This window comes from Silvibacterium bohemicum (genome assembly GCF_001006305.1).
Taxonomy (GTDB): Bacteria; Acidobacteriota; Terriglobia; order Terriglobales; family Acidobacteriaceae; genus Silvibacterium; species Silvibacterium bohemicum.
Genome location: NZ_LBHJ01000012.1, coordinates 98231 through 154510, shown reverse-complemented (window position 1 = coordinate 154510; position 56280 = coordinate 98231). Strand labels below are relative to the sequence as shown.

Below are 56280 nucleotides of genomic sequence, written 5' to 3'. Positions count from 1 at the left end.
GCCCATCTTCATGACCACGGTGTAGGTGAAGTAGGCGTTGAGTCCCATGCCCGGCGCGAGCGCGATGGGATAGCGGGCGATGACGCCCATGAGCATGCATCCGAAGGCTGCGGAGAGGCAGGTCGCAGCCGTCACGGCGGGCAGCGGGATACCGGCCTGGGCCAGGATGGCCGGGTTCACCAGGATGATATAGGCCATGGTGACGAAGGTGGTGATGCCGGCGAAGAACTCGGTGCGCCAGTTGGTATTGAGTTTTTGGAATTCGAAGTAGCGTTCGAGGAATGAGCGCATGTGAGGTTCATCAAAACACAGGAGCGGGGATTTCCAAACGGACTTCTTTGAAAATCCCCGCCCTGCGTGGCGCTCTGCCGTCGATTACTTCTTGAGGAAGTTTTCGAGGCTGGTCAGGCAGCCTTCCCAGCCGCGGTTGTGCTGGTTCATGACTTCGGCCGAAGCGAAGTTTTCGTGCGTGATGGTGACTTCGGTTCCGCCGGGCGCGTCCTTGAACTCGACGGTGACCAGTGTGTGCTCATCGGGGAAGTTCGATCCTTGCCAGGTGTAGGAGATGCGCTCGTCCGGCACTACGTCTTTGTAAACACCGGTGACGTTGACGGCGGACGGAACCTGGGGCGCATGCACATCGGCATCACACGGCAGGCCGAAGAATTCGAAGCGGTATTCGCCGCCGGGCCGCGGGTCGGCAGTGATGCTGGAGATGGTCTTCCCGGGTGCGAACCACTGCGTGATGAGCTCGGGACGAGTCCATGCCTGATAGACGCGGCTGCGCTCGGCGTGGATGATGCGGCTGACCTGCAGGGTGAGATCGGAGCGGGATTTCTGCTGGTCGAGGACGGTGGTTTCGGTCATTTTTTTTCTCCTTGGAAGTGGCGCTCGAGAGCGTCGAGTTGGGTGTTCCAGAATTTTTCGTAGTAAGCCAGCCATTGTTCGGCGGGCTTGAGGGCGGCGGGTTTGAGGCGGACGATCTGAAAGCTTCCCCGGCGCTCGCGCGCGATGAGGTCGGCGCTTTCGAGCACCTTCAGGTGCTTGGAGACGGCGGCCAGGGAGATGGCGTAGGGGCGGGCGATCTCGGTGACCGTCTTTTCGCGGCTGGCGACGTCGCGGAGGATGGATCTTCGTGTGGAGTCGGAGAGGGCGTGGAAGATGGAATCCAGACGGAGGGCGGAAGAGTTAACCATTTGGTTGAATCATGCGCCTGGGGTTGGAGTTTGTCAACCATTTGGTTAAATGATTTTTTTTGGGGTTCTCGGGTAGAGCTTTGCGGGGTTTTGATTCTTCGCGATGGCGTTGTGGCGGGATGCACGGCCCGGGGCTGAAGCCCGTGTTTGGACGGGCAGTGCTCAGGGGCCTGAAGGCCCCTGCTCCCTCCTGGACGGGCCGTCCGGCGATTGCAGCTTCAGCGCCTGTTTGGTTGGCAATCGGGACTGTTTGTGGAATCCCCATCTCAAAAAGAGAGATGTGGGGCACCCGGTTAAACTGTGCCCATGGAAATCAAGGTCCGTTTACAGCTACTTAACAGCGAAGACAGCAACGGTGTGAAGCTCTGGACTATTGCGGAAGATGGCTCTGGCCGCAGATGGTTCAAGCGGTACGAGAACGCCGACATCGCGATCGGGGATGCGGAGAAGATGGGTTTGGTGGAAGACACGCAAGTCTCGAATTCTGGCTCACGTTACGCCCTGAACGTCCGCAGAAAACTCTATAGCCGATTGGAAATGGCTGAAGAAGCTTTGGCTATCCATTGGCATTCAGCAGCGCCGGCTGTGAGTGAGGAGTTCATAGCTAAGGTTCTCAAGTTGCTTCCAGATCACTCTACGATGGAGGAACTGAAGCAAGCAGGCGACCTGAAAGACCTACCTACCGATGACATTCGCGGTGCGCTTCGCATCTTGGGAGAGCGGGGACTGGTGAAGTCGGAAGAGCTATTTGGCCGTGACATTCAGCCGCAAGATGAGGTATGAAGTCCACCCACCCGTCTTCTAGGATCCGCGACATGCGTTCGAAACATCCATATCAACAGACAGCGGTCGGCTTGATACCGACATGTCGACGGTCCTTCGCAAATCGAACATTCCACCTCGGTCCGCCGCATACTTTCCGATACCTTGACTATCTACAATCGGAGGTGTAGATAGTCATAGTATGGGAAAACCGAGCGACCTGGTGCAGGGCACCCTGGACCTTTTGATTTTGAAGACGCTCTCGCCAGAGGCCAAGCATGGGTGGGCCATTGCCAAGCGCATCCAGCAGATATCGGGCGAGGTGCTGCAGGTGCAGCAGGGGTCGCTGTATCCGGCGCTGCATCGTTTGGAGCAGCAGGGATGGATCAAGGCCAAGTGGGCGGAGAGCGAAACCGGGCGGCAAGCGAAGTTCTACTCGCTGACTGCGGCCGGGCGTACGCAGCTCGAGAAAGAGACGGAGAGCTGGAAGCGGCTTTCGGGAGCGATCAATTTGATCGTGCAGGAGGGCTAGTATGCGCGCTCTGCGATCCGCGCCTTCGCACAGAGGCGTTTTGGGGGTTTGGGTCTCCCACCCTTCGCGATGGTGCCGCGAAGGATGGGGCACCCTGGGTTCGATAGAACTCACATCTCAGAAGCGAGATGTGGGGCAGGACTAGCCGTCCAGGTGATTGCGCCTTCGGCGCCTGTTGCGGCGTTGCAAGGCATTTTTGTTACGGGGGACGCGATGCGCTGGTTTCATCAGTTGGGCATGAGGGTCTGGATGCTGGTGGGCCGCGGGCGTGCCGGGGCTCAGCTGGATAGCGAGCTGCAGTTTCATCTGGAGCAGCAGATGGCTGAGAACCGGGCTGCGGGGATGAGCGCGGAAGAGGCTCGGCAGGCGGCGCTGCGTGTGTTCGGGAATCCTGCGGCGCTGCGCGATCAGGCGCGGGAGACGTGGAGCTGGCAGTGGCTGGAGCAGCTGTTGCGCGATGTGCGGCTGAGCACGCGGTCGCTGCTGCGCACACCGGGGTTTTCTCTTGTCGCGATCGCCGTGCTGGCGCTGGGCATTGGAGCGAATGTCGCGCTGTTCACGCTGGTGCATTCGGTGCTGCTGAAGCCGCTTCCCTTTCCCGAGCCCGACCGGCTGGTGCGGATCTTCGAAGCCGACGCACGCGGCCGCTTCAAGGACAACATCGTTGCCGGGGGCGATTTCGCCGATTGGCAGGTGCGATCGCAAAGCTTCGAGCAGATGGCGATCAAGCGGTGGCAGCATCACAGCCTTTCGGGCACGCAGGGCCAGCTGCCGGAGATTGTCGAAGGACAGACGGCGTCGTGGAATCTCTTTTCCATCCTCGGAGTGAAGCCGGCGCTGGGGCGATTCTTCTCGCCCTCCGACGATCGTCCGCAGGCCGCGGCGACGGTCGTGCTGAGCCAGTCTCTGTGGAAGAGGCGGTATGGCGGCGACCCGGCGATCATCGGCCGGACGATTCTGCTGGATGCCAATCCCTATACCGTCATCGGCGTTCTGCCGGCGTGGTTCACCTATCCTGACAGCCGCGTGCAGCTTTGGACGGCGCTTTATCACGAGAAATCGCCGTTGATCATGACCGCGCACGAGGCGCACAACTTCGACGTGGTGGCGCGGCTCAAGCCGGGTGTTTCCATGGAGCAGGCGACGGCCGAGGTGAGCGGCATCCAGGCGCAGATACGGCGGCAGTTCCCCAGTGGGCCGGTGAACGATGCGGTGAATCTCAGGCCGATCCTGGATGCGGAGGTGCATGGCGTCAAGGAGGGCTTTTACGCGTTGCTGGCGGCGACCGGATGCCTGCTGCTGATCGCCTGCCTCAATATCGCGAATCTGCTCGTGGCGCGGGCGGCGGCGAGACAGAAGGAGATGGCGATTCGCACGGCGCTGGGCGGATCGCGCGGACGGCTGGTGCGCGCGCAGGTGATGGAGAGCGTCGTGCTGGCGGTCGCTGGAGGCGTTGCCGGAGTGGCGCTCGCGTATGCGGCGCTGCAATGGTTTGTTTCGACGCGCCCGGAGATTCCGCGCCTCGATGCCATTCATCTCGACGGAATGACGATGGCGTTTGCTGGCGCCGCGATGCTGGTCTGCGGTTTGGTCGCGGGGGTGATTCCGGCTCTTTCTTCGAGCGACCGGCATGTTCTCGAGGCGCTGCAGGAGTCGGCGCGCTCGCATGGCGGCAGCCACGGCAAGGTGCGTCTGCGGCGAGCGCTGCTGGCGCTGGAAGTGGGGCTTACGGTAGTGCTGCTGGTGGGCGCGGGGCTGCTGCTCAAGACGTATCACCGGCTGCGCTCGGTGGATATGGGCGCGAACGTGGAGAGTGTGCTCACCATGACTCTCGATCTGCCCAAGGGCAGCTATAAGGACGCTCCGGGGATCGTCTCTTTTTATGAACGGCTGCTGGAGCAGGTGCGGAGCCTGCCGGGTGTGCGCGGCGCGGGCCTGAGCACGACTCTGCCGGGCGAGGGCCACCATCGCGACGATACCTTCACCATCGCCGAGCATCCGCCGCTGCCTACGGGGCAGCTGCTGGATGCCTCGACGTACTTTGCCGATCCGGACTACTTCAAGACCATGCAGATCCCGCTGATCCGAGGCCGGGTGTTTGTCAATGACGAGCGGCTGGAGCGGGCGAAGACGGTGGTGATCAGCCAGACGCTGGCGCATACGTATTTTCCGGGCGAAGACCCGATTGGCAGACACATTGTTATTAGCGTGGTCGATCCCGAGGCTCGCAGCTACGAGATTGTAGGGGTGGTGGGAGATACGCGCGAAGATCCGGCTGCGCCCGTGGCTCCTGCGTTCTATTTCCCCTTCCTGGGCGGTTCGGAGCGTACGGTCAGCCTGGTGGTGCGGACGGCGACTGATCCGCTGAGCCTGGCGCTGCCGATTCAGCGGCTGATTTCGGGCATGGACCGAAACCTGTCTGTGGCGGATGTGCTCACGATGGAGCAGGTGGCGACGCGCTCGCTGGCCGACACCAGCCTGGATGCGATGCTGCTGACCGGTTTCGGCGGGCTTTCCCTGCTGCTGGCGGCGGTGGGGCTGTTCGGGGTGCTGTCCTACATGGTGGCGCAGCGGACGACGGAGATCGGAGTCCGCATTGCGCTCGGCGCGCGGCGGGATCAGGTGGTGCGGCAGTTTTTGGGGGACGGGCTGAAGCCGGCCGTTTATGGGTTGGGGATCGGTCTGGCGGCGAGCGCGGTGGTGACGCGGCTGCTTCGTTCGTTGTTGTATATGACGCAGGCTTTAGATCCGATGGTGCTGGTGACGGTGAGCCTTACGCTGCTGGTGGTTGCGGCTCTGGCTTGCATTTTGCCAGCGTGGCAGGCGTCTCGGCTGGATCCTATGCAGGCTTTGCGGCGGGAGTAGGTGGAATCCCACATCTCAAGGGCGAGATGTGGGGCACCCGGTTTTGTTTGGGGGATGGGGACTGCAGGTCCCTCGGCTCGCGGTGCTCGCTCGGGATGACAAGTCCGGAAGTCTGGGATCCGGAGGTCTGGGATCCGGAGGTCTGGGATCCGGGACTATGGGATTCGGAACTCTGGGTTGGCGAAGTTGGGTTACTGGCGGGGTGCTGCTTCTTCTGGGATGGGTTACTGGGGACGTGTCCTGCGATTGGTTGGTGTGGACTTTGTGTTAAGAGTTGGTTGCGATTGGCCTTATCACCCCCTGGTGCAATTGACACGTGCCATTCGCGAGTCCTATAGTTGGAATGTAGCTTTTCGCGCGGGATTCAAGCGACTGGCTACGATCGCCGCTCCTAATCATTCCCTGCCTGCCGGATGCTCCGCACGGAGACCGATGTTGTGCCGGGCCACTACTATCTGGCCACACTCACCGTCTCCCGTCCTAGCGCCTGCGTGGCTACAGGAAAAACAGGACCTCGATCCCCGAATCTTCGCGGATCAGCCGGGAATCTAAGCTACCAGCGAAGAGATCTGCAGCGATATCGACTGCGCCTGTCCAGCCGTCGATGGCTAGCGTTTGCAGGGCGGCAACGCGGGAACCGCCGACCCAGAATCCCGGAGCTGGCAGTTATGGCAGACGTCCTTAATCCTGAACAAGTCGAGAGCAATCCTCTGAACACCGAACTGGAAACCCCAACGCTAGAAGCCGCGGCGGATCACGTAGATTCGTCGATCGAAACCACCCCTAACCTGGAGACCCCGTCCCCAGAGCCCATCGAAGCTGTGTCCACGCAAAGCGAGTCGACTGAGTCCACCGACGAAATCGATTTCGGCAGCATGGAAGACTTCGCCGCCGCGCTCGAGTCGTTCGATCGAGAACAGGCAGCCGAAGCCGCAGCACAGGCCTTCGACGATACCACTGTCGTGTCTGGAACCGTGATCAAACTCACGGACAAGCACGTGGTGGTCGACGTAGGCATGAAATCCGAGGGCCTGATTCCGCTCGAGCAGGTGCTCGATCATACGGGACAGCCGAAGCTGAAGGCGGGCGACACCGTGGAAGTGGTGGTCGAGCGCGAAGAGGCCGAGGGCGGCTATCTGCTGAGCTATGAAAAAGCCCAGCGGCACCGCGTTTGGGATGTGATCGAGAAGGCAGCGAACGAGAAGACTCCGGTGATCGGAACGGTTCTCGGCCGGGTCAAGGGCGGGCTTACCGTCGACATCGGCATCAAGGCATTCCTGCCTGGCTCGCAGCTGGAGATTCGCCCGGTGCGCAATCTCGACGCTTATATCGGCCAGCCAATTGAAGTTCGCGTCATCAAGCTGAACAAGAAGCGCGGCAACGTGGTCGTCTCCCGCAAGGAAATCCTTGAGGAAGAGCAGACCGCGAAGCGTTCGACGACTCTTGAGCACCTGGAAGAGGGCAGCATCCTGACCGGTACGGTCAAGAACCTCACCGACTACGGCGCATTTGTGGATCTGGGCGGCATCGATGGCCTGCTGCACATCACCGATATGTCCTGGGGACGCCTGACTCACCCGCGCGACCTGGTCAATGTCGCCGATGAGATCCAGGTCAAGGTGCTGAAGTTCGACAAAGATAAGCAGCGGGTTTCGCTGGGCTTCAAGCAGCTCACGCCCGATCCGTGGCTCGATGCGGTCGAGCGTTATCCGATCGGCGCCCGGGTTCGCGGCCGCGTCCTGTCGGTGACCGACTATGGCTCGTTCGTCGAGCTGGAGCAGGGCATCGAAGGCCTGGTGCACGTCTCGGAGATGACCTGGTCGAAGCGGATGAAGCATCCCTCGAAGCTGGTCAAGCCAGGCGATGAAGTGGAGACGGTCGTTCTCAGCGTCAATCCTTCGGACCGCCGCATCTCGCTGGGCATGAAGCAGCTCCAGGAAAATCCCTGGGAGCACCTCTCGGCCCGCTATCCGACCGGCACCAACGTCGAAGGTCGCGTACGCAACCTGACCGACTTCGGCGCCTTCATCGAGATCGAAGACGGCATCGATGGACTGGTTCACGTCAGCAACCTGAGCTGGACCAAGCGGGTGAAGCATCCTTCCGAAGTTCTGAAGAAGGGTGAGAAGGTCAAGGCTGTCGTTCTCGGCGTCGAGCCGGAGAACCGCCGCCTGTCGCTCGGCATCAAGCAGCTTCAGCCGGATGTCTGGGATACGTTCTTTGCCCAGCACCGGGTTGGCGATGTGGTCCACGGCAAGGTTCTGCGGACGGCCCAGTTCGGCGCCTTCGTAGAGATCGCCGAGGGTGTCGAGGGTCTGTGCCACGTCTCCGAAGCGACGGATGGAACCGGCGCGCCGGCCAAGCTGGAGCAGGGCCAGGAGCATGACTTCAAGATCATCAAGATGAACCAGGAAGAGAAGAAGGTCGGTCTGAGCCTGCGTGCAGTGGGCGAGGAGGCCAGCCGTGCGGATGTCGAAGCCTACAAGGCTCCGGTATCGAGCTCGACGACGACTCTGGGCGATCTGATGAACTGGAAAAGACAATAAGCAGGGTATAGGGATTAGGGGGGAGGGTACAGAAGAGCCCTTCCTTCTCCGGCCTGCTGAATATGCAAGATAGAGAGAGCCGCCTTCCTTTGGGGAGGTGGCTCTTTTTTTAAGGCAGGGTTTAGGGCGTGGGATACAGGGCGTAGAAGGAGCTGCCTTCCTCCGAAAGGAAGGCCTTTTCTCTTAGACAAGTTTGTTGATTCTTAGGTGGCTGTTTCAGGCACGGGATTGCTCTTTTGGGAATGAAGAGCTTAGGAAATAAGACCGGAAATGAAAGCGCAGAGGGGAGTGGGAAGAGGAGCGCAGAGGCGCGGTTTTCTACAACCTGAACCCTATCCCCTGCACCCTATTCGCTATCCCCTGCTCTATTTATCTGCCTTGATGTGGAAGTCGATGACTATGGTCTTGCGGGAATCGAAGGAGCTTACCGTTTTGGCGCCGCTTTTCGTGTTCTTGTATTGCGACCAGACCTGGTAGTCGATATCGGGCGAGATCTGTCCGAAGCGGTAGCTGCCGTCATCAGTGGCGATGAAGCTGCGAATGCTATTGTCTTTCGAAGACTGCAGGTAGACGATGGCGCTGGCCAGCGGCGCTTCGCCATTGCCCAGCACCTTGCCTTCCAGCACCTTCAGTGCCCGGGTTTGCGCCATCATGGCGCCAGCGCTTACGAGAAGAAAAACGGCCAGGCATGAAGCAGCGAGAAGCTTCCGCATTATTCCTCTTCCTCGTCGGCCGGCTCCGCGTCTTCATCGTCATAGTCTTCGTCGACCTTGGCGATCTCCAGCGGATCGGTGGTCACGACTTCATATTCTGTTCCGCATTCGTCGCAGACGATGACATCGCCTTCGTCTACTTCGTCTTCATCGAAATCAAGCGCGGTCTCACATTCGGTGCAAATAGGCATAAGGTTCTCCAAGGAAATGAATTATCAGGATAGCGTTTCAACGGCGACTTGGTTAGTTTTGAGTAAAATCGCCCGGCGCGTCAAGCCGGTCGTGAGCAATTTACCATAGCGCAATTCACGGAGTTTCAGGATGAATCGTAATTCGTTTCGCGTCGGGCGGAAGATAGTCGTCGTCAAGTTTCCGTCCGTTTTCATGGGAATTCTGCTTCTTGTATCGGTCTCTGGAGCTTCTGCTCTCTCTGACGACGGAAAGCGCGATCTGGATGCAAATGGTTCTGCGATTGTTGCGGCTCCCACCGACCGGCAGATTGCCGATGCGCTGAAGGGGATCTCCGCTGCCGAGATTGAGAAGACCATTGCCACGCTGGTGACCTTCCATAACCGGAGCACGATTTCCAGCATGGACACCGATCTGCCCAAGGGCGAAGGGGTTACGGCTGCTGCCGATTGGATCGAGTCGGAGCTGAAGCGCTACGCGGCGGAATGCGGCGGGTGCCTGGAGGTGAAGCGCGACACCTTCACCGAGCCGCCGCAGACGGGTGCGCGTCCCCGCATTGTGAAGCCCACGACCATCTCCAATGTCTATGCGATCCTGCGCGGCAGCGATCCAGCCCAGGCGCAGCGGATGATCCTGGTGACGGGGCACTACGACTCGCGCAACACCGACATCATGGACAGCCACGGGGCGGCTCCGGGGGCCAACGACGACGCGAGCGGCGTGGCGGTGAGCCTGGCCTGCGCGCACGCGCTGTCAAAAGTGGCATCGGGGCTGAAGCTGCCGGCGACGCTGGTGTTTGTGGCGGTAGCGGGCGAGGAGCAGGGGCTCAATGGCAGCGCGCACCTGGCGAAGCTGGCCAAGAGCGAGGGCTGGCAGCTGGAGGCCGTCCTGAACAACGACATCGTGGGCGGGAACACCACGCCGGGCGACACTTTGCAGGACAAGTCCGCTGTCCGCGTGTTCTCGGAGAGCATTCCGGCCAGCGCGACGCCGGCGGAGCAGAGCGCGATCCTGCGGTTGGGCTACGAAAGCGACTCGCCGTCGCGCGAAGAGGCTCGCGCCATTGCCGACGTAGCCCGCAGCTACAAGCGAGTGCTCGGACCGGTGAAGGCCGGAGCCAAAACCGCGTACGACTTTCATCCGGTGATGGAGTTTCGTCCCGATCGCTTCCTGCGCGGCGGCGATCACTCCTCGTTCAACCAGCAGGGCTTCGCGGCTGTGCGTTTCACGGAGTGGCGCGAGGATTTCAATCACCAGCACCAGAATGTGCGCACCGAAAACGGCGTCGAATATGGCGATCTGCTGAAGTTTGTCGATTTCGACTATGTGGCGCGGGTGGCCCGGCTCAATGCTGCGGCCATGGCCACGCTGGCGGCGGCTCCGTCCGCGCCGGCGAATGTGCATGTGGTGGTACAAAGCCTGGACAACAATACGACGCTCAGCTGGGCGGGGGGGCCGGGTGCTCCCGCCCAGACGGGATATGAGGTGGTCTGGCGGGAGCTGGCCGCTCCGGACTGGCAGCGCTCGGCTCCGGTGGGGGATTCCTCGCGGGGCAGCGACGGAGGGTATTCGATCACGCTTCCGGTCTCGAAGGACAACGTGATCTTTGGGGTTCGGGCGGTGGATAGGGTGGGACATCGGAGTGTTGCGGTGGTTCCTACGCCGGCGCGGTAGGACGAGCGCGCGGCCCGGGGGCTTGCTCTGTATGCAGAGCGCCCTCGGCAGTTCGATGGGAGCAAAATGCTCGTCGAGGGGTGAGTCGGGGTGGGAAATATTCGGGCTTCTTGCCTGTTTTAAACAGTGCAGGAAGTCTCTTTGGATACCGATAGGAAACGAGCTTTTGACGGCGCGGCGGGCCTGTCGATTTCGATGGAAGAGATGCGCGGGGGAAATCTCTCCTCCGACACCTCTTCGGCCATCGCTTCTCTGGGGTTGGCATGCCTCTCTTTCTTGATCGGCGTATGGGCTTCGCTCCCGTCCGCCATCTCCTGGAGGCAGATTGTCTTTTCCTATCTCATGTCCCGGGGACACAACCCTTACGGCCATTTCTATGCGGCCGCAGGTCTGGCCGTCAGCACATTCTTTCTCTTTCCGGTTGCCCGCAGGCTCCGCGATGCGTTTCCGGCTACGCGGGTGACGCGAGTGGCGGCTCTCTTGTCCGTTATCGGGATTGGCTGCCTGACCTTCATGGGCACGCTGGCCCTGTTCCTCGACCGGCTGGGCAGCTTTCATGACGACGTTACGGCGCTCTCTCTCTTCAGCATCATGGCCAGCATGTTTTTCTACCTCGGGCAGATCGCGATTCGCGGCAAGGGAGGGCTTAGAGTCTTGGCGGCGTCTATGATTCCTCCTCTTGTGGGGAGCATCGCTTACCTGGTTGATATCTTTTCGCAGCCTTTGCTGGTCGATTCCGACAAGAAGCTTTGGCATTCGCTTGCCGCGCTGGAGTGGTCGGCCGTCAGCTTCATTGCCGTTTATCTTTTTGTTCTTCTGTTGCTCGGCGGCTGTTGTGAGCGGGACGAGGGTCGTTGGTTCCGGGGCTGAAGTGTCTGTTTTTCTAGATCTTATTCGTCGGACTAAAGTCCGGGGGACTAGCCGTCCTGGCGATTGCGCCTTCGGCGGGACCTGCCGTCCAGGCGGACGCACCTTCGGTGCCTTGGGGTTCCGTAATCCCACATCTCAAAATCGAGATGTGGGGCACCCGGTTGTCTTGGTGATTGCGCCTGCGATCCGGGGCTGAAGCCCCTGTTTGGTTTCGGCATTAATTCCCCGGACTAAAGTCCGGGGCTACCTCCAAGTGTTTTTGGCTCGCTTCTGCGACAATAGAGGGGTCCGTATGCCACGCTCCGCAGGTATGCTCGCCTTTCCCGACTTCCATGGATTCACGCGCAAGCTGATTCTGTGGAACCTGGGCACCTTTTTCGCTCTCCTCATTCTGGGAGTGGCGTCGCGGCCCTTTGCCGAGCAGCTCTTGTTGTGGAGCGGGCTGGTTCCTCCCGACGTGCTGCATGGACGTATCTGGCAGCTGATTACCTATAGCTTCGTCCACCAGGGCATTTTGAATACGGCGTTCGAGCTGATGTCGCTGTGGTTTCTGGGCAGCTTCCTTGAGTCCAATCATGGATCGCGCTGGCTGGCGGAGATCTACTTCGTTTCGGTGCTGGGCGCGGGGCTGGCAGCGATGGTGCTTTACCTGTTCATGCCATCGAGCCTGGTGTTTCTGAGCGGCTGCTATGGCGGGATCTTCGGGCTGCTGATCGCCTTTGGCGTGCTCTACGCCGATCTGCAGTTCATGATGTTTCCGCTGCCGATGATGATCAAGGCGAAGTATCTGGTCGCCGTTTATATGCTGATCTCGCTGGCCATGCTGTTCTCGAGCCAGAGGGTCTTTGCCTTTTCGCAGCTGGGCGGCGCGCTGTTCGGGTTCCTGTATATCAAGATGGCTCCGCGGAGAGGCTTTGCCTCGGCTTCGAGCGAACGCTACTTTGGATTGCGCAACGAATACTACCGCTGGAAGCGCCGCCGCGCGGCGAAGAAGTTCCAGGTATACATGCGCAAGCAGAATCGCGATGTGCACTTCGACAAAGACGGCAAGTATGTCGATCCGGATAAGGACCCTAAGGACCGGCGGTGGATGAATTGACTTCGGCTGGTGTAGCGGGTTGCTTAAAGGCGGATCGCTCAAAAGCGGGTCGCTAAGAGGCGGGTCGCGAAAATTCAGTTAGCAACCGGCTGCGTTTCTTTTCTCGCACCAATGTAATCTTGCTCTCTTCTGCGGTTTCCGATTGGATTCTCCAGCACGAAACCGGCGTGTTCTCATGCGAGAGAATCCAACCTTAGAAGATCAACGTCAGCAAGATTACGTTGGTGCGGCGAGTGAACTTTGTGCGTGGTGAACGTGAACGAGCTGAATTTCGCCAACCGCATCTTAGCGACCCGCTTTTAAGCGAACTGCTCCTCAGCGACCCGCCTTTTAGCGATCTCCTTCGTCCAATCATGTATTGTTGAAGTTTGGCGGTGTTTTGCCGCCGATCGCTTCATTGTGTGAGGTTCAGGTTCGCGTGAATGCCGTTGTCCGTTCTTTTTTTGCCGCTTTGTCGTTGCTCGCTGTCTCTTCTTTTACCGCATCCCTTCACGCGCAGGTGACGGCTACCGCTCCCGTGGTGGAGCAGGCGCAGTACACCAACCGCTGGGATATCTACGGCGGCGTGGGGTATGCGCACTTTAATCCCAGCCCGTCGCGGAATGTCGAGGCGAACAATCTGCTGGGGTGGAATGGCACAGGGACGGTGTATTTCCGCCCGATCTGGGGTATCGAGGCGAGCGCACGCGGCGGCTATGGGACGATCAACCTTCCCACAAACCAGCTCGGCGTGACCACCTCGAAGATGTCGGAGCACCTGTTCCTCTTCGGTCCCACCTTCCGCCTCTATCGCCGGCCGAAGTACGCAGCGGCCTTTCATACGTTGATCGGCGGGGCTTATGGGTCGTTCGACTCAGGCTTCCCCGCGGGGGTTCAGCCCAACCAGCTTGGCGTGTACAACAATAAGCTGGCCTTCGGCGCCGCAGTAGGAGTCGACGGAGATTACAACCTGACGCCGCGCTTTGCCGTTCGCGTGGTCGCCGACTGGCAGCCGACACGCTACGGCTTCACCGTCCAGAATGAGTTCGCTGGGTCAGTGGGTATCGTTTACAAGCTGGGCAGCCTGCAGAAGTAACTGGGCTCTTCAGTCATCGAATAAATTTGGTTCTATTGACGTTCTGCTTGCGCGAGTGGGCGAGACTTTGCGCGCCTGACTCGGTGGTTGCGCGAGCTTACTGCAGGTCCCTCGGCTCGCGGTGCTCGCTCGGGATGACAAAGTGGTCAGGCGTATGGACACCGAGTCAGAGATCTTCCTATCTGCTGGCATGAACTCCTCTCAATGGCAAACTTGTATGAGTTTCGCGCTGCGGACATTTTGCTATAAAGCCTTATGCGTTTGCCGGCGCTCTTCCTGTGCGCGAATCTGCTGACCGTTTTTTCCTTTGCCAATTTTTCTTTTGCCAAAACCGCCATCACCCCGGTCCCGGAAGAGATCCGCTCGGATCGCTTCACCATCACCATCGATGGCCAGCCTGCTCCGCTGGCCCATGCGGCGGCGAATTACTACTTCCTAAATTTCGATCTGCAGGGTAAGGCGAAGATCTCGATCACCGCGCCGAGCGATGACTACTGGGCGCAGGGCGTCGAGGTGCAGCCGTGGCGCGAGAACATCCGCCCCGTGTTGAAGGGCCGCACCCTCACCTTTACCCTCGATCATCCTGCAAAGCTCTCCATTACGCGGCCCGGCGATCATCTGGCGGGAGCGGAGATGCTGTTTCTGTTTGCGAACCCACCCGAAACAGACGCGCCGAAGCCGGATGCTCCGGGCATTCGCTACTACGGACCGGGCGTGTACAAAGCCAGCATCGATGCGAAGAGCGGCGACACGATTTATCTCGCGCCCGGTGCGGTGGTGCTGGGCAGTCTGAACCTCTGGGGCGTGGACAAGGTGAAGGTGTATGGCCGCGGCGTGATCGTCTACGACGGGCCTCAGAACCCCAACGACGACACGGGATGGCGGCACATCGTGAACTGGCATGTGATCGCGATGGACAGTGCCAGCAACATCTCGATCAGCGGGATTACGTGCGTGGTGCGGAGCCGGACGTGGATGATTCAGATGAAGGATTCGCACTTCATCACCTTCGATAACGTGAAGGTGATCGGCGGCAGCGCGGCGAATGCCAACCAGGATGGCATGGACTGGCTGGGCGGCGGCGATACGCTGGTGCGCAACAGCTTCATCCGCGCGGCGGATGATGTGTTCGCGATGCAGAGCAACTGGGAGGGCTACGACAAGCTAGCGATTCCGGGGCATCCGGTGGAGAACATCACGATCGAGAACAGCGTGGTGTCGACATCGATCTCGAATGTGGTGCGGGCGGGCTGGCCGGACAAGGATTTCAACGCGACCAACTTTGTGATGCGCGATTCGGATGTGATCCACGCGGGGATCGGTGCGTGCGGGGTTCCTTTTGCGCTGCTCGAATTCTGGGAGGATGCGGCCAGCTCGGGCAGCAGCTCGGGATTTCATTTCGAAAATATTCGGATGGAGGACTGGTACTCGCTGGTGCAACTGCGGCAGCCGAATCCGGCGCTTCACGATGTGGTGTTTAAAGACATCTGGTCGCCGGAGACGCCGTCGCTCGAGGCCTCGACTCTGCTGGGCAGCGTGAGCGGGGTGAGCTTCGACCATGTGCGGCTGGCCGACCGCGTCGTGGCTGCCGATGCGGAAATTCCGCTGGAGCGCGAAGCGGGCGCGGCGGAGGCTCACTACGAATCGACCGGGGAATCGACCGGGCCGCATGCGGTGTTCGGATACTCGAGCGGCGCGATTCGTCCGGGCAAGGCGGTGGACTTCGATGCCTCGGCTTCGGGCGGGCATATTCGGTCGTACCGCTGGTTCTTCGGCGACGGGAGCACGGCTTCGGGCCGCCAGGTGCGGCATCGGTTTCCCGATGCGGAGGGAACGCTGTGGGATCACTCAGGGCGCTTTCGGGTGACGCTGCGTATTGCCGACGGCCAGGGCCGCGAGGATTGGGTGACACGGCCGGTGGTGGTGACAACAAGTCTTCTTGCAGCGGATAAGAATGCCGGAACCGATCCGGGGCTGAATTTCAGCTTCTACAGCACTTCGTCCACTTCGATTGCGGGTTTGAATGCGGAGAATCCAGCGCGTACGGGGATCGCGCGGGTCATCAGCGCGGATGTCCGCAGTCTCGACAAGAATTATGGGCTGGTCTTCGATGGATTTCTGAACATTCCCGCGGATGGGGGATACAGCTTTCAGCTGGCGGCTCGCGATGAGGCGAGGCTGGAGATCGATGGCGCGCAGGTGGTGGCGAGTCCCAAGCCCTTCGCGCAGGTATGCGGATCAGTGGGGAATGCGGTGCAGATGGCTCAAGGAAGTTTGGGGCTGATGGCCGGGCGGCACACGATCCGGGTGGCGATGACGCACTCTTTGGGCGAGAGTGATTTTCATCTCTACTGGCAGGGGGTTGGTGTGCCTCTGGAGGAGATTCCGGCTGGGGTGTTGAGTCATTAGCCCTTAACCGCTAGCTCGTTCGGGGGCTATTCGGTCAGGCCGCGGCGCTGGCAGACTGCAGGTCCCTCGGTTCGCTTCATCACCCCGCCGCGCCAACGGCAGGCGCATCAGGGGCCCCGATTTCGCTCTCTCGGGATGACAAGTTTTTGTGATCGGCAGCGAAGACTAAATTAGTGCCGTCCCGGCTATCGCTTCTAAAACCTTTAACGGCGAGTGTTCGGGCGCTACGAGGGCTTCGGGCTTTACCAGGAAGGTCTGTTCGAGGGCGTACTGTCCGGCGAGGACGGCGTGGGGGACGGTGTCGGTGTAGACCATCCAGCTGGAGCCTGAGGGGAATTGCCAGGGGTGCTTTACGCAGTCGCGTTGGAAGCTCTCGTTCTCTTTGAGAAAGTTGTGGAAGCGCATCATGAAGTCGTCATACGGCGAGCGCTTGATGGAGGGGATGGCTGCGCCCAGTCCTATCGCGCGGCCGAGCGACTTGCCGAGCTTGCTTCCTGCTCCGTCCGGCTGCGGTGCGATCTGGCTTGGCGCGAACTGTCTGACTACCTGCTCAAAGGGATCGCCGACCACCCAGTCGCGGGTGCGCGTGGGATGAATGTTGTTGAAGAAGCGGAGAATGCGGGCTCCGTAGGTAGGCCGCGTGGGGAAGGCGTCGGTGTGCAGCAGGTCGTTGCGCTTGCGCAGGGCGAGGTCGCGGCCCTGTTCCTCTTGCGGACGAAAGCTGGCGTAATCGAGCTGCCAGTTGGCGCGGTATGGGGTGAGGAAGCCGGTGAGGAACTCGGTCACGCTGCGCGAATAGCCGCGCATGATGCCCTGCAGCCTTGCGACGGCCTGCGTGTCGGCGGTTTTGGTGTCGACGCCGCTCAGCTTATCGATATTCGGCTTGTAGGCGATGTTTTTGTGCAGCGAGCTGTCGGTCTGCTGCTGGCCGAGCAGGAACTGCAGATCGTCCGGCGAGATGGCAATCGGCGTCTGAGGGAAGTAGAGGATTTCTCCGGCTTCGAGCTGCGCGCACCAGTCGCGAGCCTGCGCATCCGACGAAGGCTTTCCGTCGACAAGATATTCGCGCTCGATCGTGACCAGTCCCATCGCGTTAGCTGTCCAATGTATCGAATGGCTGGCCGGAGAGCTTGCGCCGCGCCCATAGCCCGAGCAGAATGACCAGGGCCAGCGCCAGGGCGGCTACTCCAGCGGGAAAGGCCACGTAGCGGTAGCTGTCGGCCATGTTCACGGTGTGGTGTCCCGCCGAGTTATAGAAGAGAAGGCTCAAGATAGCGACGAAGCAGGTGGCGAAGAAGACGAGAAAGCCGAAGGCGACGGAGAGCAGCAGGCTGGAAAACAGTCCCAGATCGCCGAGCGGTATGCCTAAAACCGTGCCCGGGCGGGGGCTGGAAACGGAACTCAGTTCGCGGGCAGACATAGAGCGAGACCTCGCGCGGCGGCTTGCCACGCACCTCAGCTAGAATACAAGGTTATGGCTGAAGTCGTTCAGATTCCCCTCCTCCCGGCAGCGCAGGTGGCGCAGGAAGCGCGCATGCAGCAGGCTCCCAATGGCGTCTGCTATGCGAGCTACGGAGACACCCAGATTTCGCCGGAGGAGTTGGAGCGCGTGGTGCAGGCGGTGCCTGCGGTCGTGGCCAATGCCCTTACCCGGCGCGCTTACTATTTCGTTCCGCTGACGCTGGGCGAGCAGGATGAGACGACTATCGCGCCGGGCTACTCCGTTGACCTTGGCGACCGCGCGGTGTGCCATCGCAACTTCAGCTTCGGCTCGGGCGAGTGCATCTTCATCTCCACGCGGCTGATGCAGGACCGCTTCGCGCTGGCCTTCGAATACTTCATCAACGTGGGCCATCACTTTGTGGATGCGGTGGGCGTTCCGGCCAGCTTTTCCGATCTCATCTGGTCGCAGGCCAAGGCCGATGTGCGGGGAGAGACCAGCCAGGATGCGTGGGAGAGCCGCCGCCGCGCGCTCGATCGCGACCGGCAGGGCAGCGAGACGATCGACGAGAAGGCCAAGTCCAGCTATTTCGAATCGGCGTTCTCCGATGCGGTGGCGATCTACATGCTCTCGCTGACTCTCGATTTCGATTACACCGAGCTACGCGAGCGGGAGTATCCGCTGCTGGCCGCGCCGTCGCTGGCCGAGCGGCTGCGCCACGTGGCTGGGCTGTTTCCGCCGAACGCGGGGTATGAATTTGAGATACGGTATCGGCGGAGAAGCTGAGGCAGCCGGGTGCTTTTCGCCTATTCGCATTCTTGTTCACCGCTAAGACGCGAAGGACGCAAAGAAAACGGACCCACTAGGACGCAAAGAAAATGGCCAGCAGCGTAGATGTCTGCTGGCCGTTGTTGTGACTGACTGCTGACTTGCTTGCGCCGAAGGCGCGCTGACCTGCTGTCCTTCAATGTTTCGCGTACATCTCCTTCACATCGTTGCGCAGGGCTATGCGGCCGGCTTCGCGGGTGTAGAACATGTGTCCGCCGGAGTATTCGTGAACGGCCACTCGGTTGGGATCGCCGCCCATCGGAGGCATCTGGTTCACGGTCAGGATCGATCCCATGAACGGGCAGGAGAGATCGTTCCATCCGTGTGCGATGAGCACGCGCAGCTTGGGGTCGGCGGCTACTGCCTGGCGCAGCTCCGATACCGAGCCCTTGCGCATCTCGTCGCCGCGATCCCACTGCTGATTTACCTCATAGGAGAGCGCGTTGTAGCGCGCGTCGACCTTCCATCCCACGGTGCGGGTCACAAAGTCGACCATCGCCGTTGTGGTTGGAGCGATGAGCGTGGCCAGGAGCGGGTCGTTCGAGCGCTGCTCCGGCGCATAGGGGAAGGGATCGAAGGAGGTCACGTTCGAGTCGTAGACAGAGCCGATCTTGCCCTGCTCGCGGAAGACTTCGCGCAGATAGGATCCGGTTTCGAGACGGCCTCCGGAGCGCTTGACGAACTCCGCATCGAGGCCGGTCATCTCGGTCACGCGCTGAATCATGGCCTGGGTCGCGGAGGGGTCGGTGTTGCCCTTAATCAACGCTGTGGCGTAGTCGCCGAGGGTGTAGGCAATGACCTGCTGCATGGCTTCGGGCGTGAGCTTATGCTGGCGCTCGAGATTGGCGGCTGTGATGGGAGGCAGCGTGACCATCCATGGGATCGGCGAAAGATCGCCGTTATCCTCGATGGTCGGATTCAGGTAAGGCGATACCAGCGTGACGCCGTTCATGGCCACACCCAGCTGCGATTGCAGGAAGAGCGTGATGCGCGGGCCGCGGAAGCCGCCATAGCTTTCACCGATCAGGTACTTGCGCGAGGCCACGCGGCCGTTGTCGATGAGCCAGTCGTAGATGGCGCGGGAGAGGTATTCGATATCCGCTTCGGTGCTGTAGAACTGCTTCTTCGTCTCGGCCTCGGAGACCAGCGAGCGGCTGAATCCCGTGCCGATGGGATCGATGAAGACCAGGTCGGTGAAGTCTAGCCAGGTGCCGGGATTGTCGGTCAACGTGGTCGGGTCGGAGGGGCTGTCGCCCTCGTTGCCGGCGTTGAGGTGCCTGGGGCCGATGGCTCCGAAGTTCAGGTATACCGACGAGGCGCCGGGACCTCCATTGAGCGCGAAGGTGACGGGACGATTGGGGCCGTCGACGGTGTAGGCGGTAAAGACAACGTCTCCGCTGACCTTGCCCTCTTTATCGCGGACCGGCAGCGTGCCGACGGTGACGGTGTAGTGGAGCGTCTTGCCTTCGAGCTCGATGCTCTGCTGTACGTGGGCGTCGGCGGGCAGTGGGGGCAGCGTTGATTTGTTGTCGACGGATTTGTTATCTGGGGATTTATCAGTGGACTTCTCGGAAGACTTATCGGCAGCCTTGTCGTTCTGAGCCAACAGCGCGGGGGCGGACAAGGCGCAAAGGCCAAGGGCGATTACGGAAGCAGCCAGGCGAGTTCCGGACCTTTTCACGCGGTTCGAGCTCGCGGTCATTGCATCCAACGGAGCGTTCATCGGATCGAAAAAATTCATAGGGCTAACATACACTGCACGATGGATCGGGCCGGAAATGGATTTGATGGCGCCGAACGAACGTCCGGTTCCGGCGCGATAGAATCGCCGAATGATCGCTCATCTGCGCGGACGCCTCTTCTCGAAACAACCGGGCCAGGCCATTGTCGAGGCCGGAGGAGTCGGCTACGACGTGGTTATCAGCATTCCCACCTTCACGTCGCTGCCTGCGGAAGGCGCGGAGGTATCGCTGCATATCCACACCCAGGTACGCGAGGATCTGCTGGCGCTCTTCGGCTTCCTCGATCTGAAAGAGAAGCGGCTCTTCGAGCGGCTGATCACTGTCTCCGGTGTGGGGCCGAAGCTGGCGGTGACGATTCTCAGCGGGCTCAATCCGGAGATGACGGTCGCAGCTATTCGCGGTCAGGATCATGCGACGCTGACGCGGATTCCCGGCGTCGGGAAAAAGCTGGCCGAGCGGCTGGTGGTGGAGCTGAAGGACAAGCTGGAAGACATGGCGGTCGCGCCGGCGGCCGTCGTCTCGGCGGGGCCGGCCGGCGAAGATGTGCTTTCCGCGCTGGTCAATCTTGGCTACCAGCGGCCCGCCGCGCAGAAGGCTATCGAGACGGCGATTGGGAAAGAGAAGGCGCTGGGGCAGGAGTTCGACGCGCTGTTTCGCGCGGCGCTCAAGATTATTCGTTAGCGGTTGGCGATGAGGCGGTGGGCTTAAGTGCGGTCAGGGATACAGCGGCTGGTGAAGGACGCGGTGGTTTGTCATCAATGATGGCGGCAAACGCACGTCACTCTGAGCTCAGCGAAGAATCTCAGCTTAGTTGACTGTGCCGCATCGTCGAGATTCTTCCTTCCTTCGGTTGTCAGAATGACGGCGATTAGGAAAGCCGAAGATTGCTTTTATCTTCTGAGTGCAAAGAAGCCATATTCCATGGAACGGCTATGGTTGCCGGACAGTAAGAAGCTCCAGGTCCCTCCACTTTGCTTCGCTCCGGTCGGGATGACAAATCACATTCGGGAGACAACTTCTATGGGGAGTCAATGACTCGGGAGACTGCGACGTGTGGGAGCGCGGCCCTTGTAACGAATTAGTTGGTCCAAAAGAAAAAGCCCACTCCGGTTGATTCAGTCGAAAACCGAATCTTCTGGAGTGGGTCTGTTTGTTGATCTTGCTGCGTGCTGGTTATTCCATGTCCTCGCCGGATGGGCCGGTGGGTGGTGGTGGTTGCTGCCCGTTGGGTGCGCCGCCATCGGGTCTGCCCGGACCACCTGGCCCGCCTGGACCACTCGGACCACGGTTGCCGCGGCCCCAGCCTTGTCCGTCACGGCCTTGACCGTCACGACCACGTCCGTCGCGGTCGCCGCGCTGCGGTCCCTGGTGGACTAAGGCCTGCAGCTTCTTCCACTGGTCCGGAGTCAGCGTCTGGCGGATGCTGAAGAGCATGCGGGCGCGATCTTTTTCGAGCTCGGCGCGGGCCTGGGCGATGGCGTCGATCTGGCTGAGAATCTTCGACTCGTCCGGCTGGTCGGCCTCAATTAGGGGATGCATGATGGCCTCCTGCTTCTCGAGCGATGCGTTCAGGTCGATGAGCTTCAGCCGATGCTGCTGGAAGATGTCATCCATCTTCTTCTTCTGATCGTCAGTGATGCCGATCTGCTGGGCGACGCGGGGATTGTTCCACCAGCGGCCATGCTCCATTCCGTGGAAGGAGCGCTCCATGGGCGGCGAGCCGGGGCCGCGGTCGCCGCCGTGCCAATCCTGCGCGACGAGGGCCGTGCCGGAAGCCATGCAAAGGGCAAATGCAAGCGAGACACCAAGAGCCGAACTCTTTCTCTTACTGAGTAACATTCTTTTTCTCCGTTTGATTGATCGATGTCGATGAGTTCAAGCTATCCATTTCAGTCAGTGGTGCAAGGGAGGACGGGACAGGCTCCGAAATTGCGTTGTCGATCTGCTCCAGCAAAGCCGTATCTTCCTGATCGCTGTGTGCGACGGCCGGTTGAAGCGTTGCGGCCGGGGTCTTTGCCATGTAGGGGCTGGTGTGCGGAGCGTGGAGCGAGAGCGGCACGACGGCGACGCAGAGAGCAGCCGCGCAGGACCAGGCCAGGACCATCCGCCGCTGCGCAGTGCGCTGACGGCGGCGCGCTGGGGCCAGCCATTCTGCGGGCACGGGGTGGCCGGCTTCACGCTCGGCAATGGAGTGCATGGCGCTGCGAAAAAGCTCGATGGAGGATGCGACTTCGCCGCTCGGTTCGAGCGAAGAGTCTGTAATGGAACCCGGGATCATGGAACCTGGGATCATGGAACCCGGGATCGAGTTCGGGACGTCACGAAATTTGGAATTCAAAATTTTGCTCATTTTTTTTAACCTCCGACGCGCTCGCGCACGACACGCAAGGCGCGGTACAGATGAGACTTCACAGTGCTGGTGTTCATCCCTGTGGTCTCCGCAATCTCAGCCAGTTCCATTTCCTCGACGAAGCGCAGCAAAAAGACCGTGCGCTGCTGGCGGGAAAGCTCCTCAACGGCTCGCCAGACCTCTTTCACCTTCTCCTGCTGCAGACAGGCAATCTCGGGGGAGACTCCGCCGTCAGGAATCCAATCGCTGATGTCGACCAGGTCCAGCGCCGTTTCGCGCGTCTTCTGCCAGAAGCGGATACGGCGGCTGCGCAGATGGTCGCGTACCAGATTCAGTGCAATCCGGGTCAGCCAGGTGCTCAGGCTGGATTCGCCGCGAAACTGGTGGCGGGCGTTGTAAGCCTTCAGGAAACAATCCTGAGTCAGCGATTCGGCGACGTCGCGATCCCCCAGCGAGGACATGAGGAAGCGGAAGATGCGCGGCCGGTAAAGGCGCACCACCTCGTCGAAGTCGGCCAGCTGCAGGATGGACTGCTCCTGAGTCAGCTTCTCTGCCAGCTTATCCGTCGTCAACGGGGCCAGTTCCGTGGATGCCATGTATCCCATGCACAGGAATAGACGGCATCCAGCGAGGTGAGTTTACAAAGGTAAGCGATTTGGGGCCGGATCATCGGTCCTCCTTTGCGGCAGTCGGGGCCTTGGGGGCAACCGGAGCGGCTTTACGGATCAGACGCAGCTCGCGGGGCGAGCGTTCGGCGTGCAATTCGGCGGTGAGGGTCTGGCGGCGGGTGGGGTTGGGGCCGCACATGGCCAGCAGACGCTCGGTCTGCTCGAAATTGAGCGCGGCTCCGAGCTGGCGGGCGGCGGCGCGAAGGATGCGGCGGCGGACGGCTGGCGAGACGGGCAGGCGCTCTACTTCAAACGCGAGGCTGGCTTCTCCGGGATCGGTCGAAGCGGCGCGGCCGCCGCCGCGGACCGGCTTGCCGGGCAGGAGCAGCTGGGGCAGGATACGGCTTAGCTCGGCCTGCCAGTAGGCGTCTTCGTCGCGGGCGAGGGTAGCGAGGTTGGCCAGCTGCGCGTAGATCTGCGGGTTGTAGGCGGCCAGAGCGGGCAGGAGCTCGTGGCGCAGGCGGTTGCGGGTGAAGGCGGTATCGGCGTTGGTTGCGTCTTCGCGCCAGCTCTGGCCCAGGCTGCGCAGCCAGCTTTCGATCTCGGCACGCCGTACGTCGAGAAAGGGGCGCAGGATGGATCTTTTCGACTCGGTAATTCCCTTCGGGTCGGTAATTCCCTTCGGGTCGGCGATTCCCTTCGGGTCGGCTATTCCCTTCGGGGCTGCGATTTTGGGATGGATGCCGCTCAGCCCTTCCGTCCACGCGCCGCGCAGGAGCTTGTGCAGGACGGTCTCCGCCTGGTCGTCGAGGGTGTGCGCGGTGGCGACAGCGTCGGCCTCTCCCGAGGCGAGCAGCTCGCGGAACCACTGGTAGCGCAGGTTGCGCGCCGCCTCCTCGATGGTCTCGCGATTGGCCTTGGCGGATGCCGGGGTATCGACGTCGCGGCGATGGAAGGCCAGGCCATGTTCTGCGGCCAGCGCGGCGACGAACTCGGCGTCGGAGTCGGCATCGGGGCCGCGCAATCCATGATGGACGTGGGCGACGGAGAGAACCAGGCCGATCTCGGGCGCAGCGAGGAGGAGCGCCCGCAGCAGGGCGACGGAGTCCGCGCCTGCAGAGACGGCGACCGCGATGCGCATGCCGGGGCGCAGGTGCTCGCGATTGAGGCGCGGAACGGGAGCGGAGGATGGTTCTGACATTCCCTTCTATCGTAGCTATACTTGCTGCCATGCCGGAGACCAGGATCGCAACCGTTGCCGACGCAGGGCTCATTACCTACCATCGCCGCCGCATGTTTGTGGACGCGGGACGCGCGGATAACCAGGTTCTCGACGTGATGTCGACCAACTTTGAGCCGTGGGTCGTGAAGATGATCAACGAGGGCAAATACTTCGGCTGGTTCTCGACCGAAGGCGACCGGGTGGTCGCCGGAGCCGGGCTGCTGCTGCTGGACTGGCCGCCGCATCCGCTCGATCCACGGTCGACACAGCGCGGCTATCTGCTGAATGTGTACGTGGAACCCGAGTTCCGGCGCAGAAAGCTGGCCAGCCATCTGATCGAATTCGTTCTGGCCGAGGCGCGCAAGCGGAAGATCCGCGTGGTGGCGCTGCATTCGACCGAGGAAGGCCGGCGGCTCTACGAGAGCAATGGCTTTCGGGGAACGAATGAGATGTTTTATGTGGAGCCGGTGGAGGCGTGAGGTCGCTGGGTTCGCTGAAAAGCGGGTCGCTGAGAGGCGGGTCGCTAAAAAGCGGTTGGCCAAAAACTAGTTTGTGGGTTGGCTAATTTTTTTTAGCCCCATTGAATTTCCCGCTTAAAACCGCGCCCGGGTGCCCCGCATCTCGATTTTGAGATGTGGGATTCCACAAACCTTCCGGCCTCATGTCTTACGCTGAATCGCTATCTCCGCGATTCAGTTTCGCAGACCGGACCGCGAGTCGCGATAGGCTATGGGGATGCTGCCCGCTGCCCGTTTCTTACGCCTCTGCGTCTTCTGCCTTCTTGCCTCCACTCTCGCTTCGGCGCAAACGTCTCAAAGCGGCGCGGCCGCGCCGGCTACTCCAACTACACCAGCTCCTGCGACATCAGCTCCGGCGACACCCGCTTCTGCAACACCAGCGCCGGCGGCGCGGCCGAGGCGTATGGAAGCGCCGCCGCCTGCGGTGACTCGTGCCGATGTTCTGCGCGGGGCCTACGGTCCTTATCGCGCCAACAACGACCTGCTCTCGTATCACCTGGATATCCGGGTCGATCCGGTGAAGGAGACGATCGGCGGGAAGAATACGATCCGCTTTCGCATGCTGGCCGATGGGGATCGCATCCAGCTCGACCTGCATGAGGCGCTGAAGATCGACAAGATCGTGCTCGGTTCGACCGAGCTGAAGTACACGCGCGATTCGGGGGCAGTGTTCGTCGATTTCCCCGACACTTTGAAGCAAGGCCAGATCTACTCGATCGACTTTTATTACTCGGGACATCCGGTGACTCTGGGACGCTTCGGCGGATTTACCTTCAGCAAAGATCCCGACGGCAAGCCGTGGATCTTCACCTCCTGCGAAGACGAGGGCGCGAGCATCTGGTGGCCGAATAAAGACCAGTGGCGCGACGAGGTCGAGTCGATGGAGATCAGCGTGGCGGTGCCCAACGATCTCGTCGATGTGTCGAATGGGCGCTTCGTGAGCAAGACCGATCTCGGCGACGGCTACACGCGCTGGGACTGGATGGTGCATTATCCGATCAACAACTATGACGTGGCGCTGAACATCGGCAACTATCAGCACTTCAGCGACACGTTGAAGGGAGACAAGACGGGCGACCTTACGATGGACTATTACGTCCTGCCCGGCGATCTGGAGAAGGCGAAGAAGCAGTTCACGCAGGCGCGCGGCATGATGGAGGCCTTCCAGCATTACTTCGGGCCGTATCCCTTTGCTGCGGACGGCTACAAGCTGGTGCAGGTTCCCTATGCGGGCATGGAGCACCAGAGCGCGGTGGCCTACGGCAATCATTTTCAGAACAGCTATCTGGGGCCGGACTGGACGGGTGTGGGCATCAGCCCGCGTTTCGACTTCATCATCATTCACGAGAGCGGGCACGAGTGGTTCGGCAACAGCGTGAGCGCGGCCGACCGTTCGGACATGTGGATTCACGAGGGATGGACGACGTATCTCGAGACTTTATATGTCGAGTACATGTATGGCCACGACGATGCGATCAAGTACCTGACCGGCGTGCGCAAGAAGGTTCAGAACCAGCGGCCCATTCTTGCCGAGCGTGGAGTGAACGCCGATCCGACGGAGGATCAGTACTTCAAGGGCGCGCTGATGATCAACACGCTGCGCTCGGTGATCGACGACGACAGCAAGTGGTGGTCGCTTATCTACGACTTCTATCAGCAATTCAAGTATCGGAACATCATGACCGAGGATGTGGTCGCGTTCTTCAATCGCGAGACAGGTCTTGAGCTGACGCCGATCTTCAATCAGTATCTGCGACACGCGGATATTCCGACGCTGCAGCTCTTCTTCGATCCGGCGACGAGATCGGTTTCGTACAAGTGGCGCGCGGACGAGCCGGGATTCGCGATGCCGGTGCTGGTGGGTGAGAAAGGCCATTGGCAGCGGATTACTCCCACGGAACAATGGCAGACGATGAAGACTTCGTTGACGAAGGAGCAGTTCGAAGTGGCTACGGATTTGTTCTATGTGGATGTGGCGAAGTATTAGAAGACTCGCTCAAACCGGGTGGCTAAGAAGCGGGTTGCTATGTCCGCGTAGCTGATAAAACGGGTTGCGGTTTGAGGGGTGGGTCAGTGGAATCCCACATCTCAAAGGCGAGATGTGGGGCACCCGGATGTTGGGCGCTGCTGGAAAACTGCAGGTCCCTCGACTCGCTTTGCTCGCAAGAGTGTGGTGGATATCGGGCGATGCGTTTGCGCGGGCATCGCTGTGATTCCTCGCTTGGTGAGGAATCACGTGGTGGCTGGATCGTTCACTTTATTTCGCCTGGGGCTTGGTGGCGCTTACCATGGGTGCGGTTTGGATGTTGGTGGCCAGGCCTAGTTTTCCCAGCAGCCAGATGGTGTAGTAGTTGATGTCGATCTCGTACCAGGCGAGGCCGTGGCGTGCCGATACTGGATGCGCGTGATGGTTGTTGTGCCAGCCTTCGCCTCCGGTGAGGGCTGCGACCCACCACAGGTTGCGCGAGTTGTCCTTCGTGGCGAAGCGGCGCGATCCCCACATGTGGGTGGCGGAGTTCACGAACCACACGGCGTGCAATCCCAGGGTGACGCGCAGGAAGGTGCCCCACAGCAGCCAGGACCATCCGCCGATGGCATAGAGTGCGATCGACAGCACGGCGAGCGGCAGCCAGTGGTACTTGCCGATCCAGACGAGAAAGGGGTCGGCGAGAAGATCGGGAGCGTACTTCGCGACGAGCTGGGGCTGATTGCTCAGGCCGGTGCCAGTCAACACCCATCCGGCGTGGGACCACCATCCACCTTCTTCGGGAGTGTGCGGGTCGCCGAGCTTGTCGGTGCGCTGATGATGGATGCGATGGTTGACCACCCAGAAGATGGGTCCGCCTTCGAGAGCGAGGCTTCCGCAGATGGCGAGAAGCCACTTGAGCGGGCGCGATACTTTGAAGCCGCGATGCGTGAGCAGGCGATGGTAACCGATGCCGATGCCCACGTAGATGGTGACGAACCACAGGAAGAGCGCTACCAGCGCTGCCTGCCAGGTGAAGAAGAAGAGCGCGGCTATGGCTGCGGCGTGAAAGAAGATCAAAAAGAGGAGATTGGTCCAGTTCACGGTGTTGCCCTGCGCGGCGCGGCTGAGCGGGTACTCTTCTTCGGGCGTGGCGTTGGGCGTGGCTTCGATGTGAGGTTGCAGTGTGGTGCTGCTCATGTTCGTCACCCGCGGCCGGTCGATACCGGCCGGCAGCTCTATAGGAACAGGAACGGGGCGCAGCGATATTAATAGCTGGGTAATCCTTGCTTCATACGCGCACTTTTGGGGCCAGGTGAGAAAACTGCAGGTCCCTCGGTTCGCTTCGCTCTCTCGGGATGACAAATTTTGAGAGGGAGCCGGGATCTCGACCGAGCCAGACCGCTTCTGGAGAGCCAGACCGTTTCTAGCGTTTGCGCAGGCGGAGGGATTCCCAGCTTGCGTCTGCGGTCCATCCTCCGTCGATGGCTAGCGCCTGGCCGTTGATGAAGCCGCTCTGCCGGTCGTCGGCCAGGAAGACAATGGCGTGGGCGATGTCGTCGGGGCTGGCGAAGCGGGCCATGGGGACTCTATTGACGATGTCGGAGTCGGTGTAGCTGCCTCCGGCCTGGTCGGCGAGATCCATCTCGGTCTTCACCCAGCCGGGGCAGACGGCGTTGGTGCGCACGCCGCGTCCTCCCCACTCGGCGGCCAGGGTGCGGGTGAGGCCGATGAGACCGTGTTTCGAGGCGTTGTAGGCGGCGCGGTCGGAGACTCCGGCGAGCCCCGCAATGGAGGCCACGTTGACGATGGAGCCGCTGTGGGCTTCGAGCATCTTTTCGCCGAAGGCCTTGCAGAGCAGGAAGGGCGCGACGAGATTCACTTCGAGCACGCGGCGATAGTCGGCGGCAGTGGTTTCTTCTGCGGGCGAGATGTGGCTGATGCCGGCGTTGTTGACCAGGACATCGGCGCGTCCATATTTCTCGAAGACCCTATCGGCGAAGTCGGCGACGGTGGCTTCGCTGGCTATGTCTCCGGTGTAGGTGAGGGCTCCCTCGATGGCCGGTTCTTTCAGATCGATGAGGGCCAGCTTGTAGCCCAACTCGGCGAAGAGTTCGGCGGTGCGGCGGCCTATGCCCTGGGCGGGTCCGGTGATGACGGCGACGCGTGATTCAACGTTCATTTCTTGATGCTAACGCGCGTGTGGTGCGGGGAAGACTCGTGGAATCCACATGTCAAGGTCGAGATGTGGGGCAGGAGTGGCCGTCCAGGCAATTGCGCCTTCGGCGCCGGGATATGGATGTGCAGGCTTTGCGTTGTTATTCGACTCTTAATGCCTGCATGGGATCTAGTTTGGAGGCTCGGGTGGCGGGCATCCATACGGCAAATAGTGCCACTGCGGTTAAGATCACCGGCACTGCTACGAATACCGTTGGGTCGTAGGCTTTTACTCCGAAGAGCAGGCTGGCGATGAGGTGGCTGAGGCCGAAGGCTGCGCCGACTCCTATTGCGACTCCGATGAGGGCGAGGCGCATGCCGTGCCATACGACGAGATTGCGGATGCGTCCGCGATCGGCTCCGAGCGCCATGCGGATGCCCATCTCCTGGGTGCGCTGCTGCACGGAGTAGGCCATGAGGCCGTAGATCCCGATGGCGGCGAGGATGAGCGCGGACGCGCCGAAGATGGTGAGCAGCAGCATGTTGAAGTCTTCGCGGGCGGTGGAGCGCACGACTACCTCATCCATGGTGCGGATGCGGGCGACAGGGAAGCCTCCGCTGGCCTGGCGCAGCTGTTCCTGTATCTGCGCTGCGAGCTGATGCGGGTCGCCGGTGGTGCGGACGGCCCAAACTACCGGGCCGATGCCGGCGTTGAGCGCGGTCATCCCGTCGGTGACCTGCGCCTGAGGGACGATCATCTGCGGGCGGGGGTCGCGGTTGAGGCCGCCGTCGTGGATGTCTCCGACGATGCCGATGATCTGGCGCGGGCCCTCGGCAAATTGCGGGCCCACGCCCTTGCCAACGACGATCTGCTGGCCGAGCGCGTCTCCTTTGGGCCAGAATTTTTTCACCATTGCTTCATTGATGATGACCACGCCGGCGGCGGTTCCGTCATCCTGGTCGGTGAAGTCGCGGCCACGCAGAATGGGAATCCTGAAGACGCTGAAGTATCCGGGGGAGGCGCTCATCCATCCTGCGCCGCCGGTGTTGCCATCGGCATTTGTGGGACGGCCGAGGATGGCGAAGGGCAGCCCGAAGCCTCCTTCGAGCGGCAGGCAGCAGGTCGAGGCATCGGCCTCGACACCGGGGATGGTGCTGAGACGGTCGCGTCCGTTGCGAACCAGCTGTGCGACGCCGGCGCTCTTCATGAAGCGGTCGCCGGTGAGCGACATATCCATGGCCAGGACGTGATGGGAGTCGAAGCCGGGCTTCACTTCGCGCAGGGCGAGATAGGTGCGGATAAGCAGGGCCGCGCCGATCAGCAGCACCAGGGCCAGTGAGACTTCGCTGACGACGAGGATGGAGCGGGCGATGCCGCTGCGAAATCCTGTGCCGGAGCGGTTGCTGCTCTCCTTGAGCGTGGTGTTCAGATCGGGGCGCGAGGCGCTGAAGGCGGGAAAGAGTCCAAAGAGAATGCCGGTGAACAGCGACACGCCCAGGGTGAAGAGCAGCACCCGCCAGTCGAGGCTGACGCCCGTGCCGTTCTCACCGATGCGGGGGATGCCTCCAGGGCTCACGGTGAGCAGCGCGCGGACGCCGACATAGCCGAGGATCAGCCCGAGAACACCGCCGGTGACCGAAAGCAGAATGCTTTCCGTCAGCAGCTGACTGATGATGCGCATCCGGCCTGCGCCCATGGCAGCGCGTATGGCGAATTCGCGCTTGCGTCCGGTGGCGCGCACCAGGAGCAGGTTGGCGACATTGGCGCAGGCGATGAGCAGGACGAAGCCGACGGCTCCGAGGAGGACGAAGAGCGACGAACGGACATCGCTCACAATGCTGTCACGGAGCGGCATGGCGGCAAAGCCGTCCTTGGGATCGAGAACTCCGCCGGGGTAGCGGCGGCGGAACTGATCGGCCGCGACCTTGAGCTGGGCATTGGCCTGGGCCAGGGTCACACCAGGCTTGAGGCGAGCGGCGGCGAGGAAGAAGTGGCCTTGATTGACGCTGTTGGGATCGAACTGAAAGGGCAGCCAGATATCGGAGACGGGATCGGTGTCGAAGTTCGGGCCGAGGACGCCGATGATGGTGTAAGGCTCGTTGCCGAGCGAGATGGTGCTGCCAACAATGTTCGGATTGCTGCCGAACTTGCGCTTCCAAAGGCCGTAGCTCAGCACCACGACCTTGCCGCCGTTGGGCAGGTCTTCCTGCTGGGTGAAGGTGCGGCCGAGCATGATGGGCGCGCCGAAGAGTTTGAAGTAATCCTTGGAGACGTGGATGCCGTGAATCTGTTCGGGGACGGCGCCGGTGAGGTTGAAGCCGGGTCCGCCGAAGTCGTAGGCGGAGACATCCTGAAAGACGCTGGTCTGCTCCTGCCAGTTATGGAACTTGGTGATGGAGGCTCCGGAACCGCTGCCCTGCGGAGAGGTGAGCTGGAACTGGATGATGCGGTCGGGATCGGGGTAGGTCAGGGGCTTGAGCAGAACCGTGTTTACCACGCTGAAGATGGCGGTATTGGCTCCGACGCCCAACGCCAACGCGCCCACCGCGGCAAGGGTGAAGCCGGGGTTCTTGATGAACATGTGCAGCGCATGTTTGAGGTCGTTCCACAGATTGCCCATTGATCCGCTCCGCGATGGCTTGAAGTGAATGGAAGCAAGACGCAGGACCGCGCGTCTCTCGTCCGATCACAATACGCAGACCGGATGTGCTTCGTTCCCGGTAGACGCGCGAAAGCGGGGAGAAGTAAGCGGTTTTTATCGCGATTGAAGGGTATTCACCACGGAGGACGCGGAGTGCACTCGTGCGTTGTGTCTTCTGACAAATGTTGAGTCAGATCTGATTTTTTCACCGCTAAGACGCTAAGTACGCTAAGGGACGCAACGGCGAAGGGCATTCACCACAGAGATCACGGAGAGCACAGAGAGCTTTGTTTGTGCTTCGTGCTTTCCTTCTTCTGGAAGAAGCTTGGTCAGAATCTCTGTGTCCTCTGTGGCGGTTTATAGGAATTTCACCGCTAAGACGCTAAGCATGCGAAGGGGCTTGTCTTCAGCCGGCGGCGTTCGGCGGCGCGGTCCAGATCTCGCGGCTGTGGCGCAGCAGCGGCAGCAGCCAGAGGCAGGAGAGGAAGACGCCTCCGGCGCCGACCCAGAGGGTAGGAGCGATGCCGAAGCGTTGCGCGAGAAAGCCTCCGGAGAGCGCGCCGAAGGGCAGCATGCCGCGTGAGGCGATCTGCATCACGGAATTGACGCGGCCCATCACCTGGGGCGGCGCGAGCGTCTGGCGCACGGTGGTTTCGTTGACGATGTAGACGGTGAAGGCCATGTCTCCGAAAAACTGCTGGATGCAGAGGCAGGGAAATCCTATGTGAGGAAATTGCGAGGAGAGCGGAATGAAGAGATTGGCCGCGCCGGCAAAGGCCGCGCTGAGGAAGAATGTCGTCGCGTGGCCGTGGCGGCGGGAGAGCCGCGCGGCGAGCCATGCGCCGGTAAGGCCGCCGGCTCCGCCCAGCGCGATGGCGATGCCCAGCGCCGAAGTGCTGATGTGGACGATGCGGATGGCGTTGAGAAGATAGAGCGCGAAGACCAGTCCCATAAAGAGAAAGGTGCTGGCCGAGCGCAGCAGCAGAGAGCGCAGCGCAACGTGATTCCAGATAAAGCGCAGGCCTTCGAGCGAGTCGGAGAGCCGCGGCGCGGCATGGTGTTCGTGAACGACGGGCTCGGGCTTACGGATGCTCCATACGGAGAAGGCGGAGACCAGAAACGAGAGCGCGTCGACGAGAATGGCGAGCGGGGCGGTGATGGTCTGCACCAGCAGGCCGGCCAGCGCAGGGCCCACCATCTCCGCGCCCGAGGCCGAGGTGCTGAGGCGGCGGTTGCTCTCCAGCAACTCGTCGCGCTCGACGAGAACTGGCAAGTAGGACTGATAGGCGACGTCGAAGTGGACGGTGAGAATTCCGACCAGTGCCGCTACACCGATGAGGACGCCGAAGGTGAGCCGATGCGTGAGCGCGGCGAGGGGGATGAGGCCGAGAAGCGCGGCGCGGCCGAGGTCGGTCGAGATCATGACCGGGCGCTTCTTCAGCCGATCGACGATCACGCCGGCGAAGAGGCCGAAGAGCAGGACGGATGCGGTGCTGATGGAGGTGAGAATGCCCATCTGCCCGGCGTTGGCGTGCAGGAGGAGCAGGGCGGTGAAAGGCAGGCCTTCGCGGGAGATGCGCGAGCCGACTTCGGAGATGGTCTGGCCGATCCAGAGGCGATGAAAATCGGGGACGATACGCGTTCCCGATGGGGATGGAGCGCTGGCAACCATCCCCTACTTTACCGCATGGCCGGGATGGTCCCGAGTCTTCAGCGTGGGTATCCAAAAAGAAACTATGTGGATTGACATTCATCAAATATGATGAATTTGTAATTCAGAAATGGAGAATACGATATGGCCGCAACCTTAGCGATGCCCGATGTTCCGGGATACCGGACGGAAGTTGCGGCGGACCTGTCGGATGCGATGACGCGGCGCCGGCTGAGTGCGTCAGCGGTGAAGGGCTTTCTCAGCCTGGCGGAGAAGTGGGGGTTGCGCGATCCGGATGCGCGCCAGCTGCTGGGCGGCATCTCGGCCGGCTCCTACTATGCGTGGAAGAAGAATCCTCGCGATCGCGTTCTCGATCAGGATCGGCTGATGCGGATCTCGCTGCTGGTGGGCGTCTTCAAGGCGCTGAATATTCTCTACAGCCAGAAGCTGGCCGATGCCTGGATTGCGCTGCCCAACGCCAATCCCATGTTCGGCGGGCTCACGCCGCTGGCTTACATGATCCAGCGCGGGCAGCCTGGAATTCTGCATGTGCGCCAGCTGCTGGATGCGCGGCGCGGCGGCCAGTGATGGAGCTGCCGCCGGTCATTGAAGTACGGCTGCGCAACACGCATCGGCTGATCCCTTCGAAATTCAGCGAGGGAGGCACGGTGCTTTCTCGCATCGCCGAAAATCAGAGCGTCCTGAACGATCTGCTGGAGCTGGATAGCGCGACGAACGATCGCCTGCAGGGCGAACAGGGGCTGTTGCCGGGCATCAGCGTGCACGAGCTGGTCTACGGCGTGGACTACGCGCACATCGTGAACGCTGCTTTCACGCATGCTTCACCGGAGGGCGGCCGCTTCAACGGTCCCCAGCGCGGCGCGTGGTATGCGGGCCTGGCGCGCGAGACGGCGCTGGCCGAGGTGGGATTCCACAAACAGCGGCAGCTTGAAGAGGTGAACTGGGCCGAGGTGGAGACCTCGACCTTCGACGATTACCTTGCCGACTTCACCATGCCGGTGCACGACATCACCGGGGAGAATCCGCGGTTCAAGAAGTATCTGCGCCCCGAGCCTATTCCCGATTGTTATGCGGAGCCGCAGGCGCTCACGCAACAGTTGCTGGCTGCGCGGTCCAACGGCGTTCTTTATCCGAGCGTTCGGCAGGCGCAGGGAAATTGTCTGGCGTGTTTTCGCCCGGCTCTGGTGTATTTCGTTCGCCGCGGAGCGCGGTTGGAGATGGCGATACAGGCTGGGGTCCGATTCAGTCCTCGGCAGGCTCGGGAGATTGAAGTCGCGGAGTAATTTGAAGCGGGTGCCACGCCTTTAGTGCAGAACCTACGACCTTAAAAACTTATTCCGAAAACCTGGCAAATCTTTCGCTTAGGATTCAACCCATGGAAGTAACTTTGCATCTGATTTCATGACCGCAAAACTATGCGGCATTTTCTTCGGTTCTGCGGCTTTATGCACTCTTCAAAAGCTACGGACCGGCCGCCACGCCGAACTACCAACTCCACATAAGAAACAGGTACGACAACATTCGCAGTTGGAGCGATCCCTATGCCCCTCCCCCGTCGCATGAGTCACCTCCTGAAAAGTATTGAAACGCTGTTCCTTACCGTTGCTATCTTTTTCTGGGTTTCCGCAATTCCACTGGCGTTTTATAAGCCGCTGCGCTGGCTTGCGGCACTCAACTTTCTTGCCGGCCTGGTTCTGATGCTGGCGTGGCAGATGTGGACCGGGGTGGGCTCGCCTAAGAGTGCACAACCGACCCCAATCTCCTGAGTCCGACGTGATCTTCTCGCCGGGCGGTTATGGGTCCAGAAGCGAGAGACAGCAGGTCCCTCCACTTCGCTTCGCTCCGGTCGGGATGACAATTTATTCGAGTCAATGACTTGGCAGACTGGAATCGTCACGGCAATAGTTACATTTCGGATGACACAACTTTTACTTTGCGGCGTAGAAGCTGTAGTTCGCCTCATAGGGCACCGACGTTGTGCCGCTGGTGCATGCTTCGTCCGGTGCTGCGCCGCCGTGGGTTTCTGTGCGCCGGATGTAGGCAACCTGGGCGAACTTTTCCGTTCCCGTGCCGGGCACAGCCTGGAGCAGCAGCCAGGCCACTGATCCACTTTCCGGCGATGGCTGGTTGGCGATGGCTTTGCCCTTCACTTCGCTGCCATCGGTCAACTTCCAGGTTGGACCCGCGAAATGTGTGCCGATCTGCTGGCCATTGCTGTCGAGCAGCTTGGCGTCGGGGCCTTTCAGGGTCCAATGCCCGTCGGTGCAAGCGTAAATCTGCACTCCCTGGCCCTTGGCTGTGAGCAGAAGACGAGCTCCGGGCGGCAACTCGATAGAGGAAGGCTGGGATGCTGTTTGTGCGTTCGCAAAGACCGAGAGAGCGGACAAAAAGAGCGCGGCGACTTTGTGCATAGGCGGTCAGTCTACACGGTCTGCGCAACACGAATGTTACCGGTTGGTCATCATGTAATTGATGTGAAAAATCATGTGCTGCAGGCATGTTTCCGGGAATACTTCTGGATAGTCTGTGTCCTACTTCATGACTTCCGCGAAGTATCTACCTCGCCGCTCATGCGACAGGACGGCAGTAAACTTCCTGCGTCCAAGTTGATGCCATCGAAGTTCTGCGCAACGATTCGCGAAGCGTCGTTCGACTACAATCGACTGCGGAGAACTCATCATGAAGGTTTTGTATACCGCTGAAGTAACTGCAGTCGGGGCTCGCACCGGCCACGCTGCCAGTTCCGATAAGATGCTCGACGTGAAGCTGGCCTCTCCGCAGAGCCTGGGTGGCCCGGGCGGCGAAGGAACCAATCCCGAACAGCTTTTTGGTGCGGGTTATGCAGCGTGTTTTGGCGGAGCTGTCGAGTATCTGGCGAAATTGCAGAAGATTACTACGGGAACGGTCACGGTGAAGGCGAAGGTCGACATCGGTCCTTATGATGCAGGGCAAGGCGAGGGCTTTACGCTGGCCGTGGCACTGGATGTGACCCTGCCCGAGCTGGACCAGGCGGCGGCGGAAAAGCTGGTGGAGGCTGCGCACAAGACCTGCCCCTACTCGAACGCGACGCGCAACAACATTGCTGTAACGATTACAGCGCACGGCGGCAAGTAGCAAGGAGGCATGCCGAGGTCACGGCCAGACCTCGGCATGTAGAATGGCACCAGCAAAATGAACAGAGTTTTTCCCACGACCCCTCGCCTTCTACCTGCGCTGCTGCTCGCCTTTTCGCTCTCCCATGCTGTATGGGCACAGGCTCCAGCTTCCACGTCTTCTCAACCGGCTGCTGCAGCGCCGGCTTCGCCTGCACAAGCGCAAACGGCCCCTGTGAATCCACAGGCTGCGCCCGCCAACGGACAGGCTTCGCCTGCGAATATTGCGGCGCCTGGAACTGCGGCACCCGGACAGACGGACCAGCAATACACCATCACCCGGCAGGTCAACGAAGTCGATCTGGTCTTTACCGTCACCGACAGGCATGGGCGGTTCATCAAGGATCTGAAGCAGAGCGACTTTGCGCTGCTGGACGACCAGAAGGCTCCGGAGCGCGTTTACAGCTTTACGCAGCAGACCAATCTGCCGCTGCGCATGGGCATCGTGATCGACACCAGCACATCGATCCGCACCCGCTTCAAGTTCGAACAGCAGGCGGCGACCGAGTTTCTGTTGCAGATTGTGAAGCCGCAGACGGATAAGGCGTTTGTGATGGGCTTCGACGTGACGCCGGATTACAAGCAGGACTGGTCGAATAATCTCGACTCGCTGACTACGGGTATTGCTTCGCTGCGGCCGGGCGGCGGCACAGCGCTTTTCGACGCGGTTTACAGCGCCTGCCGCGACAAGCTGCTGGACATTTCGCGCGGGCAGGAGCCGGTGCGCAAGGCGATGGTGCTGGTCTCCGACGGCGACGATAACCAGAGCCATGCGTATCTCGACGACGCGATCAAGGAATGCCAGCGCGCCGAGACCATCATTTATGCGATCAGCACGAATGTGAGTCCCAGCCGCGACCGCGGCGACGACACGCTGCAGAAGATGGCCGAGGCCACCGGCGGCCGGGCGTTCTTCCCCAAGAACATTGAAGATATGCCGGTGAGCTTCCAGGCCATTCAGGATGAGCTGCGCAGCCAGTATGCGCTGGTCTACAAGCCGGCGGATTTCAAAGATGACGGATCGTTCCGGACTATCTATCTCTTCTGCCTGGATCGGCGGTACGTGGTGCGGGCGCTGAAGGGGTACTTTGCGCCGAAGGGAAGCTGAAGCACCATACCCGCGTCGGGCGTGGTGATTTTCCATCTATCTTATTGATACAGAAGCGTTTCTCGCGGTGGAGATCGCTGTAAAGCCTTTTAAGGCGTCCAGAAATGCATGCAGCTATAGGGAATTTAGGGTTATTATCGTTTATCTATAAACATGCTAAGATTGCTATACTATGGATCCGGTTCATAATCCCTTTTCGCCTGGAGCCGGCTGCGCTCCCCCTGAACTTGCGGGAAGAAGCGGGATTGAACGCGACGCGAAGGTTCGCCTGCAGAGAATCAGCCTGGGGCGGCCTGCGAAGAGCATGATGCTCGTCGGTCTGCGCGGGGTCGGAAAGACCGTGCTGCTGGATCAGATCAGGAAAAACGCCGAGGCGATTGGAATTCAGACCGTCCGGATAGAAGCTCCGGAAAACCGATCGTTGCCCGCTCTGCTGGCGCCCGCCTTACGAGTTGCGCTCTTGCAGATGAGCAAAATGGACGCGGCAAGAGAATTTGCGACGCGGGGCCTGAAGGCGCTTGCCGGATTTGCCGCCAAATTAAAGATCAAGTATTCCGATATCGAAGTCGGTCTCGATTATGAGCCTGAGCCCGGCCTAGCCGATAACGGCGACCTGGAGCTCGATCTTCCCATCCTTCTGGAACAGGTTGGAAGAGCTGCCAAAGCTCTGAAAACTGCACTCGTGATGTTCATCGATGAGCTTCAATATGTGAAGGAGCTGGAGATGGCGGCTCTCATCTCTGCCTTGCATCGATGCTCCCAAGAGCAGTTACCGGTTACGGTTGTCGGGGCAGGGCTGCCTCAGTTGCGCGGAAGAATGGGAGCAGCGAAATCTTACGCCGAACGGCTATTTGACTTTCCGGAGATCGGCCCCTTGAACGATGAAGACGCCGCCGCGGCGATCGTTCGACCTATCCAAGGAGAAGGGGCGGAAATAAACGAAGAGGCAGTCAAAGTCATCATCGAAAGAACGAAGGGCTATCCGTACTTTCTTCAGGAATGGGGAAAGCACATCTGGGATGCCGCTCCGGAAAGCCCGATCCAAAGACAGGATGTGTTGCGTGCATCGGATATCGCGATTGCTGCTCTTGACGAGAGCTTTTTTCGCGTACGCTTTGATCGGTTGACCCCGTCCGAAAAAAAGTACCTCCGTGCAATGGCCGTTCTTGGGCCGGGGCCGCATCGCTCCGGGGACATTGCCGAAGAGCTGCACCACAAGGTGACCGCGCTCGGCCCGACTCGGGCGAACTTGATTTTCAAAGGCATGATCTGGAGTCCGACACATGGAGACACTGCCTTCACTGTGCCCCTCTTCGATGAATTCATGAAGCGCATCATGCCGGGCGACAGCTGGAAGACAGATGGAGTCTGAATCGCTCGAATGCGTTTTTACCCGAGCAGTTCCAGCAACCCCGCCTCGTCCATTACCTTGACTCCCAGCTCCTTTGCCTTATCCAGCTTCGATCCTGCATCTTCGCCGGCGACCACGTAGTGGGTCTTCTTGCTGACGGAGCCGGAGACGCGGCCTCCGGCGGTTTCGATTCTGGCTTTGGCGTCTTCGCGAGTGAGGTTGGGCAGGGATCCGGTGAGGACGAAGGTCATGCCTTCGAGCTGCGAGGACTTCTTGCGCTTCTCGGCGGTGAAGGTCAACCCTGCAGCGCGCAGGTTCTCGATTAACTCGCGATTCTGGGCTTCGTCGAAGAATTCACGAATGGCTTGCGAGACGCGCGGGCCGACCTCGTTGACGCGCTCCAGCTCCTCGACGGAGGCGGCCATCAGCGCGTCAATCGAACCGAATTCTTCGGCCAATAATTGAGCGGTTCGTTCGCCGACCATGCTGATGCCAAGTCCGAAGAGCACGCGGTTGAGGGGCGCGGATTTCGACTTTGCGATTTCAGCGAGCAGCGTGCCGGCGGTCTTCTTGCCGATGCGTTCGAGCGAGAGGAGCCGTTCTTCGGTGAGCGAGTAGAGATCGGCGATGCTCTTCACCAGCTGGCGTTCGAGCAGCTGCGTGACGACTGCCTCGCCGAGGCCCTCGATGTTCATCACATTGCGCGCGGAGAAGTGCAGCAGGCTTTCGCGCAGGCGCGCGGGGCAGTCGACGTTGACGCAACGATAATCGGCCTCGCCCTCGGTGCGGGCGATTTCGCTGCCGCAGACCGGGCAGAGCTCGGGGAAATTGAATTTCTTCTCTCCGCGAGGATGGTCTTGGTCTTCGACCACTTCGACGACTTTGGGAATTACGTCGCCGCCGCGCTCTACCTTAACCCAATCGCCGATGAGCAGACCGAGGCGCTCGATCTCGTCGGCGTTGTGCAGGGTGGCGCGGCTGACCGTGGTGCCGCCGATTGCAACGGGCGTCAGGATGGCAACGGGAGTCAGCTTGCCGGTGCGGCCCACCTGCACATGAATGTCTTCGACCTGCGTGATGCCGGCGCGGGCGGTGAATTTGTACGCGACGGCCCAGCGCGGAGCGCGCCCGGTGTAGCCGAGCCGGCGCTGGACGGCGGCGGAATCGATCTTGATGACGACGCCGTCGATTTCGTAACCGAGATCGGCACGTTTTTGCTCGGCGCGGTTGATGAAGTCCATCAATTTATCGAAGCTTTTGATGGCTTCGCGATGCGGGTTCACTCGGAAACCGGCTGCGGCGAGGGCTTCCAGCGCGTCCGATTGCTCTTCGAAGAGGTTGTCTCCGGTTTCGGTGAGCGCGAAGTAGGCGTAGAAATCGAGGCGGCGCTGGGCGACGATGTTGGGCTCGAGGGTGCGGATGGTGCCTGCGGCGAAGTTGCGCGGATTGGCTGCGGTCGCAAGGCCGGCCGCTTCGCGCTCGGCGTTCATCTTGAGAAACGCGGCCAGCGGCATGACCACTTCGCCACGCACCTCGAACGTCGGAGGCAGCTTGGCCTTCGCTAGCCGGCTCCTGGCAATCGATAACGGAACGGAGCGGATGGTGCGCACATTTCCGGTTACATCCTCGCCGATGGTTCCGTCGCCGCGGGTGACGCCGCGGGCAAGGTGCGAGGAGCCGTCCGCGGCCTCGCGATAGTGCAGAGCCATGGACAGGCCGTCGAGCTTGTACTCGCAGACATAGGAGATATTCGCGTTCTCACCGGCAAGCTCATGGGCGCGGCGGTCCCAATCGCGCAGCTCTTCTTCGCTGACCACGTTGCTGAGCGAGAGCATGGGGCGCGAATGCGCGACTTTGGTGAAGCCTTCCGCGGCTTTGCCGCTGACGCGCTGGGTGGGCGAGTCGGAGGTGATGAGCTCGGGATGCTTGGCTTCTAATGTCTGAAGTTTGCGCATCAGCCGATCGAACTCGGCGTCGGAGATATCCGGCGCGTCAAGGCCGTAGTAAAGGTACTCGTGGTGGCGGATGGTCTCGCGCAGCTTTTCGATTTCGTCTACAGGGCTCACACAGGAATGTTAGCTGGTGAGGCGGGTGGCTGGTAAGGCGGTTAGCTGAAGAAACGGGTCGCTAAAGAGCGGGTAGCTCAAGTCCGGTTCGCTGGTAAAGCGGGATGCTGATAAAGCGGCCGGCAAAAAGTTCTGCCCGCGACGAATCGGTCAACTATCATCTCGCGATGGTACATTGGGCTACGAACAGCCAGCACACTTTTGCGTCCAAGTAGACTAACGGTTAAAGGATCAACCCGTCGTCATGTGAGCAACGTAATTAGCTACCCGCTTTTTCAGCTAACCGGCTTTTAGCGACCCGCTTCTTCAGCCAACCGCTTCACAGCTACCCGAACCTTCGCCGCCTCATGGAACCTGTCACTCACTTTCTTACCGGCGCCTGTCTTGGCCGCTCCGGATTCAATCGCAGGACTGCCTACGCTACGCTGGCCATGACGCTGGCTGCGGAGGCTCCGGACATCGATGTCCTCTGGAGCCTGCATGGGCCGCTCTCCGGCTTCGAGCACCATCGCGGCATCACGCACACCCTTCTGGGTGCGCCCTTCATGGCGCTGGCGGTTACGGGGGTGGTGTGGCTCATCCACCGCGTGCGTAAGAGGCCTCCGGCGACTGCGCCGCGCTGGGCACTGCTCTGGCTTCTGGCGCTGCTCGCGGATTTCAGCCACCTGCTGCTCGACTTCACCAACAATTACGGCCTGCGGCCGTTCTTCCCTTTCAATACGCATTGGTACTGCTGGAGCATCGTCTTCATCTTCGACCCCCTGATTTTTCTTGCCCTGCTGAGCTCGCTGGCGATGCCGTGGCTCTTCGGGCTGACGGATCGCGAGATCGGGGTGCGCAAGCCGAAGTTTCGGGGACGGGTCTGGTCGATCGCCGCGCTGGTCTTCATCGTCCTGTGGTGGTCGCTGCGCAACGCCGAGCACGCGCATGCCATCAGCCTGGTGCGCGCCGGCAACGTGGTGAGCGAGCCAATCGTGAAGATCGATGCGGAGCCGTCAATCGTCGATCCCTTCGCCTGGCATGTCATCGCCGAGACGCATGATTTCTACCAGACGATCGAGGTGCATACGCTCCACGATCAGGTGGAGGATCGCAGTCCGGACGAGAGCGACATCGTTTACAAGCCGGAGGTGACTCCGGCGGTGATGGCGGCGAAGCAGTCCTGGATGGGGCGCGCGTATCTCGACTGGTCGAAATTTCCGGTGGCGACCGACCTGGGCGACGATCCGGTTCCCTATGAGACTGCACCGACTCCGCAACCGGGATGGCACACGATCCAGTTTCAGGATCTTCGCTTCGCCAATTCCGCGCTGGGACTGAAGGGGCCGCGCAGCAGCACTCCGCTGGGAGCGTATGTGTATGTGGGGCCGGGCAACGAGATAGAGGGAATGTTCATGAGCGGGAAGGAACAGAGATAGCTGAGAAGCGGGTAGCTAAAGGCCGGTCGGCGGAAGTCCGGGTCGCTCAAGGCCGGGTCGCTCAAACTTGGCCGGTCAACAACTGTTTTGATGTCGTACAGGTATTTTTCTTGACCTTGCTGGTTTGGCTTCCGACAATGAGAGTGCCGGTTGTTGTTTTGTGCGAGGTTTTATGTCCGCTTATTTACTTCTGATTGTGGCTGTCTTGAGCCGCGTGGTTCCTCATCCCTCCTGGTTTAACTTCACTGCCGTGGGTGGATCGCTGCTCTTCTTCGGTGCCCGCCGTCCGCTGCGCCAGGCCATTCTCCCGGTGGCGGTGCTGGCTGCGACCGATTATTACCTCACCAGCTTTGTTTATCGCTATCCGTTCCATGTGCAGGATTACCTGCTGACGTGGGCGTGGTACGCGGCGGTGATCGTTCTGGGGCATTTCCTGCTGGCGCAGAAGGCCTCGGCTTTGCGCGTGACGGCGGCAGTGCTGATTGCTCCTACTTCGTTTTTCCTGGTCTCGAATTTCACGGCGTGGGTTACGGCGACGACGCTGTATCCGCGCAGCCTGGCTGGACTGGGCATGTCGTATGTCGCGGGATTGCCGTTTTATCGCAATGACCTGCTGGCGACGGCTGCGGTAGCGGCGCTGGTCTTCGGCGTGCCGGCGATAGCACGGCAGATGGGGCCGCAGAGTCATCCGGCGGGGGCGTAGATTTTCTCTGATGGAAGCAGGGTGTAGGGTAGAGGGTATTGAACCCAGGGTGCGCTTTTACGCGGCACCTCCCTGAACCCTACACGCTGAATTTTGCGGAACTTCCGTTTCAGCCTCACCGCCGTTCATCGAAAATTGAACGCGCCTAGAGCTTGCAATCCGCGCCGCCGCTGGTTAGCATCCATTTCAGAGACCGGCCTGCAAAGCAGGTGCGGTGATTAACGTCGGTTGAACCTACATTCATTGAACCAGGGAGCTTGACTCGTCAATTGGCTCGGTGTGCAGTGTCCGCCAGTCCGGAATGCCTAAAGAGCCACGGCAGGTTCCCGCCGTCTTAGGACGGGTTCACCGGCGCATCACTCACGGCCCAGTGGGTCGGTCTTGTTCTTCAACTGTTTCGTCCTGAACTCTTCAGGCATTCTGCTTAAGACCTTTCCTTGTATCCCCGCCTTCTCCAGCTCGGACATATCGCCATCCCCACCTATGGAGCGTTCACCGCGCTGGCTCTGATCGCAGGGCTTGCGGCCGCGGTTCACTTCGCGCGCCGCCTGCAACTCGATCCCAACAAAGTCTGGTCGCTGTGCCTGATCGGCACTCTCACCACGCTCATCGGAGCGCGCCTGCTGCTGGTGCTGGTTTATTTCCCGGCCTTCCGTCAGCATCCGCTTTGGGTTCTGGGTCTGACCAATGTTCACGACGCATGGGTGATCGCGCTGAGCATCGCCGCCGGTATAGGGGCGGCAATTCTTTATGCGCTGGCGGAGGGACTGCCCCCGCTGACGGTCTTCGACTGCCTTGCACCTGCAGTGGCGCTGGCCATGGGCATCCATCGCATTGGAGCGTTTCTCGCCGGGCTTGGCTACGGCATGCCCACCACCCTGCCCTGGTCCGTGGTTTACACGAGCCGTATTGCGGCGCTCTGGTATCGAACTCCGCTGGGCATCGGTCTGCATCCTGTGCAGGTTTACGATGCCGCTGCTTCGCTGTCGATTCTTGCCTTGCTGCTGTGGTGGCTGCCGCGCCGCTCGCAGCCGGGGGAGATGGCCGGCATGTGGCTCTTTCTCTACGGCTTTGCCAGCTTCTTTCTAAGCTTCTACCGCGCCGGGACAGACGCGCTTTCCTTCACCCAGTTGCTCGCCGTACTTGCGGTCATCGCCGGAGGCGCGCTCTGGGCGCGTCGCGCAGCGCGTAATGTATCGCCGTTATTCTGACGACCGAAGGCAGAAAGAATCTCAGGTCGTTTTACATGCCAGCAGGGCTGAGATTCTTCGCTATGCTCAGAATGACGAGCCTATTGGTCTAACGCGCAGCGTTCGCTGCGATGGCTTCGATAACAGCGATATTCGCCAGCAGCTCTTTCGGAAACTGGTGCCGCTCCTGCAAATATTGCGGAGTGTTATAGGTAATCCAGACCTTCCCCTCGCCGTCCTCCCAGACCAGCAGCTTCAACGGCAGGTCGATGGCAGTTGTAGGGGCTGCGAGCATCAGCGGCGTGCCTCCGCGAGGATTGCCGAAGATGAGCAGCTTGGTGGGACGCATCTCCAGGCCGGCCTGTCTGGCTTCGCCGCTGTGATCGATGATGGCGAAGAGCTTGACCTGCTTCTCGCGGAGCATGTTCTCGAGCTTGGCGACGGTCTCGTCAACGGAATGGCTGCCGGGAATGCTCGCCAGCCCTTTTTCTTCTATTTCGTTTTGTATTTTGTCTTGTGTCATCGTCAATTTCTCCGCGAAGATATTTTCCGCTCTTTTGATCGCGCCCGGCCACCCTCCGACTCTCGATATACTTCTGATGATGCGGATGAATGGGCTTCGTACTCTCGTAACGGCACTGCTGGCGGCTATCGCTGCGCCAATCATTCACGCGCAACTGGGACTGCCCGAGCCAGTGTATCTCTATCCTCATGCTGCGCCGGGTGCGCTGGGAGACGGGGAGGCCGATAAGCCGCGCATGTATCCCTTCCTGCCCAAGAAGCGGTCGACGAGCGCCGCGGTGCTGGTGATTCCCGGCGGCGGATACGAGCATGTGGTGATCGGACATGAGGGCTTCCAGATCGCGGCGTGGCTGAACGCGCAGGGCATGCCGGCCTTCGTGCTGGATTATCGCGTGAAGCCGTACCGCTATCCGGTCGAGATCGACGATGGACGCCGTGCCATGCGCCTCATCCGCGCTCACGCCGCGGAATACGGCGTCGATCCGAATCGCATCGTAGTGTGGGGGTTCTCTGCAGGCGGTCACCTGGCTTCATCGCTGGGGACGCATTGCGAGCCCGATGCAGCAACGGTGTCGAGCTCGGACTCCGTCGATGCGCAATCCTGCAAGCCGAACTTCATGGTGCTGGCCTATCCGGTGATCGGCATGATCGCACCGGAGGCTCATCACGGCTCCGCGCTCAACCTACTCGGACCCGATCCCGACCCGAGGCTGGTGCATGATTATTCGAACCAGAACGCGGTGACGGCAAATACGCCGCCGACATTTATCTTTGCCACCACCAAAGATCCGACCGTGCCGGTGAAGAACAGCGTGGATTTTTATGCTGCGCTGGAGCGCGAACATGTTTCGGCGGAGATGCACCTCTACGACTATGCCAATCACGGCTGCGGTCTGTGCGGATCGATCCTCCCGCTTGCCACCTGGCCTGCGCTGCTGCGCAATTGGTTCATGCAACACAGTCTGCTGCCTCCTGACGCGCCGCCGGCACCGGCGCCGCAGCCAAATATGCCCAACTGGATACCCGGACTCAAGGGTCCCGGCAGCACAGCACCGTGAGCATAAAAACTGTGAGCATAAAAACCGTGAGCATGGCAACAGTGAGCACCATGGGCACCCATCTCGTTCCGCATGACGCGGCCGGCAAGCGGCTCGATGCGTGGCTCACGGCTCAACTCGAAAATGTGAGCCGCGCGCGTGTGCAGTTATTACTCTCCGCGTCCAAGGTGTTGGTCGATGGAGTTGCAGCCAAGCCGTCGCTGAAGCTGCGCGGTGGTGAGAGCGTCGAAGTTCTTGGCGATCCGGAGCCGCGGCCGCTGCGAGCTGTGGCTGAAAATATCCCGCTCGACATCATTTACGAAGACGACGACCTCTCCGTGATCAACAAGCCGGCAGGAATGATGGTCCACGCAGGCGCGGGCGCGGCGCACGACGATCCGGAAAAAGACGAACGCAATCGCGGGACGCTGGTGAACGCGCTGCTCGGCCATTATCAGCAGCAGCTCTCGTCGACGGGAGGCGCGCTGCGCCCGGGCATCGTGCATCGCCTGGACAAGCAGACCAGCGGGCTCATCATCGTAGCGCGCAATGACGCCGCGCATCTCAAGCTGGGCGAGATGTTCTCGCGGCGGCAGATGCGCAAGACCTATCTCGCGCTGGTGCATGGCAGCCTGAAGCAGGATCGCGGCACCATCAACGCGGCGATCAGCCGCGACGTGCTGCGCCGCACTCGCATGACCACGCGGCGGGAAGAAGGCGCGCGCACGGCGATCTCGCATTACACCGTCGTCGAACGGCTCGACACGCGCTTCGGCAAGTTCACGCTGGTCTCGGTGCGCATCGAAACCGGCCGCACCCACCAGATTCGCGTGCACCTCTCGTCGATCGGTCATCCCGTCGTGGGAGACACGCTGTACGGCGCTCCGGCGGTGATTCCAGCAAGTCAGCAAGCCAGCGAGCGAGCGGGTCAGCAAACCCGCAAGAAAGTTTCGCGGCGAGATGACGCGCTGCTTGAGACGACTTCGCTCGACCGCAATTTTCTTCATGCCGCGGAGCTCGAGTTCGCACATCCGCGGACGAACCAGCCTCTAAAATTAGAGGCTCCGCTGCCTCCAGCTCTGCAGGAGTTTTTGGAAGGCTTGAGAAAGTAACGCTGGTCGTGCCATCAGCCCCGCATTCCCAACGTCGCTGAGATTCTTCCTCCCTTCGGTCGTCAGAATGACGGGGCTTTAAAAAAATCACAGCTGTTTCAATCATGGTGACTCATTTTGGTTTCTAAGAAACGTGGAAGCAGCATCGAACAGGCACCGGAGGTACGTCCCTACTTCACCCCTGCGGCGTTCAAGTTTCTCCGCGACCTGAAGCGGAACAACCGGCGCGAATGGTTCGAGGCCAGGCGCGAAATCTACGAGCAGGAGCTGAAGCAGCCCATGCTCGCGCTGATCGAGAAGGTCACGCAGGGCATGATGGAGTATGCTCCGGGACACATTCGTCCCGCGCAGAAGAGTTTCTTCCGCATCTATCGCGATACCCGCTTCTCTCCGGACAAGACGCCGTACAAAACCCACGTCGCTGCGTGGTGGACACGGAGCGGGTTGGAGAAGACTTCAGGCGGCGGATATTATCTGCAGGTTTCGCCTACCGACCTGGTGATTGCTGCCGGCGTTTTCATGCCGGCCAAGGAGCAACTGTTCGCGATCCGCTCCCATCTTTGTGAGCATCACGAAGAGTTCGGCCGTCTTATCAACGAGAAGAAACTACGCCGCGCCATGAACCTTCACGATCCGATCGCGCTCACTCGCGTGCCCAAGGGCTTCGTGGCGGACCATCCTGCGAGTGAATGGATTCGCTGGCGGCAGTGGGGCGTGATCGTCAATCTTCCCGCGGAAGAAGCTCTGAAGCCTTCGCTGGCCGTCATCGCACGCAAGCATTTTCAACTGGCGCAGCCTCTGGTGGACTTCCTCAATGCGCCGTTACTGAAGCAAGCCGCGCCGCGGAAAAAGCCTCTGTTTGGTCTTTACTAAGCTCTCGAGCGCGCCTAAACTCGCGCAATACGGTTGTAGTTCAAACCCGCTCTGGACAAGGGTTCGGCGAGCATCTCAGGTCGAAAATGCCTCAAATCGGCAAGAAAACCCATAAAAACCGATAAAAGCCGCAAAAAACCTGTGGAAAGCAGGCTTTTGCTGTTGACAAAGTTTTTTGAAAGCCGCAAGGTAAACGGCGGTGGGTTCTTTCGGACCCGCATAAACACAGGGCCTTTCGGCTGTAGCCGAAGCAGTGGGTGGATGCGGAGAGAGGAACCGTCAGCAAGTAACCGGAGCCCATCGACTCCGGTTCGAGCAAAACGAAATCAGGAGGAAACACATGGCAACAGCACTTACCAAGACAGCTCTCGTCCGGCTCATGGCCGAAAAGCTTGAACTGACCAACAAGCAGTCCGCAGCATTCTTTGACCTGCTCGCCGAAACGGCAGTCAAGGAAACCAAGAAGAACGGCGTATTTGTCATCCCCGGCCTCGGACGCCTGGTGAAGGCAGAGCGCAAGGCACGCATCGGCCGCAACCCGCAGACCGGCGAGCAGATCAAGATCAAGGCGAAGACCGTGGTGAAGTTCCGCGTGGCCAAGGCCGCGAAGGACGTTATCGCTCCGCCCAAGAAGTAGTTTTCGTTTTACTGGCAGCCGCCGCCATAGAAAAAAACACGCGGCAAACACTAATTAGGGAGAGGGAGACGGAGTGAGGCTCGTCTCCCTTTTCTTTTTCTGCCGACTCGTTCTTTCTTACCCGGCTTGCTTCACGAAAAGTGCGCGAGCGACCAGCGACGCACCGAAGCATACGATCACGGCCTGGATCAGCAGCTGCGCGTTATAGCGCCACGCCAGCACCAGGAAGCACGCAAGGAGCGCGATGTAGAAGGTCTCCGAGACCATCGCCAGACTCCAGTTAGGCACGGCTGTGGACGCAGAGACGCGCGGCGTGGCGCTGGGCAGGAATCGCGCCACACGCGCCTTGTATTCGAGATAAGGCTGCCCCTGCTGCGCGGTGAGATAGGCCTCCTCGCCAAGCACCAGGCGGAGAATCTGCAGGAAGCTGGCAATGACGAAGAAGATCGCGCCTGAGGGCGGCATGAGGACGGCCACCGCCAGCTGGCTGAGGAAGCTGCCCAGGTAAAGCGGGTTGCGGACATAGCGATAAGGCCCGGCAGCCATGATGGTGTGCGCGTGCATCGCTCCCGAGGTCACGATGGAAGCGCCGAGATACGCCGTTCCCCACGTTCGCAGCGAGGCTGCAGCGGCGAGCAGAAGAATGGCCAGCACCGTCACGATCAGCGATGCGGTCTCGAGCGGCAGCACACGTCCCAGCTCACCCGACAACTCAAGCCAGGTCGTGCTGATGGCTCCAGAGCTTCTGCCGAAGCGCTCCCAGGGCGCCCAGAACCCCAGGAAGTAAATGAGAAAGCCGATCCACATCCGGTAGCGAAATTCAAATTGCGACGCCTTCATTGCGCCGCAGCCTCATCTTTGTAAATCACGGCCACTTTCACGATGGTGCATACAACGCGGCGAAAAACTTGCATGTCGAACCTCTCTTACGGGAAGTTCCGCAAGTTTAGCAGCAGGCCGGAACAGTGAGCTTGAGAGCTCAGTCCGGTGGCGGATAGTAAGGCAGCTTGTCGTTGCGCTGCTCCGCGCGCTTCACGGTCACATCGTCGAAAAGCAGCGGCGGCGCAATCACGGTTCGAGGAATCTCGCCGAAGGAGTTGAACACATATGGCTCGCTGCCGGCGGCGAGAATGCCGGAGCGCAGCAGGCGAAGGTTGACGTCTTCAAGCTCCGCACCGCGCACCAGCTCGCGCGATCCATCGGCCACCTTGATGCGATAGAGGGTGCGTGGACGCGAAGCGCCGCTGATGGTCTCGACGAAGTAAACGGAATCGAGTCCCTGGTCCTTGCCCATCGCGACCAGCTTCTTCATCAGCTCGTCGTCGGGAATCGTTTCGCTGGCCTCCACCTGCAGGACGCCGATCTGCGGGCTTGCCGGTTGCGCGGTCGCCGCGCGGGCGTGGCCGTTTGAGTTGGGAAAGTCGCGAATCGGCTCGCGGCCCACCAGATAGTTCGTCAGCTTTCCGCCGTCCACCAGCGTCACGCTCTGCGCCGGCACGCCTTCGTCATCGATGGTGTAAGCCCCGAGCACCGGCTTGCCTTTGAATTCGGTGATACCGGGATCGTCGACGACCTTTATGAAGTCGGGAAGGACGCGCGTTTTGTAGCTCGATGCGAAGGGCCCCACCGTGCGGGCGGTCGAGCCAAGCTGCGGACGGCGCGCAGCCACAGCATGCGCAAAGAGATCATCGAAGGTGCGTGCCGACGCGTTCCCCGCAAACAGCACCGGCCCGTGATACTCGTCGCCGATCACGGGCGCGCTGCGAAGTTCATGCAGGCCGGTCAGGATGCGGATGACGCCGTTGCGAAATCTCTCCGCCGTGCCCAGGTCGGCCGGCGTGAGTCCGGTGACTCCATAGGATCGCTCCAGGCGCATGCCGTCCGCGGCCTGCGTCTGCGCCGTGACCTCCGCGCGGTACTCGACCATGCTTTTGCGCACGATGGCGCCTTCGCTGTTCACCAGGTACTCGGTGCGTGTGCGCGACTGCACGGAGCCTTCGCTGGTTTCGATCTCCTGCGCAAAATCCTTTGCGCCGCTGTCGTTGCGGTAAAGGCCTGTGGCCTCGATGATGCGCTGCTTCCACGCGTTCTGATCCAATTCACTCTTCGCGAGAGGAGCAATGGAAACGACTGCTTTCTCCTGCGAGAAGTCGTCGGCCTGCGGCGGAGTCTGCACCGATTTCAGCGCTGCCTGTTTCGCCGTGTAATTGTTGAGCGCAGCCTTGTAGGCCGTATCGGTGGCCGACCACAGCGCGTACTGCAGTGCCAGCGGATCGTTGTCCGTCGTTGCAATCTGCAGCGAGCCCTGGCCTCGCTCGCCTGAGCTATCCAGCTTGTAGTCGCCGGAGCGCACCGTCACCCGCACAATGCGTCGGCCGAAGGCTTGCTCGCCGACAAACGCGCCGTAGCTGGCATCGGCCTTATACTCGCCGATCTCGTCGATGCGGTATTCGATGAAATAGGGCTTCTCGAATCCGGGCAGCTGCAACTGCTGCTTGCTGCGATCCAGCTCCGCAAGCATAGCCTTGAGCACCGGATCTTTCTGCGCATCGGCGGCCGACGTCGATACCTGCTGGGTCATCTGCTGGGCCATCTGTTGGGCCGAGGCCAGCGAGGACAGTATTAGCGCGGCGCCGAAGAGACTCATGCGGCTGTTCATTTCTGCACCTCGCCCGAAGCCTTGGCAGTTGGAGGCGGCAGAATGGGCGGCCGCGATATGCCCTGCTGCTGGCGCTGCGTCTCGATTTCGCTCACCAGCATGGCCGGTGCGATTGCCGACACCGGAATCGTGCCCGACTCCGCGCCGCATTCTCCGTTGAAGACTTCGCGCTTGTCTCCAGTGGCAAAAATGCGGTTGAGCGCAGCCTGTGGCGTGCCCACAATGCTCACGCCGCGTACCAGCTCATCGGGACGGCCATCGGTGTAAACGCGATAGACCACCAGCGGAATCACCTGGAAGGCCTGCGGCGCATTGCGCGTCGTCACTGCGAAGCCGGAGGAGATGTCTTCGAAGTAGAGACCATAGGGCTTGTTCTGCTTCTTGGCCTCGTCGATCAGCATCTTGCGCAGGGTTTTCTCGGGAACGGTCTTGGTCGAAGTCACAATGAGGTTGCCCTGGCGTCCCGTGGGCATCAAGCCGATCTGTGCGCGGCCATGGCCGTTGGAGTTGGCGAAGCTGGCGATGGGCAGGCGCGACATCAAGAAGGTTTTCAGTACACCGTCCTGAATCAGATTCACCTTCTGCGCGCGCTGGCCTTCATCGTCGTAGCTGTAGTAGCCGCTGAGCGAGGTGCCCTCGAAGGTGGTCATCGTGGGATCGTCGGCCACCGAGAGAAAGCTGGGCAGGATCGGCTTGCCGATATCCTTGGTGAAGGTCTGGCCCTCCTGATCGCCGCGCTGGCGTTGGCCTTCCAGCCGATGACCTAACACCTCATGAAAGAAGACGGCAGCGGCGCGGCCCGAGAGAATCGCCGGCCCATCGAAGGGCTGGGTGACGGGCGCATCGCGCAGGTCTTCGAGGCTCGCACCCAAGCGGTGGATCGCTGCTTCCATCTCCTTTTGCGCAGGCAGGCCGGAGATCGTTTCCGCCTCGAAGGTCTCGGCGCGAAAGAGGTCCATTCCATCGGCAGCGCGCGTACTGGCAAAGACCACCAGGCGCGCGGAGCGATGTGGATCGACGATCTTCGCTCCCTCCGAAGACACGAAGTAGCCGGTCTCGTCCTGCACATTCAGCATGACGAAGTTCGAATACACGTGCGGATAGTCGCGGAAGATGTTCGACAGTGAGCGCAGGCGCTGCCCCCACTCCTGCTTGTCGACCTGCGGCGCTACAACCGGCTGCCCCGCGGCGCTCGATGCCGGGTCCTTCGAGAAATCCGGCGAAGTGTCTTCCTCTTTGGCGCGAACCTCGGTCTCCGTCTTCACCTGCAGGTACGATTGCAGCGCGTTGCCGTAGCCGGTGTTGGTCGCCCACCACAGCGAGCGCCGGATGGCCTTGCTGTCATCCTCAAGCGGTAAGGGAATCGTCGTGATGGCCGAGGTGCGATGCGTCCCGTGGGTGTTGTCCAGCCTGGGATCGCCGACGCGGACTACCACATCGACAACGCGCTGATGCCCGGAGTCGTCGTTGAGCAGAGCGCCCTGTTGCGCGGTAAGGGCCACCGTGAAAACGTCGTGCGCGGAGTAGCTCAGGTAATACGGCGGTTGCTGGCCGTCCTTTGCGTCTTTGCCCAGGCTGCTTGTTGCGCGGCTCAACTCCGCGCTCATCGCATCCATCAGCGACGAAGAAGACTGGGCATGCAACGGCTTATCAATGACGGGAAGAATGACGAAGGCGGAAGACAGCAGGACTAGAGAGGTCAGACGGAAGCGAGATCGCGGCATGAGGAATAGAGGCCTCGAATCCCGGCCTGTGATGGGCTCAGTGTACTGGGAGAGCGGCGGCGAAGCAATCTGCTCAGCGAGTCAGTACACAAAAATCGCTTCGCTGCCCGGCGATATGATTTTGATATGCTCCTGTGCTTCGCTGCGGCTCGCGATGCCGTCTACATGCTGCCTCCCGACAAGCTGGCCAGGGCCATCCACCTCAGCCATGCTCGCACGCTGGCGCACTTCGGCGGAACGGCCTGGACTGCTCTTATTCTCTGGATGCTGGTGCGGATGCGGCTCGGCGAATTCATCCGCAACTGGGCCGCGCGGTTTTCGAAACGAGCCTGGGTGCAGGGATTGCTCTCGGCTCCGATCTGGCTGCTGATCCTCACCGCGCTCGACCTGCCCGCATCGCTGTTCATGGAGCACGTCTACCGTGCGTATGGCATCTCGGTCGAGAGCTGGGGCCTTTGGCTGAGCGATTTCGCAAAGTCGTCGGTACTCACATTGATCGTCGGAACCCTCGCCTTCAGCGCACTCTATGCCCTCATGCGTTGGAGCAAGCGCCGCTGGTGGCTGTGGTTCTGGATTCTCGCCATTCCCTGCGAGGCCGTGGCGGTCTTTGTCGTTCCCATCATGATCGATCCGCTCTTCGATCATTTCTCTCCGCTGATGAAGAGCGATCCCGCGCTCGTCGATCAACTGGAGCGGGTTGCCGCGCGCGGACACCTCAACATCTCGCCAGACCGGATGTTTGTGATGGACGCCAGCCGCAAGGTCACCGCTCCGAATGCCTACGTCACCGGCTTCGGAGCCTCAAAGCGCATCGTGGTATGGGATACCACGATCCAGGAAGTTCCCGCTGACGAGATCCTCGCCATCTACGGTCACGAGCAGGGGCACTACGTGCTGCACCACATCTATCTCGGCATGCTTTTTTCCTTTGCCGTGATGCTGGTCTTCTTTTGGATCGCGTACCGCATGCTTCTCTGGATGGTGCATCGCTTCGGCGCAGGATGGCACATTACGTCGCCGGAGGACTGGGCCTCGCTGGGCCTCATTCTGCTCCTCGTGACCGTGCTGGGCTTTCTTGCCGAGCCGGTCGGCAACGCCTTCAGCCGCTGGGAGGAGCACTCTGCCGACGTCTACGGGCAGGAGGTGATTCACGGTCTGGTCGCCGATCCGCAGGCCGTCTGTGCGCGGTCGTTCCAGCGACTGGGCGAGCTATGGCTCGACAGTCCTGACCCCAACCCACTCCTCGTCTTCTGGAGCTACAACCATCCGTCGGTGTCAGATCGTGTGAGGTTCGCGGCCGGCTACGATCCGTGGGCGCCCGGGCAGCATCCGAAGTATGTCGCGCGATGAGGCCGCGCCGTGGCATGCTGGATGCCATGGACTGCCTCTTTTGCAAGATCGTGGCCGAAACCATCCCGTCGAAGAAGCTGTATGACGACGCTGATGTCTACGCCTTTGCCGACATCGATCCCAAGGCCCCGTTTCACGCGCTCATTGTGCCCAAGGAACACATCGAATCGCTGGCCGACGCCGCGGCGAATCACAAATCCATCCTCGGCCACATGCATCTCACCGCAGCGGAGCTGGCGCGAACCCATGGCCTGAACAACGGCTATAGAGTGGTCATCAACACCGGCGCCGACGGCGGACAGACGGTATCGCATCTGCACCTGCACCTGATGGGCGGCCGCCCAATGCACTGGCCTCCAGGCTAGGGGACGACGGGACTGCGCGGGACTGCGCCTTTGGTGCAAAGCCTCAGGCGGATAGTTTTCCGCTGACGAAGCGATTGCCTGCGATCACAAAGCGGTGCGGTCTCTCGACCGCTTTGGTGATTCCGATCCGCGGCGTGGCCAGAATTTCTTCCGGACGATAGCCGTCGTCGCGAAACTGTAGCTCCGAGGCCGCCTTGGTTACGTCGATGCCGTTGTGTCCGGCGCGGGTGATGCCGAGCGCCTGGCAGAGCCGGCCCGGTCCGGAGGTGAGCAGCTGCGGCCTGGCATTGGCAGGCAGTTTGCGCAGGCGCGCCATCGTCTCCAACCCTTCCACTGGCTCCAGGGCGCGGATGAGTATGCCGCCGGCCTGGCCATCTGGCTCGCAGGAGACGTTCAGGCAATAGTGCATGCCATAGATGAAGTAAACATAGGCGACTCCCGGCGGCCCGAAGAGGACGGCGTTGCGCTCGGTCTTGCCGGGAAAGGAGTGCGAGGCTGGGTCGTCGAGGCCGAAGTAGGCTTCCACTTCGACGATGCGCCCGGTGAGGGACTCGCCGTCCAGGCGGTGAGTGACCAGCTTGCCCAGAAGATTGCGGGAAACAACGTCCGGGGGATGGATATAAAAACTTCGCGGAAGCAGCTTACGGACTGGCATGGGCTGCTCCGATTATTTCAGGTCATAAAAGCGAGGGGATAGGGTTTAGGGGGTAGGAGATTGGACACGGCGAGATGTGGGCACTCGCGCGGACCGGCGCTGAAGCCCTATTTGGGGTAGGGCTGGATTCAGGGGCCTGACGGCCCCTGCTCCCTCCGGGGTGTGCGCTTTTCAACCCTCTGCTTGGTCGCGGACCTGTTCCTGGCCACGCACTTCTCAGCCAACCGCTCCTTAGCTACGGGCTTTTTAGCTGCCCTGAATCGCCGCCAGCACCTCTTCCGCGTGGCCCTCCGGCTTGACTTTGGGAAAGATTTTGAGCAGCGTCTGGTCGGGGCCGATGAGGAAGGTTGTGCGCTCGATGCCCATCACTTTCTTCCCGTACATGTTCTTTTCTTTCAGCACGCCAAACTGTTTCACCACTTTTTCGTCTACATCTGCAAGGAGCGGGTAGTTCAGGTCGTACTTTTCTTTGAATTTCTTTTGCGCCTTGGGCGTGTCGCGGGAGATGCCGAGCACTACGGCTCCGGCCTGCTGGAGCTTGGTGAAGGTATCGCGGAAGCCGCAGGCCTCGATGGTGCAGCCCGGCGTATCGGCACGGGGATAGAAGAAGAGAATCACAGGCTTGCCGGCAAAGTCGCTGAGGTGCACGGTGTTTTCCTGGTCGTCCTGAATCGTAAAGTCGGCAACTTTCTCATGCAATTCCATCGATGTCCTCGAAGATCCGATTTTGCGCCGCGTGCAGTTGCGCTCCGCGTCTTATAGATTGTTGCTTAGTTGATGGATTCATGTCACGGGATGGGATGGGCGGAATGAAGTCGGCCTACATACGGAGTTTCGCGCTGTGCATGCTGGGCGCTGGAATCTCCCTGCCGTCGTATGCGCAATACGTGGGCCGCGTCGACACCAACAAGGATGCGAAGACGCCCACGCTGCGGGCCACGGCCGTGCTCGAATACACCGGCGACGTGACCAGGCCTGTCGCCAGCCGCCTGGTTCCTCTCGCGGTGTGGGATGGCAGCACCTATCAGCCCGGCGGCCTCTACATGGCCCAGCCGGTGCCCATGGCGGTCGAGTCGGGTACGCAGTACGAGCTGGAGTTGGCGGGCGTTCCCAAGGGACTCTTCGACGTGAAGGCCGCCGCCGATGTCTCCGGTTCATGGATCGCCATAGGCGCTTATCAGAAGCCGGTCTCGCCGAAGGCGTCGAAACTGCGGGCATCGAAGAACCAACCCCAGTTTGTCCACGACGCGGGATACGACGACGACAAGCCGCACTTCGCGCA

Annotated in this window: 53 protein-coding genes and 1 other RNA gene (1 of these 54 running past the window's edge); 30 read left to right on the top strand and 24 right to left on the bottom strand. The window is 60.7% G+C overall.

Annotated features, from left to right (window positions below; translation table 11 throughout):
• The 3 genes from XX99_RS17105 to XX99_RS17095 form a co-directional block, all read right to left on the bottom strand.
• Positions 1-291, bottom strand: the beginning of a protein-coding gene (locus XX99_RS17105) for an NCS2 family permease (RefSeq protein ID WP_050060619.1). Its footprint begins 1017 nt before the window's first position; 291 of the gene's 1308 nt are visible here — the first part of the coding sequence; it begins with the start codon at positions 289-291; its stop codon lies beyond the left edge, outside the window.
• A gap of 84 nt (positions 292-375) precedes the next feature.
• Positions 376-867 (bottom strand): SRPBCC family protein, encoded by a 492-nt coding sequence (locus XX99_RS17100; RefSeq protein ID WP_050060618.1) that lies wholly within the window; start codon positions 865-867, stop codon positions 376-378.
• Complete coding sequence (locus tag XX99_RS17095; protein WP_050060617.1) at positions 864-1196, bottom strand: ArsR/SmtB family transcription factor; 333 nt, start codon at positions 1194-1196, stop codon at positions 864-866. The genes XX99_RS17100 and XX99_RS17095 overlap by 4 nt, the downstream gene beginning before the upstream one ends.
• A 306-nt stretch (positions 1197-1502) precedes the next feature.
• Between XX99_RS17095 and XX99_RS17090 the strand changes: the two genes are divergently transcribed.
• From XX99_RS17090 to XX99_RS17075, 4 genes are all read left to right on the top strand, one after another.
• The gene (locus XX99_RS17090) at positions 1503-1979 is read left to right on the top strand and encodes a hypothetical protein (protein ID WP_050060616.1); all 477 of its coding nucleotides are present in this window, start codon (positions 1503-1505) and stop codon (positions 1977-1979) included.
• 181 nt (positions 1980-2160) lie between these two features.
• Entirely contained in the window at positions 2161-2490 is a 330-nt protein-coding gene (locus tag XX99_RS17085) for a PadR family transcriptional regulator (protein ID WP_050060615.1), read from the top strand.
• A gap of 213 nt (positions 2491-2703) precedes the next feature.
• Positions 2704-5355 (top strand): ABC transporter permease, encoded by a 2652-nt coding sequence (locus tag XX99_RS17080; RefSeq protein WP_231581454.1) that lies wholly within the window; start codon positions 2704-2706, stop codon positions 5353-5355.
• A 668-nt stretch (positions 5356-6023) separates the two neighbouring features.
• Complete coding sequence (locus tag XX99_RS17075; protein WP_050060614.1) at positions 6024-7901, top strand: 30S ribosomal protein S1; 1878 nt, start codon at positions 6024-6026, stop codon at positions 7899-7901.
• A gap of 365 nt (positions 7902-8266) precedes the next feature.
• On the opposite strand, the gene XX99_RS17070 is transcribed toward XX99_RS17075, so the two are convergent.
• Both XX99_RS17070 and XX99_RS17065 read right to left on the bottom strand, forming a co-directional pair.
• On the bottom strand, positions 8267-8614 hold the full coding sequence (locus XX99_RS17070) for a carboxypeptidase-like regulatory domain-containing protein (RefSeq protein ID WP_050060613.1): 348 nt from the start codon (positions 8612-8614) through the stop codon (positions 8267-8269).
• Positions 8614-8805, bottom strand: a complete 192-nt coding sequence (locus XX99_RS17065) for a hypothetical protein (RefSeq protein WP_050060612.1) — start codon at positions 8803-8805, stop codon at positions 8614-8616. The genes XX99_RS17070 and XX99_RS17065 overlap by 1 nt, the downstream gene beginning before the upstream one ends.
• A gap of 130 nt (positions 8806-8935) precedes the next feature.
• On the opposite strand from XX99_RS17065, the gene XX99_RS17060 reads away from it, so the two are divergent.
• The 5 genes from XX99_RS17060 to XX99_RS17040 all read left to right on the top strand — a co-directional run bounded on the left by XX99_RS17060 (position 8936) and on the right by XX99_RS17040 (position 15930).
• Positions 8936-10477, top strand: coding sequence for a M28 family metallopeptidase (locus XX99_RS17060; protein WP_231581452.1), 1542 nt, complete (start codon positions 8936-8938; stop codon positions 10475-10477).
• A gap of 141 nt (positions 10478-10618) precedes the next feature.
• Complete coding sequence (locus tag XX99_RS17055) at positions 10619-11347, top strand: hypothetical protein (protein WP_156186048.1); 729 nt, start codon at positions 10619-10621, stop codon at positions 11345-11347.
• A gap of 292 nt (positions 11348-11639) precedes the next feature.
• Entirely contained in the window at positions 11640-12446 is an 807-nt protein-coding gene (locus XX99_RS17050) for a rhomboid family intramembrane serine protease (RefSeq protein WP_050060610.1), read from the top strand.
• Positions 12447-12864: 418 nt separating this feature from the next.
• Positions 12865-13521 (top strand): hypothetical protein, encoded by a 657-nt coding sequence (locus XX99_RS17045; protein WP_050060609.1) that lies wholly within the window; start codon positions 12865-12867, stop codon positions 13519-13521.
• A 255-nt stretch (positions 13522-13776) separates the two neighbouring features.
• Complete coding sequence (locus tag XX99_RS17040) at positions 13777-15930, top strand: PKD domain-containing protein (RefSeq protein WP_050060608.1); 2154 nt, start codon at positions 13777-13779, stop codon at positions 15928-15930.
• Positions 15931-16095: 165 nt separating this feature from the next.
• On the opposite strand, the gene XX99_RS17035 is transcribed toward XX99_RS17040, so the two are convergent.
• Both XX99_RS17035 and XX99_RS17030 read right to left on the bottom strand, forming a co-directional pair.
• Entirely contained in the window at positions 16096-17019 is a 924-nt protein-coding gene (locus tag XX99_RS17035; protein ID WP_050060607.1) for a Kdo hydroxylase family protein, read from the bottom strand.
• 4 nt (positions 17020-17023) lie between these two features.
• Complete coding sequence (locus XX99_RS17030) at positions 17024-17350, bottom strand: hypothetical protein (RefSeq protein WP_050060606.1); 327 nt, start codon at positions 17348-17350, stop codon at positions 17024-17026.
• Positions 17351-17404: 54 nt separating this feature from the next.
• Between XX99_RS17030 and XX99_RS17025 the strand changes: the two genes are divergently transcribed.
• The gene (locus tag XX99_RS17025) at positions 17405-18157 is read left to right on the top strand and encodes a hypothetical protein (protein WP_050060605.1); all 753 of its coding nucleotides are present in this window, start codon (positions 17405-17407) and stop codon (positions 18155-18157) included.
• 178 nt (positions 18158-18335) lie between these two features.
• On the opposite strand, the gene XX99_RS17020 is transcribed toward XX99_RS17025, so the two are convergent.
• Positions 18336-19901 carry a S10 family peptidase gene (locus tag XX99_RS17020; protein WP_050061120.1) on the bottom strand — a complete coding sequence of 522 codons (1566 nt, stop codon included), beginning with the start codon at positions 19899-19901 and terminating at the stop codon, positions 18336-18338.
• Between the two features lie 130 nt (positions 19902-20031).
• Here XX99_RS17020 and ruvA point away from each other — a divergent pair, with 130 nt between their 5' ends.
• Positions 20032-20622 (top strand): Holliday junction branch migration protein RuvA, encoded by a 591-nt coding sequence (ruvA, locus tag XX99_RS17015; RefSeq protein WP_050060604.1) that lies wholly within the window; start codon positions 20032-20034, stop codon positions 20620-20622.
• Positions 20623-21114: 492 nt separating this feature from the next.
• Here the strand turns inward: ruvA and XX99_RS17010 are convergent, their stop codons facing one another.
• The 4 genes from XX99_RS17010 to tilS form a co-directional block, all read right to left on the bottom strand.
• Positions 21115-21780, bottom strand: a complete 666-nt coding sequence (locus tag XX99_RS17010; RefSeq protein ID WP_050060603.1) for a Spy/CpxP family protein refolding chaperone — start codon at positions 21778-21780, stop codon at positions 21115-21117.
• Positions 21767-22291, bottom strand: coding sequence for a hypothetical protein (locus tag XX99_RS17005; RefSeq protein WP_050060602.1), 525 nt, complete (start codon positions 22289-22291; stop codon positions 21767-21769). Before XX99_RS17005 ends, XX99_RS17010 begins: the two co-directional genes overlap by 14 nt.
• Positions 22292-22296: 5 nt before the next feature.
• Positions 22297-22887, bottom strand: a complete 591-nt coding sequence (locus tag XX99_RS17000; protein ID WP_050061119.1) for an RNA polymerase sigma factor — start codon at positions 22885-22887, stop codon at positions 22297-22299.
• Between the two features lie 70 nt (positions 22888-22957).
• Positions 22958-24100 carry a tRNA lysidine(34) synthetase TilS gene (tilS, locus tag XX99_RS16995; protein ID WP_050060601.1) on the bottom strand — a complete coding sequence of 381 codons (1143 nt, stop codon included), beginning with the start codon at positions 24098-24100 and terminating at the stop codon, positions 22958-22960.
• Between tilS and XX99_RS16990 the strand changes: the two genes are divergently transcribed.
• Together XX99_RS16990 and XX99_RS16985 are read left to right on the top strand one after the other, a co-directional pair.
• On the top strand, positions 24088-24600 hold the full coding sequence (locus XX99_RS16990) for a GNAT family N-acetyltransferase (protein WP_231581451.1): 513 nt from the start codon (positions 24088-24090) through the stop codon (positions 24598-24600). The genes tilS and XX99_RS16990 overlap by 13 nt on opposite strands.
• Positions 24601-25042: 442 nt before the next feature.
• The gene (locus XX99_RS16985) at positions 25043-26626 is read left to right on the top strand and encodes a M1 family metallopeptidase (protein WP_231581450.1); all 1584 of its coding nucleotides are present in this window, start codon (positions 25043-25045) and stop codon (positions 26624-26626) included.
• Positions 26627-26896: 270 nt separating this feature from the next.
• Here the strand turns inward: XX99_RS16985 and XX99_RS16980 are convergent, their stop codons facing one another.
• From XX99_RS16980 to XX99_RS16965, 4 genes are all read right to left on the bottom strand, one after another.
• Entirely contained in the window at positions 26897-27805 is a 909-nt protein-coding gene (locus XX99_RS16980; protein WP_082125661.1) for an acyl-CoA desaturase, read from the bottom strand.
• Positions 27806-28031: 226 nt separating this feature from the next.
• Positions 28032-28787 carry an SDR family NAD(P)-dependent oxidoreductase gene (locus tag XX99_RS16975; RefSeq protein WP_050060600.1) on the bottom strand — a complete coding sequence of 252 codons (756 nt, stop codon included), beginning with the start codon at positions 28785-28787 and terminating at the stop codon, positions 28032-28034.
• Positions 28788-28923: 136 nt separating this feature from the next.
• The gene (locus XX99_RS16970; RefSeq protein WP_050060599.1) at positions 28924-31383 is read right to left on the bottom strand and encodes an ABC transporter permease; all 2460 of its coding nucleotides are present in this window, start codon (positions 31381-31383) and stop codon (positions 28924-28926) included.
• Positions 31384-31810: 427 nt separating this feature from the next.
• Entirely contained in the window at positions 31811-33076 is a 1266-nt protein-coding gene (locus XX99_RS16965; RefSeq protein WP_050060598.1) for an MFS transporter, read from the bottom strand.
• Between the two features lie 123 nt (positions 33077-33199).
• Between XX99_RS16965 and XX99_RS16960 the strand changes: the two genes are divergently transcribed.
• The 3 genes from XX99_RS16960 to XX99_RS16950 all read left to right on the top strand — a co-directional run bounded on the left by XX99_RS16960 (position 33200) and on the right by XX99_RS16950 (position 34842).
• Positions 33200-33643: an antitoxin Xre/MbcA/ParS toxin-binding domain-containing protein gene (locus XX99_RS16960; protein ID WP_050060597.1), complete on the top strand. Its 444-nt coding sequence runs from the start codon at positions 33200-33202 to the stop codon at positions 33641-33643.
• The gene (locus XX99_RS16955; RefSeq protein ID WP_082125660.1) at positions 33643-34359 is read left to right on the top strand and encodes an RES family NAD+ phosphorylase; all 717 of its coding nucleotides are present in this window, start codon (positions 33643-33645) and stop codon (positions 34357-34359) included. The genes XX99_RS16960 and XX99_RS16955 overlap by 1 nt, the downstream gene beginning before the upstream one ends.
• 258 nt (positions 34360-34617) lie before the next feature.
• Positions 34618-34842, top strand: a complete 225-nt coding sequence (locus XX99_RS16950) for a hypothetical protein (protein ID WP_156186047.1) — start codon at positions 34618-34620, stop codon at positions 34840-34842.
• A 162-nt stretch (positions 34843-35004) separates the two neighbouring features.
• On the opposite strand, the gene XX99_RS16945 is transcribed toward XX99_RS16950, so the two are convergent.
• The gene (locus XX99_RS16945) at positions 35005-35487 is read right to left on the bottom strand and encodes a DUF3455 domain-containing protein (RefSeq protein ID WP_050060595.1); all 483 of its coding nucleotides are present in this window, start codon (positions 35485-35487) and stop codon (positions 35005-35007) included.
• 268 nt (positions 35488-35755) lie between these two features.
• Between XX99_RS16945 and XX99_RS16940 the strand changes: the two genes are divergently transcribed.
• The 3 genes from XX99_RS16940 (at position 35756) to XX99_RS16930 (ending at position 38708) form a co-directional block, all read left to right on the top strand.
• A complete protein-coding gene (locus XX99_RS16940; RefSeq protein ID WP_050060594.1) occupies positions 35756-36190 on the top strand; it encodes an organic hydroperoxide resistance protein in 435 nt (144 codons plus the stop codon).
• A 57-nt stretch (positions 36191-36247) separates the two neighbouring features.
• A complete protein-coding gene (locus XX99_RS16935; protein WP_082125659.1) occupies positions 36248-37336 on the top strand; it encodes a VWA domain-containing protein in 1089 nt (362 codons plus the stop codon).
• Between the two features lie 172 nt (positions 37337-37508).
• Positions 37509-38708, top strand: coding sequence for an ATP-binding protein (locus XX99_RS16930; protein ID WP_050060593.1), 1200 nt, complete (start codon positions 37509-37511; stop codon positions 38706-38708).
• A gap of 17 nt (positions 38709-38725) precedes the next feature.
• On the opposite strand, the gene ligA is transcribed toward XX99_RS16930, so the two are convergent.
• Positions 38726-40753: an NAD-dependent DNA ligase LigA gene (gene ligA, locus XX99_RS16925; protein WP_050060592.1), complete on the bottom strand. Its 2028-nt coding sequence runs from the start codon at positions 40751-40753 to the stop codon at positions 38726-38728.
• Between the two features lie 347 nt (positions 40754-41100).
• Between ligA and XX99_RS16920 the strand changes: the two genes are divergently transcribed.
• The 4 genes from XX99_RS16920 to XX99_RS16910 all read left to right on the top strand — a co-directional run bounded on the left by XX99_RS16920 (position 41101) and on the right by XX99_RS16910 (position 44085).
• Positions 41101-42171, top strand: coding sequence for a metal-dependent hydrolase (locus tag XX99_RS16920; protein WP_050060591.1), 1071 nt, complete (start codon positions 41101-41103; stop codon positions 42169-42171).
• Positions 42172-42343: 172 nt separating this feature from the next.
• A complete protein-coding gene (locus tag XX99_RS16915; RefSeq protein WP_050060590.1) occupies positions 42344-42874 on the top strand; it encodes a DUF6580 family putative transport protein in 531 nt (176 codons plus the stop codon).
• Between the two features lie 192 nt (positions 42875-43066).
• Positions 43067-43255, top strand: a non-coding RNA gene (gene ssrS, locus XX99_RS26790) — 6S RNA.
• Positions 43256-43311: 56 nt separating this feature from the next.
• Positions 43312-44085 (top strand): prolipoprotein diacylglyceryl transferase, encoded by a 774-nt coding sequence (locus tag XX99_RS16910; RefSeq protein WP_050060589.1) that lies wholly within the window; start codon positions 43312-43314, stop codon positions 44083-44085.
• 88 nt (positions 44086-44173) lie between these two features.
• Here the strand turns inward: XX99_RS16910 and XX99_RS16905 are convergent, their stop codons facing one another.
• Positions 44174-44587, bottom strand: a complete 414-nt coding sequence (locus XX99_RS16905; RefSeq protein ID WP_050060588.1) for a DUF302 domain-containing protein — start codon at positions 44585-44587, stop codon at positions 44174-44176.
• An 85-nt stretch (positions 44588-44672) separates the two neighbouring features.
• Here XX99_RS16905 and XX99_RS16900 point away from each other — a divergent pair, with 85 nt between their 5' ends.
• The 4 genes from XX99_RS16900 to XX99_RS16885 all read left to right on the top strand — a co-directional run bounded on the left by XX99_RS16900 (position 44673) and on the right by XX99_RS16885 (position 48245).
• A complete protein-coding gene (locus XX99_RS16900; protein ID WP_231581449.1) occupies positions 44673-45644 on the top strand; it encodes an alpha/beta hydrolase in 972 nt (323 codons plus the stop codon).
• A 32-nt stretch (positions 45645-45676) separates the two neighbouring features.
• A complete protein-coding gene (locus tag XX99_RS16895) occupies positions 45677-46735 on the top strand; it encodes an RluA family pseudouridine synthase (protein ID WP_156186085.1) in 1059 nt (352 codons plus the stop codon).
• Between the two features lie 117 nt (positions 46736-46852).
• Positions 46853-47608, top strand: coding sequence for a DUF2461 domain-containing protein (locus XX99_RS16890; protein ID WP_221302494.1), 756 nt, complete (start codon positions 46853-46855; stop codon positions 47606-47608).
• Between the two features lie 340 nt (positions 47609-47948).
• Positions 47949-48245: an HU family DNA-binding protein gene (locus tag XX99_RS16885; protein ID WP_050060586.1), complete on the top strand. Its 297-nt coding sequence runs from the start codon at positions 47949-47951 to the stop codon at positions 48243-48245.
• A gap of 117 nt (positions 48246-48362) precedes the next feature.
• On the opposite strand, the gene XX99_RS16880 is transcribed toward XX99_RS16885, so the two are convergent.
• From XX99_RS16880 to XX99_RS16870, 3 genes are all read right to left on the bottom strand, one after another.
• Entirely contained in the window at positions 48363-49085 is a 723-nt protein-coding gene (locus XX99_RS16880; protein ID WP_050060585.1) for a methyltransferase family protein, read from the bottom strand.
• 139 nt (positions 49086-49224) lie between these two features.
• Positions 49225-50904: a metallopeptidase TldD-related protein gene (locus XX99_RS16875; RefSeq protein WP_050060584.1), complete on the bottom strand. Its 1680-nt coding sequence runs from the start codon at positions 50902-50904 to the stop codon at positions 49225-49227.
• Entirely contained in the window at positions 50901-52628 is a 1728-nt protein-coding gene (locus tag XX99_RS16870; protein ID WP_082125658.1) for a metallopeptidase TldD-related protein, read from the bottom strand. The genes XX99_RS16875 and XX99_RS16870 overlap by 4 nt, the downstream gene beginning before the upstream one ends.
• A gap of 126 nt (positions 52629-52754) precedes the next feature.
• On the opposite strand from XX99_RS16870, the gene XX99_RS16865 reads away from it, so the two are divergent.
• Together XX99_RS16865 and XX99_RS16860 are read left to right on the top strand one after the other, a co-directional pair.
• Positions 52755-53978: a M48 family metallopeptidase gene (locus XX99_RS16865; RefSeq protein WP_050060583.1), complete on the top strand. Its 1224-nt coding sequence runs from the start codon at positions 52755-52757 to the stop codon at positions 53976-53978.
• The gene (locus XX99_RS16860; RefSeq protein ID WP_231581448.1) at positions 53975-54343 is read left to right on the top strand and encodes a histidine triad nucleotide-binding protein; all 369 of its coding nucleotides are present in this window, start codon (positions 53975-53977) and stop codon (positions 54341-54343) included. The genes XX99_RS16865 and XX99_RS16860 overlap by 4 nt, the downstream gene beginning before the upstream one ends.
• A 43-nt stretch (positions 54344-54386) precedes the next feature.
• On the opposite strand, the gene XX99_RS16855 is transcribed toward XX99_RS16860, so the two are convergent.
• Positions 54387-54998 carry a DNA-3-methyladenine glycosylase gene (locus tag XX99_RS16855; protein ID WP_050060582.1) on the bottom strand — a complete coding sequence of 204 codons (612 nt, stop codon included), beginning with the start codon at positions 54996-54998 and terminating at the stop codon, positions 54387-54389.
• Positions 54999-55244: 246 nt separating this feature from the next.
• Positions 55245-55703, bottom strand: a complete 459-nt coding sequence (bcp, locus tag XX99_RS16850) for a thioredoxin-dependent thiol peroxidase (RefSeq protein WP_050060581.1) — start codon at positions 55701-55703, stop codon at positions 55245-55247.
• A 104-nt stretch (positions 55704-55807) separates the two neighbouring features.
• Between bcp and XX99_RS27755 the strand changes: the two genes are divergently transcribed.
• The coding region (locus XX99_RS27755; RefSeq protein ID WP_197081900.1) for a hypothetical protein at positions 55808-56280 on the top strand (473 nt) is incomplete at its 3' end.

Bases quoted from the DNA above. Each gene is read 5' to 3' on its own strand.
- bcp (WP_050060581.1), bottom strand. From the start codon at position 55,703: ATGGAATTGCATGAGAAAGTTGCCGACTTTACGATTCAGGACGACCAG.
- XX99_RS16965 (WP_050060598.1), bottom strand. From the start codon at position 33,076: ATGGTTGCCAGCGCTCCATCCCCATCGGGAACGCGTATCGTCCCCGAT.
- XX99_RS16955 (WP_082125660.1), top strand. From the start codon at position 33,643: ATGGAGCTGCCGCCGGTCATTGAAGTACGGCTGCGCAACACGCATCGG.
- tilS (WP_050060601.1), bottom strand. From the start codon at position 24,100: ATGTCAGAACCATCCTCCGCTCCCGTTCCGCGCCTCAATCGCGAGCAC.
- XX99_RS16975 (WP_050060600.1), bottom strand. From the start codon at position 28,787: ATGAACGTTGAATCACGCGTCGCCGTCATCACCGGACCCGCCCAGGGC.
- XX99_RS16980 (WP_082125661.1), bottom strand. From the start codon at position 27,805: ATGAGCAGCACCACACTGCAACCTCACATCGAAGCCACGCCCAACGCC.
- XX99_RS16920 (WP_050060591.1), top strand. From the start codon at position 41,101: ATGGAACCTGTCACTCACTTTCTTACCGGCGCCTGTCTTGGCCGCTCC.
- XX99_RS16940 (WP_050060594.1), top strand. From the start codon at position 35,756: ATGAAGGTTTTGTATACCGCTGAAGTAACTGCAGTCGGGGCTCGCACC.
- XX99_RS16990 (WP_231581451.1), top strand. From the start codon at position 24,088: ATGGTTCTGACATTCCCTTCTATCGTAGCTATACTTGCTGCCATGCCG.
- XX99_RS17085 (WP_050060615.1), top strand. From the start codon at position 2,161: ATGGGAAAACCGAGCGACCTGGTGCAGGGCACCCTGGACCTTTTGATT.
- XX99_RS16860 (WP_231581448.1), top strand. From the start codon at position 53,975: ATGAGGCCGCGCCGTGGCATGCTGGATGCCATGGACTGCCTCTTTTGC.
- XX99_RS17035 (WP_050060607.1), bottom strand. From the start codon at position 17,019: ATGGGACTGGTCACGATCGAGCGCGAATATCTTGTCGACGGAAAGCCT.
- XX99_RS16895 (WP_156186085.1), top strand. From the start codon at position 45,677: ATGGCAACAGTGAGCACCATGGGCACCCATCTCGTTCCGCATGACGCG.
- XX99_RS16945 (WP_050060595.1), bottom strand. From the start codon at position 35,487: ATGCACAAAGTCGCCGCGCTCTTTTTGTCCGCTCTCTCGGTCTTTGCG.
- XX99_RS17095 (WP_050060617.1), bottom strand. From the start codon at position 1,196: ATGGTTAACTCTTCCGCCCTCCGTCTGGATTCCATCTTCCACGCCCTC.
- XX99_RS16930 (WP_050060593.1), top strand. From the start codon at position 37,509: ATGGATCCGGTTCATAATCCCTTTTCGCCTGGAGCCGGCTGCGCTCCC.
- XX99_RS16865 (WP_050060583.1), top strand. From the start codon at position 52,755: ATGCTCCTGTGCTTCGCTGCGGCTCGCGATGCCGTCTACATGCTGCCT.
- XX99_RS16855 (WP_050060582.1), bottom strand. From the start codon at position 54,998: ATGCCAGTCCGTAAGCTGCTTCCGCGAAGTTTTTATATCCATCCCCCG.
- XX99_RS16960 (WP_050060597.1), top strand. From the start codon at position 33,200: ATGGCCGCAACCTTAGCGATGCCCGATGTTCCGGGATACCGGACGGAA.
- XX99_RS16950 (WP_156186047.1), top strand. From the start codon at position 34,618: ATGCCCCTCCCCCGTCGCATGAGTCACCTCCTGAAAAGTATTGAAACG.
- XX99_RS17075 (WP_050060614.1), top strand. From the start codon at position 6,024: ATGGCAGACGTCCTTAATCCTGAACAAGTCGAGAGCAATCCTCTGAAC.
- XX99_RS17090 (WP_050060616.1), top strand. From the start codon at position 1,503: ATGGAAATCAAGGTCCGTTTACAGCTACTTAACAGCGAAGACAGCAAC.
- XX99_RS16870 (WP_082125658.1), bottom strand. From the start codon at position 52,628: ATGCCGCGATCTCGCTTCCGTCTGACCTCTCTAGTCCTGCTGTCTTCC.
- XX99_RS17005 (WP_050060602.1), bottom strand. From the start codon at position 22,291: ATGAGCAAAATTTTGAATTCCAAATTTCGTGACGTCCCGAACTCGATC.
- XX99_RS17020 (WP_050061120.1), bottom strand. From the start codon at position 19,901: ATGACCGCGAGCTCGAACCGCGTGAAAAGGTCCGGAACTCGCCTGGCT.
- XX99_RS16885 (WP_050060586.1), top strand. From the start codon at position 47,949: ATGGCAACAGCACTTACCAAGACAGCTCTCGTCCGGCTCATGGCCGAA.
- XX99_RS17065 (WP_050060612.1), bottom strand. From the start codon at position 8,805: ATGCCTATTTGCACCGAATGTGAGACCGCGCTTGATTTCGATGAAGAC.
- XX99_RS16880 (WP_050060585.1), bottom strand. From the start codon at position 49,085: ATGAAGGCGTCGCAATTTGAATTTCGCTACCGGATGTGGATCGGCTTT.
- XX99_RS16905 (WP_050060588.1), bottom strand. From the start codon at position 44,587: ATGACACAAGACAAAATACAAAACGAAATAGAAGAAAAAGGGCTGGCG.
- XX99_RS17100 (WP_050060618.1), bottom strand. From the start codon at position 867: ATGACCGAAACCACCGTCCTCGACCAGCAGAAATCCCGCTCCGATCTC.
- XX99_RS17050 (WP_050060610.1), top strand. From the start codon at position 11,640: ATGCCACGCTCCGCAGGTATGCTCGCCTTTCCCGACTTCCATGGATTC.
- XX99_RS17030 (WP_050060606.1), bottom strand. From the start codon at position 17,350: ATGTCTGCCCGCGAACTGAGTTCCGTTTCCAGCCCCCGCCCGGGCACG.
- XX99_RS17080 (WP_231581454.1), top strand. From the start codon at position 2,704: ATGCGCTGGTTTCATCAGTTGGGCATGAGGGTCTGGATGCTGGTGGGC.
- XX99_RS17070 (WP_050060613.1), bottom strand. From the start codon at position 8,614: ATGCGGAAGCTTCTCGCTGCTTCATGCCTGGCCGTTTTTCTTCTCGTA.
- XX99_RS17060 (WP_231581452.1), top strand. From the start codon at position 8,936: ATGAATCGTAATTCGTTTCGCGTCGGGCGGAAGATAGTCGTCGTCAAG.
- XX99_RS17010 (WP_050060603.1), bottom strand. From the start codon at position 21,780: ATGTTACTCAGTAAGAGAAAGAGTTCGGCTCTTGGTGTCTCGCTTGCA.
- ruvA (WP_050060604.1), top strand. From the start codon at position 20,032: ATGATCGCTCATCTGCGCGGACGCCTCTTCTCGAAACAACCGGGCCAG.
- XX99_RS16935 (WP_082125659.1), top strand. From the start codon at position 36,248: ATGAACAGAGTTTTTCCCACGACCCCTCGCCTTCTACCTGCGCTGCTG.
- XX99_RS16875 (WP_050060584.1), bottom strand. From the start codon at position 50,904: ATGAACAGCCGCATGAGTCTCTTCGGCGCCGCGCTAATACTGTCCTCG.
- XX99_RS17040 (WP_050060608.1), top strand. From the start codon at position 13,777: ATGCGTTTGCCGGCGCTCTTCCTGTGCGCGAATCTGCTGACCGTTTTT.
- XX99_RS16970 (WP_050060599.1), bottom strand. From the start codon at position 31,383: ATGGGCAATCTGTGGAACGACCTCAAACATGCGCTGCACATGTTCATC.
- XX99_RS17000 (WP_050061119.1), bottom strand. From the start codon at position 22,887: ATGGCATCCACGGAACTGGCCCCGTTGACGACGGATAAGCTGGCAGAG.
- XX99_RS16900 (WP_231581449.1), top strand. From the start codon at position 44,673: ATGAATGGGCTTCGTACTCTCGTAACGGCACTGCTGGCGGCTATCGCT.
- XX99_RS17025 (WP_050060605.1), top strand. From the start codon at position 17,405: ATGGCTGAAGTCGTTCAGATTCCCCTCCTCCCGGCAGCGCAGGTGGCG.
- XX99_RS16915 (WP_050060590.1), top strand. From the start codon at position 42,344: ATGTCCGCTTATTTACTTCTGATTGTGGCTGTCTTGAGCCGCGTGGTT.
- XX99_RS16985 (WP_231581450.1), top strand. From the start codon at position 25,043: ATGGAAGCGCCGCCGCCTGCGGTGACTCGTGCCGATGTTCTGCGCGGG.